The 57,671-nt window shown below is 65.3% G+C and carries 53 protein-coding genes and 3 rRNA genes (2 of these 56 running past the window's edge); 44 read left to right on the forward strand and 12 right to left on the reverse strand.

The window, feature by feature from the left end; all coding sequences use genetic code 11:
- From OG874_RS41820 to OG874_RS41910, 19 genes are all read left to right on the forward strand, one after another.
- A protein-coding gene (locus tag OG874_RS41820; protein WP_330252542.1) for a glycosyltransferase family 4 protein crosses the window boundary here: on the forward strand, positions 1-341 show its 3' portion. The gene continues 802 nt to the left of window position 1, outside the view; only the last 341 of its 1,143 coding nucleotides appear in the window; the start codon falls outside the window, past its left edge; the stop codon is at positions 339-341.
- Positions 342-366: 25 nt separating this feature from the next.
- Positions 367-816, forward strand: a complete 450-nt coding sequence (locus OG874_RS41825; protein WP_330252543.1) for a hypothetical protein — start codon at positions 367-369, stop codon at positions 814-816.
- A 250-nt stretch (positions 817-1,066) separates the two neighbouring features.
- Complete coding sequence (gene atpB, locus OG874_RS41830; protein ID WP_330252544.1) at positions 1,067-1,915, forward strand: F0F1 ATP synthase subunit A; 849 nt, start codon at positions 1,067-1,069, stop codon at positions 1,913-1,915.
- Between the two features lie 72 nt (positions 1,916-1,987).
- A complete protein-coding gene (locus OG874_RS41835) occupies positions 1,988-2,233 on the forward strand; it encodes an ATP synthase F0 subunit C (RefSeq protein WP_330252545.1) in 246 nt (81 codons plus the stop codon).
- Positions 2,234-2,240: 7 nt separating this feature from the next.
- Positions 2,241-2,801 carry a F0F1 ATP synthase subunit B gene (locus OG874_RS41840; RefSeq protein WP_330257642.1) on the forward strand — a complete coding sequence of 187 codons (561 nt, stop codon included), beginning with the start codon at positions 2,241-2,243 and terminating at the stop codon, positions 2,799-2,801.
- Positions 2,802-2,820: 19 nt separating this feature from the next.
- Positions 2,821-3,630: a F0F1 ATP synthase subunit delta gene (locus OG874_RS41845; RefSeq protein ID WP_330252546.1), complete on the forward strand. Its 810-nt coding sequence runs from the start codon at positions 2,821-2,823 to the stop codon at positions 3,628-3,630.
- 49 nt (positions 3,631-3,679) lie between these two features.
- Positions 3,680-5,317, forward strand: a complete 1,638-nt coding sequence (gene atpA, locus OG874_RS41850; protein WP_330252547.1) for a F0F1 ATP synthase subunit alpha — start codon at positions 3,680-3,682, stop codon at positions 5,315-5,317.
- Between the two features lie 55 nt (positions 5,318-5,372).
- Positions 5,373-6,344 carry a F0F1 ATP synthase subunit gamma gene (locus tag OG874_RS41855; RefSeq protein WP_330252548.1) on the forward strand — a complete coding sequence of 324 codons (972 nt, stop codon included), beginning with the start codon at positions 5,373-5,375 and terminating at the stop codon, positions 6,342-6,344.
- Between the two features lie 17 nt (positions 6,345-6,361).
- Entirely contained in the window at positions 6,362-7,804 is a 1,443-nt protein-coding gene (gene atpD / locus OG874_RS41860) for a F0F1 ATP synthase subunit beta (protein WP_330252549.1), read from the forward strand.
- A gap of 6 nt (positions 7,805-7,810) precedes the next feature.
- Complete coding sequence (locus OG874_RS41865; RefSeq protein ID WP_330252550.1) at positions 7,811-8,188, forward strand: F0F1 ATP synthase subunit epsilon; 378 nt, start codon at positions 7,811-7,813, stop codon at positions 8,186-8,188.
- Between the two features lie 192 nt (positions 8,189-8,380).
- Complete coding sequence (locus tag OG874_RS41870; protein ID WP_330252551.1) at positions 8,381-8,803, forward strand: DUF2550 domain-containing protein; 423 nt, start codon at positions 8,381-8,383, stop codon at positions 8,801-8,803.
- A gap of 9 nt (positions 8,804-8,812) precedes the next feature.
- Positions 8,813-9,406 carry a cob(I)yrinic acid a,c-diamide adenosyltransferase gene (locus tag OG874_RS41875; RefSeq protein ID WP_330252552.1) on the forward strand — a complete coding sequence of 198 codons (594 nt, stop codon included), beginning with the start codon at positions 8,813-8,815 and terminating at the stop codon, positions 9,404-9,406.
- Between the two features lie 258 nt (positions 9,407-9,664).
- Positions 9,665-10,924, forward strand: coding sequence for a UDP-N-acetylglucosamine 1-carboxyvinyltransferase (gene murA / locus OG874_RS41880; RefSeq protein ID WP_330252553.1), 1,260 nt, complete (start codon positions 9,665-9,667; stop codon positions 10,922-10,924).
- 504 nt (positions 10,925-11,428) lie between these two features.
- Positions 11,429-12,947: ribosomal RNA gene (locus OG874_RS41885) — 16S ribosomal RNA — on the forward strand.
- A gap of 341 nt (positions 12,948-13,288) precedes the next feature.
- A 23S ribosomal RNA gene (locus OG874_RS41890) occupies positions 13,289-16,420 on the forward strand.
- 138 nt (positions 16,421-16,558) lie between these two features.
- A 5S ribosomal RNA gene (gene rrf / locus OG874_RS41895) occupies positions 16,559-16,675 on the forward strand.
- The 16S, 23S and 5S rRNA genes sit together here, the layout of an rRNA operon.
- Before the next feature lie 157 nt (positions 16,676-16,832).
- Positions 16,833-17,564, forward strand: a complete 732-nt coding sequence (locus tag OG874_RS41900; protein WP_330252554.1) for a rhomboid-like protein — start codon at positions 16,833-16,835, stop codon at positions 17,562-17,564.
- A 58-nt stretch (positions 17,565-17,622) separates the two neighbouring features.
- Positions 17,623-18,309 (forward strand): endonuclease NucS, encoded by a 687-nt coding sequence (nucS, locus tag OG874_RS41905; RefSeq protein ID WP_330252555.1) that lies wholly within the window; start codon positions 17,623-17,625, stop codon positions 18,307-18,309.
- A gap of 144 nt (positions 18,310-18,453) precedes the next feature.
- Positions 18,454-18,762, forward strand: coding sequence for an ATP/GTP-binding protein (locus OG874_RS41910; RefSeq protein WP_330252556.1), 309 nt, complete (start codon positions 18,454-18,456; stop codon positions 18,760-18,762).
- A gap of 174 nt (positions 18,763-18,936) precedes the next feature.
- On the opposite strand, the gene OG874_RS41915 is transcribed toward OG874_RS41910, so the two are convergent.
- Both OG874_RS41915 and mce read right to left on the reverse strand, forming a co-directional pair.
- On the reverse strand, positions 18,937-19,941 hold the full coding sequence (locus OG874_RS41915) for a hypothetical protein (protein WP_330252557.1): 1,005 nt from the start codon (positions 19,939-19,941) through the stop codon (positions 18,937-18,939).
- An 86-nt stretch (positions 19,942-20,027) separates the two neighbouring features.
- Positions 20,028-20,489, reverse strand: a complete 462-nt coding sequence (gene mce, locus OG874_RS41920; protein WP_330257643.1) for a methylmalonyl-CoA epimerase — start codon at positions 20,487-20,489, stop codon at positions 20,028-20,030.
- A gap of 206 nt (positions 20,490-20,695) precedes the next feature.
- On the opposite strand from mce, the gene OG874_RS41925 reads away from it, so the two are divergent.
- The 3 genes from OG874_RS41925 (at position 20,696) to OG874_RS41935 (ending at position 23,250) form a co-directional block, all read left to right on the forward strand.
- Positions 20,696-21,874 (forward strand): acetyl-CoA C-acetyltransferase, encoded by a 1,179-nt coding sequence (locus OG874_RS41925; RefSeq protein ID WP_330252558.1) that lies wholly within the window; start codon positions 20,696-20,698, stop codon positions 21,872-21,874.
- An 88-nt stretch (positions 21,875-21,962) separates the two neighbouring features.
- A complete protein-coding gene (locus OG874_RS41930; protein WP_330252559.1) occupies positions 21,963-22,340 on the forward strand; it encodes a DUF3817 domain-containing protein in 378 nt (125 codons plus the stop codon).
- A gap of 61 nt (positions 22,341-22,401) precedes the next feature.
- The gene (locus tag OG874_RS41935) at positions 22,402-23,250 is read left to right on the forward strand and encodes a tetratricopeptide repeat protein (protein ID WP_330257644.1); all 849 of its coding nucleotides are present in this window, start codon (positions 22,402-22,404) and stop codon (positions 23,248-23,250) included.
- A 48-nt stretch (positions 23,251-23,298) separates the two neighbouring features.
- On the opposite strand, the gene glgB is transcribed toward OG874_RS41935, so the two are convergent.
- From glgB to OG874_RS41950, 3 genes are read right to left on the reverse strand one after another with little or no spacing between them, the layout of a single operon-like run.
- The gene (glgB, locus tag OG874_RS41940; protein ID WP_330252560.1) at positions 23,299-25,455 is read right to left on the reverse strand and encodes a 1,4-alpha-glucan branching protein GlgB; all 2,157 of its coding nucleotides are present in this window, start codon (positions 25,453-25,455) and stop codon (positions 23,299-23,301) included.
- Positions 25,452-27,455: an alpha-1,4-glucan--maltose-1-phosphate maltosyltransferase gene (locus OG874_RS41945; RefSeq protein ID WP_330252561.1), complete on the reverse strand. Its 2,004-nt coding sequence runs from the start codon at positions 27,453-27,455 to the stop codon at positions 25,452-25,454. Before OG874_RS41945 ends, glgB begins: the two co-directional genes overlap by 4 nt.
- Before the next feature lie 39 nt (positions 27,456-27,494).
- Positions 27,495-28,136, reverse strand: a complete 642-nt coding sequence (locus tag OG874_RS41950; RefSeq protein ID WP_330252562.1) for a LysE family translocator — start codon at positions 28,134-28,136, stop codon at positions 27,495-27,497.
- Positions 28,137-28,354: 218 nt separating this feature from the next.
- On the opposite strand from OG874_RS41950, the gene glgP reads away from it, so the two are divergent.
- The 3 genes from glgP to OG874_RS41965 all read left to right on the forward strand — a co-directional run bounded on the left by glgP (position 28,355) and on the right by OG874_RS41965 (position 33,238).
- Positions 28,355-30,925 (forward strand): alpha-glucan family phosphorylase, encoded by a 2,571-nt coding sequence (glgP, locus tag OG874_RS41955; RefSeq protein ID WP_330252563.1) that lies wholly within the window; start codon positions 28,355-28,357, stop codon positions 30,923-30,925.
- A gap of 293 nt (positions 30,926-31,218) precedes the next feature.
- Entirely contained in the window at positions 31,219-32,580 is a 1,362-nt protein-coding gene (locus OG874_RS41960; RefSeq protein ID WP_330252564.1) for an NCS2 family permease, read from the forward strand.
- 112 nt (positions 32,581-32,692) lie between these two features.
- Positions 32,693-33,238, forward strand: a complete 546-nt coding sequence (locus OG874_RS41965; RefSeq protein WP_330252565.1) for a DoxX family protein — start codon at positions 32,693-32,695, stop codon at positions 33,236-33,238.
- Positions 33,239-33,935: 697 nt separating this feature from the next.
- Here the strand turns inward: OG874_RS41965 and OG874_RS41970 are convergent.
- From OG874_RS41970 to OG874_RS41980, 3 genes are all read right to left on the reverse strand, one after another.
- Positions 33,936-35,981, reverse strand: coding sequence for an ATP-dependent DNA helicase (locus tag OG874_RS41970; protein WP_330252566.1), 2,046 nt, complete (start codon positions 35,979-35,981; stop codon positions 33,936-33,938).
- Between the two features lie 108 nt (positions 35,982-36,089).
- On the reverse strand, positions 36,090-36,656 hold the full coding sequence (locus OG874_RS41975; protein WP_330252567.1) for a nicotinamidase: 567 nt from the start codon (positions 36,654-36,656) through the stop codon (positions 36,090-36,092).
- 83 nt (positions 36,657-36,739) lie between these two features.
- A complete protein-coding gene (locus OG874_RS41980) occupies positions 36,740-37,993 on the reverse strand; it encodes a nicotinate phosphoribosyltransferase (protein WP_442943478.1) in 1,254 nt (417 codons plus the stop codon).
- 234 nt (positions 37,994-38,227) lie between these two features.
- Between OG874_RS41980 and clpS the strand changes: the two genes are divergently transcribed.
- The 11 genes from clpS to OG874_RS42035 all read left to right on the forward strand — a co-directional run bounded on the left by clpS (position 38,228) and on the right by OG874_RS42035 (position 46,060).
- Positions 38,228-38,548 (forward strand): ATP-dependent Clp protease adapter ClpS, encoded by a 321-nt coding sequence (gene clpS, locus OG874_RS41985; RefSeq protein WP_330252568.1) that lies wholly within the window; start codon positions 38,228-38,230, stop codon positions 38,546-38,548.
- A gap of 23 nt (positions 38,549-38,571) precedes the next feature.
- Positions 38,572-39,141, forward strand: coding sequence for an oxidative stress transcriptional regulator AosR (gene aosR, locus OG874_RS41990; protein WP_330252569.1), 570 nt, complete (start codon positions 38,572-38,574; stop codon positions 39,139-39,141).
- A gap of 183 nt (positions 39,142-39,324) precedes the next feature.
- Entirely contained in the window at positions 39,325-40,383 is a 1,059-nt protein-coding gene (locus tag OG874_RS41995; RefSeq protein WP_330252570.1) for a P1 family peptidase, read from the forward strand.
- 325 nt (positions 40,384-40,708) lie between these two features.
- Entirely contained in the window at positions 40,709-41,131 is a 423-nt protein-coding gene (locus tag OG874_RS42000; protein WP_330257646.1) for a M67 family metallopeptidase, read from the forward strand.
- Positions 41,132-41,164: 33 nt separating this feature from the next.
- The gene (locus OG874_RS42005) at positions 41,165-41,437 is read left to right on the forward strand and encodes a MoaD/ThiS family protein (RefSeq protein ID WP_330252571.1); all 273 of its coding nucleotides are present in this window, start codon (positions 41,165-41,167) and stop codon (positions 41,435-41,437) included.
- 8 nt (positions 41,438-41,445) lie between these two features.
- The gene (locus tag OG874_RS42010; protein WP_330252572.1) at positions 41,446-42,408 is read left to right on the forward strand and encodes a PLP-dependent cysteine synthase family protein; all 963 of its coding nucleotides are present in this window, start codon (positions 41,446-41,448) and stop codon (positions 42,406-42,408) included.
- A gap of 112 nt (positions 42,409-42,520) precedes the next feature.
- Complete coding sequence (locus tag OG874_RS42015) at positions 42,521-43,252, forward strand: rhomboid family intramembrane serine protease (RefSeq protein WP_330252573.1); 732 nt, start codon at positions 42,521-42,523, stop codon at positions 43,250-43,252.
- A 78-nt stretch (positions 43,253-43,330) separates the two neighbouring features.
- Positions 43,331-44,095 carry a cyclic nucleotide-degrading phosphodiesterase gene (locus tag OG874_RS42020; protein ID WP_330252574.1) on the forward strand — a complete coding sequence of 255 codons (765 nt, stop codon included), beginning with the start codon at positions 43,331-43,333 and terminating at the stop codon, positions 44,093-44,095.
- Positions 44,096-44,137: 42 nt separating this feature from the next.
- A complete protein-coding gene (rph, locus tag OG874_RS42025) occupies positions 44,138-44,908 on the forward strand; it encodes a ribonuclease PH (protein ID WP_330252575.1) in 771 nt (256 codons plus the stop codon).
- Positions 44,908-45,519, forward strand: a complete 612-nt coding sequence (rdgB, locus tag OG874_RS42030; protein ID WP_330252576.1) for an RdgB/HAM1 family non-canonical purine NTP pyrophosphatase — start codon at positions 44,908-44,910, stop codon at positions 45,517-45,519. The genes rph and rdgB overlap by 1 nt, the downstream gene beginning before the upstream one ends.
- 235 nt (positions 45,520-45,754) lie before the next feature.
- Positions 45,755-46,060, forward strand: a complete 306-nt coding sequence (locus OG874_RS42035; RefSeq protein WP_330252577.1) for a hypothetical protein — start codon at positions 45,755-45,757, stop codon at positions 46,058-46,060.
- Positions 46,061-46,063: 3 nt separating this feature from the next.
- Here OG874_RS42035 and OG874_RS42040 read toward each other — a convergent pair whose 3' ends face one another.
- From OG874_RS42040 to OG874_RS42050, 3 genes are all read right to left on the reverse strand, one after another.
- On the reverse strand, positions 46,064-46,444 hold the full coding sequence (locus OG874_RS42040; RefSeq protein WP_442943221.1) for a DUF3817 domain-containing protein: 381 nt from the start codon (positions 46,442-46,444) through the stop codon (positions 46,064-46,066).
- Positions 46,441-46,908: a transcriptional regulator gene (locus tag OG874_RS42045; RefSeq protein WP_330252578.1), complete on the reverse strand. Its 468-nt coding sequence runs from the start codon at positions 46,906-46,908 to the stop codon at positions 46,441-46,443. Before OG874_RS42045 ends, OG874_RS42040 begins: the two co-directional genes overlap by 4 nt.
- Before the next feature lie 95 nt (positions 46,909-47,003).
- Entirely contained in the window at positions 47,004-47,879 is an 876-nt protein-coding gene (locus OG874_RS42050) for an oxidoreductase (protein WP_330252579.1), read from the reverse strand.
- Positions 47,880-48,054: 175 nt separating this feature from the next.
- Between OG874_RS42050 and OG874_RS42055 the strand changes: the two genes are divergently transcribed.
- The 6 genes from OG874_RS42055 (at position 48,055) to OG874_RS42080 (ending at position 55,945) form a co-directional block, all read left to right on the forward strand.
- Complete coding sequence (locus OG874_RS42055) at positions 48,055-50,088, forward strand: MDR family MFS transporter (RefSeq protein ID WP_330252580.1); 2,034 nt, start codon at positions 48,055-48,057, stop codon at positions 50,086-50,088.
- Positions 50,089-50,142: 54 nt separating this feature from the next.
- Complete coding sequence (locus tag OG874_RS42060) at positions 50,143-50,790, forward strand: PadR family transcriptional regulator (RefSeq protein ID WP_330252581.1); 648 nt, start codon at positions 50,143-50,145, stop codon at positions 50,788-50,790.
- 216 nt (positions 50,791-51,006) lie between these two features.
- Entirely contained in the window at positions 51,007-52,218 is a 1,212-nt protein-coding gene (locus tag OG874_RS42065) for an FAD-dependent monooxygenase (protein ID WP_330252582.1), read from the forward strand.
- A gap of 105 nt (positions 52,219-52,323) precedes the next feature.
- The gene (locus OG874_RS42070) at positions 52,324-53,082 is read left to right on the forward strand and encodes an ABC transporter ATP-binding protein (RefSeq protein ID WP_330257648.1); all 759 of its coding nucleotides are present in this window, start codon (positions 52,324-52,326) and stop codon (positions 53,080-53,082) included.
- Positions 53,067-54,635 (forward strand): hypothetical protein, encoded by a 1,569-nt coding sequence (locus OG874_RS42075; protein WP_330252583.1) that lies wholly within the window; start codon positions 53,067-53,069, stop codon positions 54,633-54,635. The genes OG874_RS42070 and OG874_RS42075 overlap by 16 nt, the downstream gene beginning before the upstream one ends.
- Before the next feature lie 386 nt (positions 54,636-55,021).
- Positions 55,022-55,945, forward strand: coding sequence for a LysR family transcriptional regulator (locus tag OG874_RS42080; protein WP_330252584.1), 924 nt, complete (start codon positions 55,022-55,024; stop codon positions 55,943-55,945).
- A gap of 218 nt (positions 55,946-56,163) precedes the next feature.
- Here OG874_RS42080 and OG874_RS42085 read toward each other — a convergent pair whose 3' ends face one another.
- On the reverse strand, positions 56,164-56,970 hold the full coding sequence (locus tag OG874_RS42085; protein ID WP_330252585.1) for a helix-turn-helix domain-containing protein: 807 nt from the start codon (positions 56,968-56,970) through the stop codon (positions 56,164-56,166).
- A 133-nt stretch (positions 56,971-57,103) separates the two neighbouring features.
- Here OG874_RS42085 and OG874_RS42090 point away from each other — a divergent pair, with 133 nt between their 5' ends.
- Positions 57,104-57,535 (forward strand): hypothetical protein, encoded by a 432-nt coding sequence (locus tag OG874_RS42090; protein WP_330252586.1) that lies wholly within the window; start codon positions 57,104-57,106, stop codon positions 57,533-57,535.
- Positions 57,532-57,671, forward strand: the 5' portion of a protein-coding gene (locus OG874_RS42095; RefSeq protein WP_330252587.1) for a cupin domain-containing protein. The gene runs 259 nt beyond the window's last position; 140 of the gene's 399 nt are visible here — the first part of the coding sequence; it begins with the start codon at positions 57,532-57,534; the stop codon falls past the right edge of the window. Before OG874_RS42090 ends, OG874_RS42095 begins: the two co-directional genes overlap by 4 nt.

The following is a 57,671-nucleotide window of genomic DNA, read 5'->3' on the forward strand; positions in this document are numbered from 1 at the left end:
TCGTCGGTCTGCTTTCGCCGCTGCTGCTGGTCGGTGCGGTGATGTTCATTCCGGTGCTTGATCTGCTGTTGGCGATCGTGCGCCGGGTGCGCGCCGGGGTGAGTTTCTCCACACCGGACAAAATGCACTTGCATCACCGGTTGTTGCAGATCGGACATTCGCACCGCCGCGTGGTGCTGGTGATCTATTTATGGGTCGGCGTGCTCGCCTTCGGCGCGGTCGGTACCTCGCTGATCCACGATCGGCGGATCGTCGTGCTGATGATGGCGGGCGGACTGGTTTTCGCCCTGGTGGTGACCGCGATACCGGGCCTGCGCCGCAAGGAGCCCGCGGATCCGTAAACCACGCCCAGGTAAAGTTCCGGTCGTGAGTCTCACTAACCCGGTCCCTGGTCCCGATGCCCCGCTGAAGGCGGCGCTGCGCTACGGCGTGATCGGGTTGGCCGTGCTGGTGGTGCTGTCGGTGGCCATCGCCACCGCGGTGGCCGGCCTGCCCGGGCTCTGGGGCGCGCTGCTCGGCGCGGCCATCGGCGGCGGCTTCATCCTCACCACCGCGGCGGTCGTGCTGTTCGGCGCGAAGCTGCCACCGAGCACCGCTGGCCTGGTCATGTTGGTGAGTTGGGTGGGCAAGCTGCTGGTCGCGATGATCGTGATCGCGGTGCTGCAGAACTTCGAGTTCTACGACCGGATGGCGTTGTTCCTGACCGTGGTCGGGTCCCTGCTCATCGTGCTCGGGGCGGAAACGTATGGCGTTCTGCGGCAGAAGGTTCCGTACGTAACCGTACCGACCGACAGGTCCGATTCGGCTTCTGATTAGGAATAATCCCACCCACCTACACGCTGTCGTAGATAACTTGGTAAAGTGTTGGTAAGCAAGCGACCAAGACAGGGGGGATCACCTGGATCCCAACCAACTGCCGCTATGCTTACTGCCGTGCCGGGCTCCGAGGGGTTCCGGTTCTGCATGTCGACGAACGTCGCCGACACTACGACAGACGCCCATGCGGGTTGCCGCACAGCTGCTGACGAATTTCGAGCCGACCTCAGTCGACCCAAATTGATCGTCAATGTCCGATCGAACCGCGGGAATGACCGTACCCGCGGCCCGAACACGGGAGAGAACGCTGAGCGTCACCACTTTGGCGGGCGAGTTCCACGCGCCATCGCTGTCCGACTTCTTCCCTCCAGCAGTGCTGTTCGAGGGTACGCCGTTCGAACTCGACCGTTTGATGTTGATCCGGCTGCTGATGACCGCCGTGCTGGTGCTCGTCATGGTGCTGGCATTGCGCAATCCTCGCATCGTCCCGAGTCGCCTGCAGAACATCGCCGAAACCGGTTTGGTGTTCGTCAAGGATCAGATTTGCGATGAGGTGCTCGGTAAGGAATCCGGTCGCAAGTACTTCCCGTTGATCGCGACGATCTTCTTCGCGGTTCTCTTTCTCAACTTCTCCGGCATCATTCCGGGGCTGAACATCTCGTCGAACGCCCGAATCGGCATGCCGCTGGTGCTGGCCCTGATCGCGTACCTCACGTTCAACTACGTGGGTATCAAGAAGTACGGGTTCGTCACCTACATGCGCAGCAGCATCGTCGTTCCGAATGTTCCGCCCGCGTTGCACGTGTTGCTGATTCCGATCGAGTTCGTCTCGACATTCATCCTGCGCCCGTTCACGCTGACCGTCCGACTCATGGCCAACATGCTGGCCGGTCACATCATGCTGGTGCTGTTCTTCAGCGCCACCTGGTTCTTCCTGTTCGACGCCGCGGCCTGGATGAAGGTTTTCTCGCCGTTCTCGCTGCTCGCCGGACTCGGGTTCACGCTGTTCGAACTGCTGGTCATCTTCCTGCAGGCCTACGTTTTCGCCCTGCTGACCGCCGTTTACATCGGACTCGCGCAGCACGCTGATTCGCACTGACCGAACAACTACCGGATATCTGCTACACCACGCCGACCGGCGGGTGAGCAACAGAAAGGGAATGGAAGACTCATGAGCCTCGCGTACCTGGCCCAGGAAGCCGCTACCCCCGAAAAGTTCAAGGGCTTCGGCGCCATCGGCTACGGCCTCGCCGCCATCGGCCCCGGCATCGGCGTCGGCATCGTGGTCGGTAAGGCCATCGAAGGCATCGCTCGCCAGCCCGAGCTGCAGGGCACCATCCGCACCAACATGTTCCTCGGTATCGCGTTCACCGAGGCCCTGGCGCTGATCGGCCTCGTGGCCGGCTTCATCTTCTGAGTTTGTGATGAACACGCTTTCTTTGCTCGCCGCGGGGACCGGGGAGGACATCAATCCCCTTATCCCCGAGACCTACGACATCGTTTGGTCGGTGGTCTGCATTGCGATCATCGGCGTCGTTTTCTACAAGTACGTCGTCCCGCGCCTCATGAAGGTGTTGGATGAACGTGCGGACAAGATCGAGGGTGGTATCCAGCGGGCCGAGGCCGCACAGGAAGAAGCCCAGCTGACGCTGCAGCAGTACCAGCAGCAGTTGGCCGACGCCCGGCTCGAGGCCGCGCGCATCCGTGAGGACGCACGCACCCAGGGCCAGCAGATCCTCGCGCAGATGCGCGCGGAAGCCCAGGCCGAAAGCGACCGAATCGTCGCCGCCGGTCACCACCAGCTGGAAGCTCAGCGCCAGCAGATCCTGACCGAGCTGCGCGCCGAAGTCGGCAAGACTGCCGTCGATTTGGCCGAAAAGATTATCGGACAGTCGGTTTCGGACGAAGCTAAGCAGGCGGCATCGATCGACCGGTTCCTCGCCGAACTGGATCAGTCGGATGCCGGCATCGGGGTCGGAAGGTAGCGACGCGAAAGTGAGAAGCATGTACGCAGCGAGCCGCGAGGCAAGCTCCCGGGCACGGGAGGCGCTTCGGGCCGCTCTGACCGGAAGCGACAGTGTTGCGGCCACGACGGGGTCGGAACTGTTCGCCGTTGTCGCCGTGCTGGATGACCAGCGTTCGCTGCGTGTTGCGCTCGCGGACGTGTCGGTGGCCGGCTCGGTGCGCGCCGAACTCAGTGAGCGGGTCTTCAGCGGCAAGGTCAGCCCCGCCACCCTGGCGGTGCTGACCACCGCGGTGGCCCAGAACTGGTCGCGCACCGCCGATTTGGTCGACACCCTGGTGTTGCTCGGCCAGGAGGCGCTGCTGGAGTCGGCGGCCGACAGCGGACGACTCGGGGCGGTCGAGGACGAATTGTTCCGGCTCGCCCGGATCGTCGGTGACAATCCCGATCTGGAGCAGGCGCTTTCGGATCGCGCGAAGCCCGCCGTGGCCAAGCGCGAGTTGATCCAGCGGCTGCTCGCGGGCAAGTCCGAGGCCATCACCCAGACCCTGGCGGACCAGGTGGTCACTCGGTCCAAGACGAGCATCGGCGACGCGTTCGACGAGTTGTCCGATCTCGCCGCCGCCCGGCGCGACCAGATCGTCGCGCATGTGCGCGCCGCGGTCGCGCTGACCGACCAGCAGCGGGACCATCTCGCGGCGTCGTTGCAGCGCATCTATGGCAAGCCGGTCACGGTGCACGTGCAGGTTGATTCGACTCTGTTGACCGGCGTCGTTGTAACAGTCGGCGACGACCTGATCGACGGCAGCGCCACCGGCCGACTGGAACGGCTGCGTCGGGCTCTGGCCTGACAACCCAACCACCCCGACATTCAGACCAGACAGCGAGAGCAGGAAAACTATGGCGGAGCTGACGATCTCCACCGATGAGATCCGTAGCGCGATCGAGAGCTACACCCAGAGCTACACCCCGGAAACCTCCATCGAAGAAGTCGGTGTTGTCACCGACTGCAGTGACGGCATCGCGCACGTCAGTGGCCTGCCCTCGGCGATGGCCAATGAATTGCTCGAATTCCCGGGTGGTGTGCTCGGCGTCGCGCTGAACCTCGAGGACCGCGCGATCGGTGCGGTCATCCTCGGCGAGTTCGCGGAAATCGAAGAGGGCCAGCAGGTTCGCCGCACCGGTGACGTGCTCTCGGTCCCCGTCGGTGACAAGTTCCTCGGCCGCGTGGTCAACCCGCTCGGCCAGCCGATCGACGGCCTCGGTGAGATCGAAGCCGAAGAGCAGCGCGTGCTCGAGCTGCAGGCCGCGTCCGTGCTGCAGCGTCAGCCGGTCGAGGAGCCGCTGGCCACCGGCATCACCGCCATCGACGCCCTGACCGCCATCGGTCGTGGTCAGCGTCAGCTGATCATCGGCGACCGCAAGACCGGCAAGACCGCGGTCACCATCGACGCCATCCTGGCGCAGAAGGCCAACTGGGACTCGGGCGACCCGAAGAAGCAGGTGCGCTGCATCTACGTCGCCATCGGCCAGAAGGGTTCGACCATCGCGGGTGTCAAGACCGCGCTGGAGGCGCACGGCGCGATGGAGTACACCACCATCGTCGCGGCCCCCGCGTCGGACTCCGCCGGCTTCAAATGGCTTGCGCCCTACACCGGTTCGGCCATCGGCCAGCACTGGATGTACCAGGGCAAGCACGTCCTGATCGTGTTCGACGACCTGACCAAGCAGGCCGAGGCCTACCGCGCCATCTCGCTGCTGCTGCGTCGCCCGCCGGGCCGCGAGGCGTACCCGGGTGACGTCTTCTACCTGCACTCGCGTCTGCTGGAGCGTTGCGCGAAGCTGTCCGACGAGATGGGCGCCGGCTCGATGACCGGTCTGCCGATCATCGAGACCAAGGCCAACGACATCTCGGCGTTCATCCCGACCAACGTCATCTCCATCACCGACGGTCAGGTCTTCCTCGAGTCCGACCTGTTCAACAAGGGTGTCCGCCCGGCGATCAACGTCGGTACCTCGGTCTCCCGTGTCGGTGGCGCCGCCCAGACCAAGGGCATGAAGAAGGTCGCCGGTTCGCTGCGTCTGGAAATGGCGCAGTACCGCGAACTGGAGGCGTTCTCCGCCTTCGCCTCCGACCTCGACGCGGCCTCGCTCGCTCAGCTCGAGCGCGGTGCCCGCTGGGTCGAGCTGCTCAAGCAGGACCAGTACTCGCCGATTGCGGTCGAGGACCAGATCATCTCGATCTTCCTGGTCGACGCCGGTTACTTCGACTCGGTTCCGGTCGGCGACATCCGTCGCTTCAACGTGGAGCTGCTCGAAGACCTGCACCGCAGCGCGGCCGATGCCTTCAAGTCGATCGAGGGCGGCAAGGTCCTCGACGCCGAGAACGGCGACGCCATCAAGGCGGCGACCGACAAGTTCAAGCAGGGCTTCCTCGCTTCCGACGGCTCGCGCGTCGTGAACGAGGCCGCCGCCGGTGAACTCGACCACGAAGAGGTCGAATCGCTGTCGGTGACCCGCAAGCACGTCGAGAAGTAATCGGGTCTGCCATGCGCTATTCGATTCTGGCGAATGAGGGGAGTGTGAACCGCTGATGGCAAGTTTGCGTGAATTGCGCTCCCGCATTCGTGGTGTGAGTTCGATCAAGAAGATCACCAAGGCCCAGGAGCTGATCGCGACCTCGCGAATCTCCAAGGCCCAGGCCCGGGTTGCGGCCGCCAAGCCTTACGCCGAGGAGATCACCAAGGTCCTCAGCGAACTGGCGAGTGCGTCGACGAGTCTGGCGCACCCGCTGCTGACCGAGCGGGACAATGCGCGGCGTGCGGCGGTCCTGGTGATCACCAGTGACAGCGGTATGTGCGGTGGCTACAACTCCAACGTGCTCAGGCGCGCCGAGGAGCTCATGGTCACCCTGCGTGGCGAGGGCAAGGAACCGGTGCTGTACGTGATGGGCAACAAGGGCCTCACGTACTACAGCTTCCGGAGTCGGCCGGTGATCAACGCGTGGACCGGGTTCTCCCAGCAGCCGAAGTACAACGATGCCTCGGCCGCGTGCCATCACCTCGTGGACGCCTTCATGGCGGGCTCCGAGGGCGAGGTGCCCGCCCCGAACGGGACCGGCGATATCGAGGGCGTCGACGAGTTGCACATCGTGTACACCCGTTTCGTTTCGATGCTGACCCAGACCCCGGAGGTGCGCCGCTTGGCGCCGATCCAGGTCAGCTTCGTCGACGAAGACTTCGACATGGGTGAGGACAGCTTCTCCGACTCGCCGACCGCGGAACTCACCGCGCAGTACGAGTTCGAGCCCGATGCCGATGTGCTGCTGGCGGCGCTGCTGCCCAAGTACATCAACACGCGTATCTACTCATCGTTGCTCGAGGCAGCGGCATCCGAGTCCGCGGCTCGGCGCACCGCAATGAAGGCAGCCACCGACAACGCCAACGAACTGGCCAATGTGCTTACTCGGCAGGCGAATTCGGTGCGGCAGGCCCAGATCACGCAGGAAATCAGCGAAATCGTCGGCGGCGTGAACGCGCTGGCTTCGAGCTCGGACCGCGACTAAAGCGCAGGAAGAGAAAAATGACCGCAGCAGTCACCCAAGAAAGCCGGACCGGCGCGAAAACAGGCCGTGTCGTCCGCGTCATCGGCCCCGTCGTGGACGTCGAGTTCCCGCGGGGTTCCATCCCCGAGCTGTTCAACGCTCTGCACGCCGAGATCACGCTGGCCTCGGTGGCCAAGACCCTGACCCTCGAGGTCGCCCAGCACCTCGGTGACAACATCGTGCGCACCATCTCGATGCAGCCCACCGACGGTCTGGTGCGTGGCGCCACCGTCACCGACACCGGCAAGCCGATCTCGGTGCCGGTCGGCGACATCACCAAGGGCCACGTGTTCAACGCCCTCGGCGACTGCCTGGACACCCCGGGCCTGGGCCGCGACGGCGAGCAGTGGGGCATCCACCGCAAGCCCCCGTCATTCGACCAGCTCGAGGGTAAGACCGAGATCCTGGAGACGGGCATCAAGGTCATCGACCTGCTGACCCCGTACGTGAAGGGCGGCAAGATCGGTCTGTTCGGTGGTGCCGGTGTCGGCAAGACCGTGCTCATCCAGGAGATGATCACCCGTATCGCGCGTGAGTTCTCCGGCACGTCGGTGTTCGCGGGCGTCGGTGAGCGCACCCGTGAGGGCACCGACCTGCACCTGGAAATGGCAGAGATGGGCGTCCTCCAGGACACCGCGCTGGTCTTCGGCCAGATGGACGAGCCGCCGGGCACCCGTATGCGCGTCGCCCTCTCGGCCCTGACCATGGCCGAGTACTTCCGCGACGTGCAGCACCAGGACGTGCTGCTGTTCATCGACAACATCTTCCGGTTCACCCAGGCCGGTTCCGAGGTGTCGACCCTGCTCGGCCGCATGCCCTCGGCCGTCGGCTACCAGCCGACGCTGGCCGACGAGATGGGTGAGCTGCAGGAGCGCATCACCTCGACCCGTGGTCGGTCCATCACCTCGCTGCAGGCCATCTACGTTCCTGCCGATGACTACACCGACCCGGCCCCGGCGACCACCTTCGCCCACCTCGACGCGACGACCGAGCTCTCCCGCCCGATCTCGCAGAAGGGCATCTACCCGGCCGTCGACCCGCTGACCTCGACCTCCCGCATCCTGGAGGCCTCGATCGTCGGTGCGGAGCACTTCCGGGTCGCCAACGAGGTGAAGCGGATCCTGCAGAAGTACAAGGAACTGCAGGACATCATCGCCATCCTCGGCATGGACGAGCTCTCCGAAGAGGACAAGGTCCTCGTCGGTCGCGCCCGTCGCCTGGAGAAGTTCCTCGGCCAGAACTTCATCGTGGCCGAGAAGTTCACCGGCCAGCCGGGTTCGGTGGTGCCGCTGACCGACACCATCGAGGCGTTCGACCGCGTCTGCAAGGGCGAGTTCGACCACTTCCCGGAGCAGGCGTTCAACAGCTGCGGTGGTCTCGACGATGTCGAGGCGGCCGCGAAGAAGATCGCCGGAAAGTAGTCACCCATGGCGGAGATGTCAGTTGATCTCGTCGCTGTCGAGCGTTTGCTCTGGTCCGGCCAGGCAACGTTCGTCAGCGCGCAGACCACCGAGGGCCAGATCGGCATCATGTCGGGTCATGAGCCGTTGCTCGGCCAGTTGGTCGAGGGCGGCATCGTGAGCATCGTGCCCACCGAGGGTGAGCGGATCACCGCGGCGGTGCACGGTGGGTTCTTCTCGGTGACCGCGACCTCGGTCCGGGTGCTCGCCGAGTCCGCGGAGTTCGCCGATGAGATCGACATCGAGGTGGCCCGTCGGGTGCTGGCCGATGCCGACGCCACCGACGAACAGAAGGCGGCGGCCGAGGGCCAGGTGCGCGCGGTCGAGGCGAACGCGAACGCGTAAGCACCACTTCGAGATTGCGTACGGCGCTGTCGGCGGCGAGGGTTTCCCTTCGCCGCCGACAGTGGTATTTCGGGTCGGATCTCACCGGAGACATGGCCCCGCCATTTGTAAACTCGAGTCCGTGGTTGAATGACCGCGAGGTGTCGTCGAAACGGCGGCGGAGCGAAGGGACGAACGGCATTGCAGACCGGGATGGTTCTCCTGATCATTCTGGTGCTCACGCTCGTTCTTCTGGCATTGGCCTCCACTTACCGGCTGATCATGTTGCGCCGCGGTGGGACCGCCGCGATCCTGCGGGTGCTGCCCGCGCGCGGCGGTCAGGGTTGGCGGCACGGCCTGATTCGCTATGACGAGGATCGCCTCGTCTTCTACAAACTCTCCAGCCTCAAGCTGGGCCCCGATTCCAGCATTCGACGCCGGGGCATCGAGATCGGTGATCGGCGCGGCCCGCGTGGTGACGAATACGACATCATGACCGACGAGATCGCCGTGACCGCGGTTTCCGATAATGACGGCAACTATGAACTCGCCCTGGACCGCGGTTCACTGGCCGCCTTCCTCTCCTGGGTCGAATCCCGGCCATCGGACCGCACCAGGCGCCTGCCCGGCCTCTAGGGTGTAGTCGTGAGTGTGCATTTGACGCGGATCTACACGCGTACCGGGGACGACGGAACCACCGGGCTCAGCGATTTCTCGCGGGTGGCCAAGACCGATCCCCGATTGGTCGCTTACGCCGACTGTGACGAGACGAACGCCGCCATCGGCGTGGCCGTCGCGCTCGGGGATCCCGCACCGGAGTTGCTGACGGTGCTGCGTCAGGTGCAGAACGACTTGTTCGACGCCGGCGCGGATCTGTCTACCCCGGTTGTCGAGGAGCCGAAATATCCGCCGCTGCGGATCAGCCAGGCCTACATCGACCGCCTCGAAGGCTGGTGCGATGAGTTCAATGCCGAACTGCCGGCACTGAATTCGTTCATCCTGCCCGGCGGCACGCCATTGGCCGCCCTGCTGCACACCGCTCGCACGGTGGCGCGGCGCGCCGAGCGTTCCGCATGGGCCGCCGTCGAGGCCCATCCGGACGACACGAATATCCTTCCGGCGAAATACTTGAACCGCCTGTCCGATCTGCTCTTCATCCTCAGTCGTGTCGCCAACCCGGGCGGAGACGTGTTGTGGAAGCCGGGCGGCGACCACAACACTCAGAACCTGGACAACTGATTTCGTGCGAACATGGGTAACGACTGATTTCGTGTGAACATGGGTAACTCGTGAGGGATGCCCAGACATAACCTCTACTCGACCGACGGCCCACGACGCTGCTGATGGTCAGGTTCGCCGCACGACGCGACACGCGAAAGTTGCTGGACACCCGGAAACACCCGTCAGCTACCTGGATATAACCCGGCACCGCTACCAGCGGCCCGCAACGCAACTATCCTTTGCACCAACAGTGCGCCGAATACGCGGAGAGGCGGCATGGAACGGTTTTTGGTTACTGGCGGGAATCGACTCGTCGGTGAGGTCGCGGTTGGGGGTGCGAAGAACAGCGTCCTCAAGTTGATGGCGGCTGCCTTGCTGGCCGAGGGCACGACCACCATTACGAACTGCCCGGACATCCTCGATGTGCCGTTGATGGGTGATGTGCTGCGCGGCCTCGGCTGCGACGTCACGATCGACGGATCGGTCGTCACCATCGATACGCCGGCCGAGCCCAAGTACCACGCGGACTTCCCCGCGGTGACGCAGTTCCGCGCGTCGGTCTGTGTGCTCGGTCCGCTGATGGCGCGGTGCAAGCGGGCGGTCGTCGCACTGCCCGGCGGTGACGCGATCGGTTCGCGCCCGTTGGATATGCATCAGGCCGGCCTGCGCCTGCTCGGCGCGACCAGCGAAATCGAGCACGGTTGTGTGGTCGCCCGCGCGGATGAACTACAGGGTGCGCGGATCCGGCTGGACTTTCCTTCGGTGGGCGCGACCGAGAACATCCTCATGGCGGCCGTGCTGGCCGAGGGGGAGACGGTGATCGATAACGCCGCCCGCGAACCCGACATCGTCGATCTCTGCAACATGCTCGTCCGGATGGGTGCGCGGATCAGTGGTGCGGGCACCTCGGTACTCACCATCCAGGGTGTCGAGCGCCTCGAGCCAACGACGCACCAGGTGATCGGTGACCGGATCGTGGCGGCCACCTGGGGGATCGCCGCGGTGATGACGATGGGCGATATCCGGGTCACCGGGGTGAATCCCAAGCATCTGTCCCTCGTGCTGGACAAGCTGCGTTCGGCCGGTGCGCGTATTTCATTCGAACCGGATGGCTTCCGGGTGATCCAGGCCGACCGGCCGCGCGCGGTCAATTTCTCGACCCTGCCGTTCCCCGGTTTCCCGACCGACCTGCAGCCGATGGCCATCGGTCTCGCGGCGATTGCCGACGGCACCTCGATGATCACCGAGAACATCTTCGAGGCGCGGTTCCGTTTCGTAGAGGAGATGATCCGGCTCGGCGCCGACGCACGCACCGATGGGCACCACGCGGTGGTGCGCGGAATTCCGCGGTTGTCGAGTGCACCGGTGTGGTCGTCGGATATTCGGGCGGGCGCCGGTTTGGTACTCGCCGGTCTGGTTGCCGATGGCACCACCGAAGTGCACGACGTCTTCCACATCGACCGTGGCTATCCGAATTTCGTCGAGCAGCTGCAGGCGTTGGGTGGTCAGGTGGAGCGAGTCGGCGTCGCGGATTGATCATGTGAACAGCAGGCGACGATCTCGTTTCGTTGAAAACCATTCCTGACCAGGCGATTTGACATCGTGCACGCCGACACGTAACTTTATTCGAGTCAGAGCGACACGGACACCGACCCGGGGCCCGCAGTGCTGAGCGGAAACGCTGAGTGAGGGACCAGGGAAACGAGGTAGGACGTCGAGCGCCTGGCGATCACACTAGCTCGAACGAGACCCCGATTTTGGATTGGGTTCACGGCTGAGCTAAGCTAGATAAGTTGCCTCACCGATCAACCGGGGTCAAACCCGCGAGATGGTGTGTGCGTGTGTTCTTTGAGAACTCAATAGTGTGTCGATGAATGTCAGTGCCAAATGTTTTATTTGGTTCCGGCTCCTTAAACCCCCGTTTGGGTGGGTCGGACATTTTTGTCAGCAAATATTTTTTGCTGGCGTTTTGTTTTGCCAAGGTTTTCGGACTCTGGTTAATTCTTCTGATTCGCCCTTTTGGGGTTGTTTCAAGAGTCTTCAACGGAGAGTTTGATCCTGGCTCAGGACGAACGCTGGCGGCGTGCTTAACACATGCAAGTCGAGCGGTAAGGCCCTTCGGGGTACACGAGCGGCGAACGGGTGAGTAACACGTGGGTGATCTGCCTCGTACTTCGGGATAAGCCTGGGAAACTGGGTCTAATACCGGATATGACCATGGGATGCATGTCTTGTGGTGGAAAGATTTATCGGTGCGAGATGGGCCCGCGGCCTATCAGCTTGTTGGTGGGGTAATGGCCTACCAAGGCGACGACGGGTAGCCGACCTGAGAGGGTGACCGGCCACACTGGGACTGAGACACGGCCCAGACTCCTACGGGAGGCAGCAGTGGGGAATATTGCACAATGGGCGGAAGCCTGATGCAGCGACGCCGCGTGAGGGATGACGGCCTTCGGGTTGTAAACCTCTTTCGACAGGGACGAAGCGTGAGTGACGGTACCTGTAGAAGAAGCACCGGCCAACTACGTGCCAGCAGCCGCGGTAATACGTAGGGTGCGAGCGTTGTCCGGAATTACTGGGCGTAAAGAGCTTGTAGGCGGTCTGTCGCGTCTTCTGTGAAAACTCACAGCTCAACTGTGAGCTTGCAGGGGATACGGGCAGACTAGAGTACTTCAGGGGAGACTGGAATTCCTGGTGTAGCGGTGAAATGCGCAGATATCAGGAGGAACACCGGTGGCGAAGGCGGGTCTCTGGGAAGTAACTGACGCTGAGAAGCGAAAGCGTGGGTAGCGAACAGGATTAGATACCCTGGTAGTCCACGCCGTAAACGGTGGGTACTAGGTGTGGGTTTCCTTCCACGGGATCCGTGCCGTAGCTAACGCATTAAGTACCCCGCCTGGGGAGTACGGCCGCAAGGCTAAAACTCAAAGGAATTGACGGGGGCCCGCACAAGCGGCGGAGCATGTGGATTAATTCGATGCAACGCGAAGAACCTTACCTGGGTTTGACATACACCGGAAACCTGCAGAGATGTAGGCCCCCTTGTGGTCGGTGTACAGGTGGTGCATGGCTGTCGTCAGCTCGTGTCGTGAGATGTTGGGTTAAGTCCCGCAACGAGCGCAACCCTTATCTTATGTTGCCAGCGCGTAATGGCGGGGACTCGTGAGAGACTGCCGGGGTCAACTCGGAGGAAGGTGGGGACGACGTCAAGTCATCATGCCCCTTATGTCCAGGGCTTCACACATGCTACAATGGCCGGTACAGAGGGCTGCGATACCGTGAGGTGGAGCGAATCCCTTAAAGCCGGTCTCAGTTCGGATCGGGGTCTGCAACTCGACCCCGTGAAGTTGGAGTCGCTAGTAATCGCAGATCAGCAACGCTGCGGTGAATACGTTCCCGGGCCTTGTACACACCGCCCGTCACGTCATGAAAGTCGGTAACACCCGAAGCCGGTGGCCTAACCCCTTGTGGGAGGGAGCCGTCGAAGGTGGGATTGGCGATTGGGACGAAGTCGTAACAAGGTAGCCGTACCGGAAGGTGCGGCTGGATCACCTCCTTTCTAAGGAGCACTTCTGCATCGCACCCCGAAGAGTCGGGGATGGTAAACGTTGATGCCAGAGACCGTTTAGTCCTCGTTTGTGGGGCTGCGGACGCTCATGGGTGGAACACTGACTAGTTTCTCCGCGTATCGGTCCGTCACATGATGGGTTGGCGGGTGAATATATCGGCACACTGTTGGGTCCTGAGAGAACACGCGAGTGTTTCCTCTTAGGCAAGATAACGACGAGACCGGGTGGTTACGCAGACCGCGCTGCTGGAGACAGTGGTGGGCATGGTGGTGATCGAAGCTCGGTTTTGTGTGTTGTTTGAGAACTGCACAGTGGACGCGAGCATCTTTGTTAGTAAGTGTTTAAGAGCGTACGGTGGATGCCTTGGCACCAGGAGCCGATGAAGGACGTAGGAGGCTGCGATAAGCCTCGGGGAGCTGTCAACCGAGCTGAGATCCGAGGATTTCCGAATGGGGAAACCCAGCACGAGTGATGTCGTGTTACCCGCATCTGAATATATAGGGTGTGTGGAGGGAACGTGGGGAAGTGAAACATCTCAGTACCCACAGGAAGAGAAAACAATAGTGATTCCGTGAGTAGTGGCGAGCGAAAGCGGATGAGGCTAAACCAGGGGCATGTGATACCCGGCAGGGGTTGTGTTCTTGGGGTTGTGGGGTCATTCTTCTCAGATCTGCCGGTCTGGGCGACAGTCAGAAACCGTTGTGTTAGTTGAAGTGGTCTGGAACGGCCTGCCATAGACGGTGATAGTCCGGTAAGCGAAAACTCAACGGCTGTTGTGGATGATGCCCGAGTAGCAGCGGGCCCGTGAAATCTGCTGTGAATCTGCCGGGACCACCCGGTAAGCCTGAATACTCCCTGGTGACCGATAGCGGACTAGTACCGTGAGGGAAAGGTGAAAAGTACCCCGGGAGGGGAGTGAAATAGTACCTGAAACCGTGCGCTTACAATCCGTCAGGGCCTGCGAGTAGTTTACTACTGTGGGTGATGGCGTGCCTTTTGAAGAATGAGCCTGCGAGTTAGTGGCATGTGGCGAGGTTAACCCGTGTGGGGTAGCCGTAGCGAAAGCGAGTCCGAATAGGGCGTTTTGAGTCGCGTGTTCTAGACCCGAAGCGGAGTGATCTACCCATGGCCAGGGTGAAGCGACGGTAAGACGTCGTGGAGGCCCGAACCCACTTAGGTTGAAAACTGAGGGGATGAGTTGTGGGTAGGGGTGAAAGGCCAATCAAACTCCGTGATAGCTGGTTCTCCCCGAAATGCATTTAGGTGCAGCGTCGCGTGTTTCACACCGGAGGTAGAGCTACTGGATGGTCTAGGGGGCCTACAAGCTTACCGAAATCAGCCAAACTCCGAATGCCGGTGTGTGAGAGCGCGGCAGTGAGACTGCGGGGGATAAGCTTCGTAGTCGAGAGGGAAACAGCCCAGATCGCCGGCTAAGGCCCCTAAGCGTGTACTAAGTGGAAAAGGATGTGGAGTCGCGAAGACAACCAGGAGGTTGGCTTAGAAGCAGCCACCCTTGAAAGAGTGCGTAATAGCTCACTGGTCAAGTGATTCTGCGCCGACAATGTAGCGGGGCTCAAGTACACCGCCGAAGCCGCGGCACTCCAACAATACATCCGCCATTCCTTACGGGGGGTGGTGCAGTGGTTGGGGTGGGTAGGGGAGCGTCCTATAGCCATGGAAGCAGCAGCGTGAGCTAGTTGTGGAGGCTATGGGAGTGAGAATGCAGGCATGAGTAGCGAAAGACGAGTGAGAAACTCGTCCGCCGAATGACCAAGGGTTCCTGGGCCAGGTTAATCCGCCCAGGGTGAGTCGGGACCTAAGGCGAGGCCGACAGGCGTAGTCGATGGACAACGGGTTGATATTCCCGTACCCGTGTATCCGCGCCCAATGGCGAATCAGTGGTGCTAAGTATCCAAAAGCGGACCTATCACCTTCGGGTGAAGAGATGTGGCTGCATACGACCCTTGCTGTAGTAGTCAAGCGATGGGGTGACGCAGGAAGGTAGCTGGGCCAGTCAGTGGTTGTACTGGTGTAAGCCTGTAGGGCGTTGTGTAGGTAAATCCGCACAGCATGTGCCTGAGAGGTGATGCGTAGCCGATTGAGGTGAATTCAGTGATCCTATGCTGCCGAGAAAAGCCTCTAGTGAGTTGGTACACGGCCCGTACCCCAAACCGACACAGGTGGTCAGGTAGAGAATACTGAGGCGATCGAGAGAACTGTGGTTAAGGAACTCGGCAAAATACCTCCGTAACTTCGGGAGAAGGAGGGCCTTGTCTGGTGAACACCCTTGCGGTGGGAGCTGGGTGGGGTCGCAGAGACCAGTGAGAAGCGACTGTTTACTAAAAACACAGGTCCGTGCGAAGTCGTAAGACGATGTATACGGACTGACGCCTGCCCGGTGCCGGAAGGTTAAGAGGACCGGTTAGCCAGTAATGGCGAAGCTGAGAATTTAAGCCCCGGTAAACGGCGGTGGTAACTATAACCATCCTAAGGTAGCGAAATTCCTTGTCGGGTAAGTTCCGACCTGCACGAATGGCGTAACGACTTCTCAGCTGTCTCAACCACAGACTCGGCGAAATTGCATTACGAGTAAAGATGCTCGTTACGCGCGGCAGGACGAAAAGACCCCGGGACCTTCACTATAGCTTGGTATTGGTGTTCGGTACGGTTTGTGTAGGATAGGTGGGAGACTGTGAAGCATGCACGCTAGTGTGTGTGGAGTCGTCGTTGAAATACCACTCTGATCGTATTGGACTTCTAACCTCGGACCATGATCTGGTTCAGGGACAGTGCCTGGTGGGTAGTTTAACTGGGGCGGTTGCCTCCTAAAATGTAACGGAGGCGCCCAAAGGTTCCCTCAGCCTGGTTGGCAATCAGGTGTCGAGTGCAAGTGCACAAGGGAGCTTGACTGTGAGAGTGACAGCTCGAGCAGGGACGAAAGTCGGGACTAGTGATCCGGCACCGGCAAGTGGAAGCGGTGTCGCTCAACGGATAAAAGGTACCCCGGGGATAACAGGCTGATCTTCCCCAAGAGTCCATATCGACGGGATGGTTTGGCACCTCGATGTCGGCTCGTCGCATCCTGGGGCTGGAGTAGGTCCCAAGGGTTGGGCTGTTCGCCCATTAAAGCGGCACGCGAGCTGGGTTTAGAACGTCGTGAGACAGTTCGGTCTCTATCCGCCGCGCGCGTCAGAAACTTGAGGAAGGCTGTCCCTAGTACGAGAGGACCGGGACGGACGAACCTCTGGTGTGCCAGTTGTCCTGCCAAGGGCACTGCTGGTTAGCTACGTTCGGAAGGGATAACCGCTGAAAGCATCTAAGCGGGAAGCCTGTTCCAAGATGAGGTTTCTCACCACCTTCGAGTGGTTAAGGCCCCCCACAGACCATGGGGTTGATAGGCCAGAACTGGAAGCCCGGTAACGGGTGTAGGTGACTGGTACTAATCGGCCGAGGACTTACCAACAAAGAAGCTACGCGTCCACTGTGCGGTATCTGAAACAACACACAGACACTGCGGCAGACACAAGGTCTGCAACCCCTTTTTTCTTTTGGGGTTGTCGGGTTTTGTGTCAGCGCTGTTGTGTGGATAGTTTCATAGAGTTACGGCGGCTATAGCGGTGGGGAAACGCCCGGTCCCATTCCGAACCCGGAAGCTAAGGCCACCTGCGCCGATGGTACTGCACTCGACAGGGTGTGGGAGAGTAGGACACCGCCGGAACATCCTTGCGAAAGGCCCCCAACTATGTTGGGGGCCTTTTTGCGTTTCGTAGCAATCTCACAGGGAACAACTAGGATGGATCGTGTTCGAACTGTGATGATGGAAGAAGACAGCAGAACGTCGTCGGCGCGCAGGAGCCGACACAACGGAGGTGTTGATGGTCGCAGCGACGACAACCGCAGACCGCGCGCCGGTCGATCCCCTCAGTCCGCTCCGCCCACGCTGGCTGCGGCCGAGGTTACCGGCAACGTTCGGGTATCTCGCGGCTCTCGTCGCTGTCACCGCGGTCTTCTCGGCCCTCAGTGATTCCGCGCAGACGAGGATGGTGCTGCATGCCAGCACGAACCTGCACAATCTACTGAGCGGCCGTATCGGCACCGTGTTCTCCAGTGCACTGGTGATCGGTGACGCCAGCGCCGCGTGGGTGATCATCCCGCTGCTCGGTTGCCTGCTGGCGCTCGCCGAGCTGCGCTTCGGTGCTGTGCACATGGTGCACGTCTTCATGGCCGGTCATATCGGAGCCACGCTCCTGGTCGCGGGCGGACTCTGGATTGCCATCGAGGCCGACTGGCTGCCCGCTAGTATCCGCTGGACTCAGGACGTCGGCGTCAGCTACGGCGCCATGGCCTTGATCGGCGCGATCGTCGTCGCCATTCCGCATCGGTGGCGAATCGCCTGGGCCACCGCGTGGTTCATCGTCGCCGCCGAGGGCGTCCTGATCGAGCAGACCTTCACCAACGTCGGCCACCTGCTCGCCTTCTGTATCGGAACGGCCGTCGGCTTCGGCATGCTCCACACCAAGGCCGCGTCCACCCGCAGGCTCACCCGAGTCGAATCCGCCCTGCTCGCCGTGAGCGCGTTCCTGGCGGCAATCCTCCTCATGGGCTGACGGCAGCTGCGACAGGGCTGACGCCAGGCGGGACCTGGCACTCGCCTACAGTGCTTGGGTGCGCCTAGTGATTGCTCGCTGTCAGGTCGACTACGTGGGGCGACTCACCGCCCATCTTGCGATGGCCCGCCGATTGCTGCTGATCAAAGCGGATGGTTCGGTCCTCGTGCATTCCGACGGTGGCTCGTATAAGCCGTTGAACTGGATGAGCCCGCCGTGCTGGTTGGATGAGCGCGACGTCGACGCGGTGCCCGAGGGGGCGAAGGCCTTCTGGGTGGTCACCAACAAGGCGGGTGAGGAGCTGCGCATCACCATCGAGGACATCGAGCACGACTCCGCACATGAGCTGGGTGTGGACCCCGGTCTGGTGAAAGACGGTGTGGAAGCCCACCTTCAGGAACTCCTGGCCGAGCACGTGCAGACCCTCGGCCCCGGCTATACGCTGATCCGCCGCGAGTACATGACCGCCATCGGCCCCGTCGACCTGCTCTGCCGCGACGCAGACGGCTCCACCGTGGCCGTCGAGATCAAGCGCCGCGGCGAGATCGACGGCGTCGAACAGCTCACCCGCTACCTCGAACTCCTGAACCGCGACCCCCTCATCGCCCCGGTAGCCGGCGTCTTCGCCGCCCAGCAGATCAAGCCCCAGGCCCGCACTCTCGCCGAGGACCGCGGCATTCGCTGCCTGACCCTCGATTACGACGCCCTACGTGGCACAGAGAGCAACGAATTCCGCCTCTTCTAGCTTCGCGGCCCGCGGTTTGGTTCCGTGCACCGATTCGCCTCTCATGCACCTTTCCCTTGATTTAGTGCGCGGCATGCCAGGAGGTGCGCAGGATGCTCGCGGGGGGACCGAAGCTGAGACGAGCCACGTTTTACGCTTGGTGGCATGCCCCGACGGAAGCCGCGCACAGAACGCCAGGTGGATCGCTCGCAAGCGGGTGGCTCGCCGATCGGTGATGTGTTCGGTCGGCGGGAGGCCGGGCCGGATAGCGACGAGATGTATGTCGTGCGGACCATTCCGGGGAGTCGGGCGGTCAAGACCTACCGTTGCCCGGGGTGTGATCACGAAATCCCGCCTGGCGTAGCGCATATCGTCGCGTGGGCGGTCGATGGTGGTGAGGACGACCGCAGGCACTGGCATCGGGGTTGCTGGAATAGCCGTCGGACACGGCGGATTACGCGCCGCTGGTCCTGAATGTAAGCTATGATTGTGTCCTGATCGTTACGAATGTCGTTGTGGCGGTGCATGTCCCGCGCATCGGGAAGGTCCGGGTACTGCGCGCATTAGGAAGGCCGCCCCGCATCCGGGACGGCCTTCGGTGTGAATTCGGTTGGGTTGTTGCGTTTGTCGCCGCTCAGCCCGCCGTTGTCAGTTGGTGATTTCGGCGTTCTCGCGCTCGTCGGCGTCGATATCGTCTTCCTCGGTCGCGACCTCGGGGATCGCCTTGGTGCGCGAACCGCTGGTCACCGACTTGGTGCCGCCGCCGATCGACTTGCGCTGATCCGGAACCCCGTCCAGCAGTTCGCTTTCCCGGTTGACCGCGGCGAGCATCGCGGGCACCGAGTCGAGCTGGCCGCGGATACCGAGCAGCTGGGCGAGCACCCGGCCGCGCAGCACGCGCATCTCCTCGGCGAGTTCCTTCGCGTGCGCGATCTTGCGCTCGGAGGTCTGGGTGGCGGAGGTGATGAGGCGGTTGGACTCGTCGGTCGCGTCCTTGATCCGCTGAGCGGCCTCGGCGCGGCTGGTGGCCTCGAGCTCCTCCATAGCACGGGTGAGCTTGGTACGACGCTCCGCCATGGTGGCCTCGAAGTCCTGCTGGGTCGCCTTGCGCTTGGCATCGGCTTCCTTGCCGAGGCGGTTGGCCTCGGCCTGAGCGGCCTCGATGATCTTGGCGGACTCGGTACGCGCATTCGCCAGGGTCTGCTCGAATTCGATCTCGAGCGCCTCGCGCTTCTCCTTGGTTTCGGCGAGCAGCGATTCGTACTTACCACGCATTTCGGTGGCCTGCTGCTCGGCGATCGACACCATTTCCGCCGCCTCGGCCTGCGCCAGAGCGCGCACCTCCGAGGCCTCGTCGGAGGCCAGCCGCAGCATCCGAGAGATGCGATCGGACATGCCTTCGGCAGTAGTTGGCGGAACCGAAAGGCGATCGACTTCCTTACGGAGCTCGTCGATCTCGTCCCGCGCGTCCTCCAGCTGGCTGGCGAGGTTACGGGCTTGCGCCGCAGCGGCATCCCGATCTGTGGCGGTGACTCTTAACTCGGCATCGAAACGGTCGAAGTAGTTGCGTACCTCGTCTTGCGCATAACCCTTGCGCACAACGGTGAAGGGCAGTGCCACGAAGCGATTGCGATCGGACTCGGGTGACGACATGGCACACAAACTACAGCCTACTTGCACCTCATGGTGACTCGACCGCGAATGTGATTCCGACGAGTTTTTCGGGCCCGATCTTGATACTAGTGCGTAACATTCGCGTTCGGCTCGACCAACTCGATCAGCACACCGCCAGCATCCTTGGGGTGGATGAAATTGATGCGGGAATCGGCGGTTCCGTGCCGAGGTGCGTCGTACAGCAAACGCAGACCTTGATCACGAAGATACGTGGAGACGGCGTCGATATCGGTGACCCGATAGGCGAGTTGCTGCAGTCCCGGCCCGCTGCGGTCGATGAACTTGGCGATCGTCGAGTCCGCGTTCAGGGGTGCCAGCAACTGCAGAGCAGTCGCGCCGTCGGGTGCGCCGGGCAACGAGAGCATCGCCTCGTGCACGCCTTGGGCCTCATTGACCTCCCGATGGGTCTCGATCATGCCGAGATTCTCGGCGTACCAGGCGATTGCGGTATCCAGGTCAGGCACCGCGATGCCGACGTGGTCGACGGCGACGACGTAGTCGCCGGGGATGAAGTTCGACGAGTCCATAACGTTGCTCACCACTCGAAGGTAGCGCCTGATCGGACACAGTCGGCCGGAAGGCCGTCGGCCGGGCCTCGGCGCGGGCACCGCGCACCTGGTAAAGGTCGGTCGAGCGGGGCAAGCTACCGTTGAGTACAAAGGTTGACGCCGCGCATGCTTCATCCAGCAGGTGGTGCGCGGCGCTGTTCCGATCAATGAATGCGAGGCTCGTCGTGACCACAACCGTGATCGTCTCCGGTGCGCGTACCCCGGTCGGTCGGCTGCTCGGGGGGCTGAAGGACTTCACCGGTTCGGACCTGGGCGGTTTCGCCATCAAGGCGGCATTGGAAAAGGGCGGCGTCGCACCGGAGCAGGTCGACTACGTGATCATGGGCCAGGTGCTCACCGCAGGCGCGGGGCAGATCCCGGCCCGGCAGGCCGCGGTCGCGGCGGGTATCCCGATGGATGTGCCCGCGTTGACGCTGAACAAGGTGTGCCTGTCGGGCATCAACGCGATCGCGCTGGCCGATCAGCTGATCCGTGCCGGCGAGTACGAGATCGTGGTCGCCGGTGGCCAGGAATCGATGAGCCAGGCTCCGCATCTGCTCGAAAAGTCCAGGGAGGGCTTCAAATACGGTGATGTGACGATGCGCGACAGCATGGCCTACGACGGCCTGCACGACATCTTCACCGACCAGCCGATGGGCGCGCTCACCGAACAGCGCAACGACGCCGAGCCGGTCAGCCGCGAAGACCAGGACGCGTTCGCGGCGGCTTCGCACCAGCGTGCCGCGGCGGCGTGGAAGAACGGCGTCTTCGACAACGAGGTCGTGCCGGTCGCGGTGCCGCAGCGCAAGGGCGACCCGATCCTGGTGAGTGCCGACGAGGGCATCCGGGCGGACACCACCGCCGAATCGCTGGCCAAGCTGCGTCCGGCATTCCGCAAGGACGGCACCATCACCGCGGGTACCGCCTCGCAGATCTCCGATGGCGCGGCCGCGGTGGTCGTGATGAGCAAGGCCAAGGCCCAGGAGTTGGGGCTGAGCTGGATCGCCGAGATCGGCAAGGCCGGTGTGGTCGCCGGACCGGATTCCACGCTGCAGGATCAGCCTGCCAACGCGATCGCGAAGGCATGTGCGCGCGAAGGCATTTTGCCCGCCGAACTGGATCTGGTCGAGATCAACGAGGCATTCGCGGCGGTCGGTATCGCCTCCACCCGCAAGCTGGGCATCGATCCGGAGAAGGTGAACGTCAACGGCGGTGCGATCGCCATCGGACACCCGCTCGGCATGTCGGGCGCACGCATCCTGTTGCACCTGGCGCTGGAACTGAAGCGCCGCGGCGGCGGTATCGGCGCGGCCGCCCTGTGTGGCGGCGGCGGTCAGGGTGACGCCCTCATCATCAAGGTGTAACTGACGTCCCGGCATATACCGGGACTTCGGGGTCCATGGGCCGAGGTGTGACCAGTTCAACTACGACCCGTCGTAGGAGTCCGGCACAATGGTGGCCATGGGCAATTTCTTCGACTTGAGCACCGTGGCCAAGCGCTTCCGCTTCATCGCCGTGCTGGAGGCGATCTCCTGGGTTTTCCTGATCGTCGGCATGGTGTTCAAGCGCCTCCCCGAACCGGTCACCTGGCCGGTCAAGGTGTTCGGGATGACGCACGGCATCATCTTCATCCTGTTCGTGATCATCGCGATCCTCGCGGCGCGCGAACTGGCCTGGAACGCCAAGACCACGGTGCTCGCGCTGCTGTCGAGCATTCCGCCGTTCTGCACCGTGCTCTTCGAGCTGTGGGCGGTGCGCGCGGGCCGGCTCGGTGAGCTGAGCGACACCACTTCCGTCGACTCCGGCGCTCCGGCCTCGGTCACGCCGTGACAAACTGGAAGCCGTGACTCGTCCCGCTGCACGCCGTCCTTCGCCAGCTGCCGCCGCCGCTATGTCCGGCGCGGTCGATCTGTCCAGCCTGAAGCAGCCCCCGGCCGGTGCGCCGGGCGGGGGAGGCGGCGATTACGCCGTCTCCGAGGCGGATTTCGAAGCGAAGGTGCTGCGCCGATCGACCCAGGTACCGGTGGTCGTGGTGCTGTATTCGCAGCGCAGCCCGGGCAGTGTCGAGTTGGTTCGGACGTTCGAGCGGCTGCTCGAAGAGGACGCGGGCGTTTGGGACCTGGCGACGGTCGAGGCCGAGGCCAATATGCGGATCGCGCAGGCCTTCGGCGTGAAGGGCATTCCGACGGTGATCGCGGTGGCCGGTGGTCGCCCGCTCGCGGACTTCGAGGGCGCGCAGCCCGAGCCGCAGGTCCGGCAGTGGCTGAGCGCGGTCATCGAAGCGGTCGGCGGTCAGCTCGAGGGCAGCGAGCCCGAGCCGCAGCCCGTCGAGGACCCGCGTTTCACGGCCGCGGAGTCCGCGCTGGAGCGCGGTGACATGGCCGGGGCCGAGGCGGCCTACGAGGCCATCATCGCCGCGGAGCCGGGCAATGAGGAGGCCAAGAGCGCGCTGCGGCAGTTGCGCTTCCTGTCCCGGGCCCAAGCGGTCCCGGACTCCGCGATCGCCACCGCGGACGCCGATCCGGCCAACGTCGACGCGGCACTGGACGCCGCCGATGTGGAAATGCTGAACCAGCAGCCGGACGCCTCGTTCGACCGGTTGATCGCCGTGATCAAGAAGACCGCGGGCGACGACCGCACGAAGGTTCGCACGCGGCTGCTCGAACTCTTCGAATTGTTCGACCCCGCAGAGCCTTTCGTGGTCGCGGCGCGTCGGAAGCTGGCTGCCGCGCTGTACTGACCCGCCGACCACGCAGGACTGGCCGGACGCTGCTGACTCGCAGGGGCGCTAGTGTTCGGGCGTCAGCCAGACGGCGCTGTTGGGTGCCAAGGCGACGGTGGCCGAGGCAGGGCGGCCGTGCCATGGTTCGTCGGTCGCCTTGACGCCGCCCAGATTCCCGATGCCGGAGCCGCCGTAGGCGACGGCGTCGGTGTTGAGGATTTCGCGCCAGGTGCCGGTCGATGGCAGGCCGACGCGGTACTCGCCGTGCACGGAGCCGGCGAAGTTGAAGACGCAGGCGATGACCGAACCGTCGGAGCCATAGCGCAGGAAGGCGAGGACACTGTGCTCGCGGTCGTCGGCCTCGATCCAGGAGTAGCCGCCCGGGGCGGTGTCCTGGCTCCAGAGCGCGGGATGGGCGCGGTAGACCGCGTTCAAATCCCGGATGGCGGTGGTAATGCCTTGGTGCAGGGGGTTTTCCAGTTCGTGCCAGTCCAGGCCGCGATCGTGCGACCACTCCCGGAACTGCCCGAAATCCTGGCCCATGAACAGCAATTGCTTACCGGGATGCGCCCACATATAGGCCAGCAGGGCGCGTACGCCCGCCGCCTTGGCGAAGTCGTCGCCGGGCATTCTGGTCCAGAGCGTGCCCTTGCCGTGCACAACCTCGTCGTGACTGATCGGCAGCACGAAGTTCTCGCTCCAGGCGTACATCAGCGAGAAGGTCATCTCGTTGTGGTGCCATGAGCGGTGGATCGGGTCCCGGCCCAGGTAACCGAGGGTGTCGTGCATCCAGCCCATATTCCACTTCATGGTGAAGCCGAGACCGCCGACATCGGTGCCGCGCGTGACGCCGGGCCAGCTGGTGGACTCCTCCGCGATGGTGACGACGCCGGGATGGTATCGGTGCACGGTCTCGTTGAGGTCCTGCAGGAAGTCGACGGCCTCCAGGTTCTCCCGGCCGCCGTGCACGTTGGGCTCCCAATCGCCCTCGGCGCGTGAGTAATCCAGGTACAGCATGGATGCGACGGCATCGACGCGCAGGCCGTCGATATGGAACTCCTCGATCCAGTAGCGCGCGTTGGCGACCAGGAAGTTGCGCACCTCGTTGCGGCCGAAGTCGAAAATGTAGGTGCCCCAGTCGAGTTGCTCACCGCGGCGCGGATCGGCGTGCTCGTAGAGCGGGGTGCCGTCGAAGCGCGCCAGGGCCCATTCGTCGCGCGGGAAGTGGGCAGGCACCCAGTCCAGCAGCACACCGATACCCGCGGCGTGCATGCGATCGACGAAGACGCGGAAGTCGTCGGGGGCGCCGAAGCGCGCGGTCGGGGCGTAGTAGGAGGTGACCTGGTATCCCCAGGAGCCGCCGAACGGGTGCTCGGCGATCGGCAGCAGTTCGATATGGGTGAATCCGGCCGCGCGCACGTAATCGGCGAGTTGGTCGGCCAATTCGCGGTAGCCGAGCCCGGGCCGCCAAGAGCCGAGGTGGACCTCGTAGACGCTCATCGGGGCACGCGTGGGATCGGTGCGTTCACGGGCCGCGATCCAATCGCCGTCGGACCACCCGTAGTTGCTCTCGGTGACCACCGATGCCGTGGCCGGTGGCAGCTCCGTCGCGAAGGCGAGCGGATCCGCGTGATCCACCGTGCGTCCGTCCGCGCCGTGCACACGGAACTTGTACTTGGTGCCGACGCCGACCCCCGGCACGAACACCTCCCACACCCCGGAGGACCCGAGCGCACGCATCGGCGCGGTGTGCCCGCTCCAGCCGTCGAAATCCCCGATTACGGTGACGCCCCTGGCATTCGGCGCCCACACGGCGAACGACGTACCGTCCACCTCGCCGTCGAGGGTGGTGTAGTGGCGTGGGTGCGCGCCGAGCACATCCCAGAGGTGTTCGTGACGGCCTTCGCCGATGAGGTGCAGGTCCAGCTCGCCGACACTGGGCAGAAAACGATAGCCGTCCGCGCTGATGATCGTCTGCCCGCCTCGGTAATTGGTGACGATCCGATAGTCCATCAGGTCGGGATGCGGTACGACGCCGGCGAAAACGCCGTGCCCCAACGATTTCAGCGGATGGTCTACGCCGCCGATACGGGCGCAGACCGTATCGGCATGCGGGCGCAGCACTCGGATGACCGTGCCGTCCGGATGCGGGTGCGCGCCGAGCACGGTGTGTGGGTCGGCGTGCGTGCCCGCCGCGAGCAACATCAGATCGCGGCGTTTCATCGAAACGTCCTCCGGTAGGCCAGTTCCGCGCGGGCCTGCTGCGGTACCGCGGGCAGGGTGATGATGTGGGCGACCGCGTGCGCCGGATCCAGTCGCACGTAATTCGTCTGCGCCCAGTGGTATTCCTCGCCACTGACCTCGTCGAACACCAGCGGATGGTCATGCCATTCGCGCCCGATCGCGGGCAGGTCCAGGGAGATGAAACCGTGTTCGGCGCCATAGGGATTCAGGTTCACCACAACGAGTACCGCATCGCCGCTGACCGGATCGATCTTCGAATAGGCGAGCAGCGCGTCGTTGTCGACGTGATGGAAGTGGATGCAGCGCAGTTGCTGCAGCGCGGGGTGCGCGCGGCGGATCTCGTTGAGCCGAGTGATCCAGGGCTCCAACGATTCTCCGCGCGACAACGCCTCGGCGAACGGCCGCGGCCGCAGCTCGTACTTCTCCGAATCCAGGTACTCCTCGCTGCCCGGCCGCACCGCCTGGTGCTCGAACAGCTCGAATCCGGAGTAGACGCCCCACGCCGGGGCCATGGTTGCGGCCAGCACCGCGCGGATGGCGAACATGCCGGGTCCGCCGTGCTGCAGGCTTTCGTGCAGGATGTCGGGGGTGTTGACGAACAGGTTCGGTCTGGCCTCATCGGCCTTGGCGGCCAGTTCGTTGCCGAATTCGGTCAGCTCCCATTTGGCGACGCGCCAGGTGAAATACGTGTAGGACTGGCTGAATCCGCGGCGGGCCAGACCGTAGAGCCGGGCGGGTCGCGTGAAGGCCTCGGACAGGAAGATCACATCGGGATCGGTGCGCCGCACGGTCGCGATCAGCCATTCCCAGAAGTCGGCTGGCTTGGTGTGCGGGTTGTCGACGCGGAAGATCTTGACGCCCGCGCTGATCCAGTGCCGCACGACGCGCAGGACCTCCGCGTACAGTCCGTCCGGATCGTTGTCGAAGTTGACCGGGTAGATGTCCTGGTACTTCTTGGGCGGGTTTTCGGCGTAGGCGATGGTGCCGTCCGGGAGTGTGGTGAACCACTCCGGGTGGGCGGCGACCCACGGATGGTCCGGTGCGCACTGCAGTGCCAGGTCGAGCGCCACCTCGAGACCGAGTTCGGTTGCGGTGGCAACGAATTCGGCGAAGTCGGACTCGGTGCCGAGTTCGCGATGGATCGCGTCGTGCCCGCCGTCGTTGGAGCCGATCGCCCACGGGGAGCCGACGTCATCCGGTTCGGCGGCGAGTGCGTTGTTGCGGCCTTTGCGGTTGATCTCGCCGATCGGGTGGATGGGCGGCAGGTAGATCACGTCGAAGCCCATGCCGGCGATGCGCGGCAATTCCTTTGCGGCGGTAACGAAATTGCCGTGGATCGGGTTGCCCTCGGCATCGCGACCGCCCGTCGAGCGTGGGAAGAACTCGTACCACGAGCCGTACAGTGCGCGTTGACGTTCCACCTGCACGGTGTGCTGCGGGCCGCGAGTGACCATGTCGCGCAATGGCGTAGCGCGCACGATCTCGGCGACCTCGGTGCCGAACGCGGGCGCGACGCGCGCGGGCAACTGCTCATCGCTGCGCAGCGCCGCCACGGCCGCGCGCAACCGCTCGAACTGCTTCTTGGGTACGGCCTGCGCGGCCCGTTCGAGCAGCCGGGCGCCGAGTTCGAGATCATTGTCCAGATCGGCGGCGCTCTGCCCGACGGCCAGTTTCGCCTCCACCGCCGCCCGCCAGGTGGCGATCGGATCGCTCCAGCCCTCGATGCGGTAGGTCCAGGCACCGGGCAGATTCGGGACGAACGTGGCATTGAACACGTCGGGTTCGTAATCCGGCGTCATCCGGATCCGGGTGATCCGGGACGAGCCGGGCCCGCGCACCGCCAGCGTCGCGGCGACCGCGTCATGGCCCTCGCGCCAGACCACGGTGCGCACCGGGAAAACCTCGCCGACGACGGCCTTGGCCGGTCGGCTGCCCGCGATGGACGGGGCAGTGTCATCGATAGCGATGCGGCCGGTCACGTCGACCAACCTACCGGCAACCGACCTCGGACCACGCACTCAGCGTGCGTCGGCCGCGAGGCCGAGACCGAGCGCGACGAGGATCGCGCCGAGCGCCCGTTCCATCCGCTGCCGGACGCCGGTCCGGCGCAGCCAGGATCCGGCCCGATCGGCGGCCAGCACCACCCCGACGCACCAGGCCGTGTCGATGACCAGCTGAATGGCCGCGAGGATGAATACGGTCGGCAGCACTGGGCCGCTGGATGGCAGGAACTGCGGCAGGATCGTCAAGCCGAACACTGCCGCCTTCGGATTCGCGGCGATCGAGATCAGCGAGGCGCGGAAGGCCGCGGTGGGGGTGCGGCCGGTCGGCAGCATCTTGGTCATGGTGCTGCCGAATTCGTCGTCGCCGTGCGCCCCGCGCCAGGCCTGCACGCCGAGCCAGATCAACACCAGTGCCCCGATGACGTGCACCGCGGTGTTCATGAATCGGTTCGCGACCAGCAGCACCGACAACCCCGCGCCACCGGCGAGCGTCCACCCGAACACACCTATCTCGTTCCCGACCACCGCGGCCAGACCTGCCGCGCGACCGTCACGCACCGAGCGCTGGAGGAACAGCGCGGTCGCGGGTCCGGGGAGAGCGGCCAGAATAAGGCAGGCGACAAGGAACTGTGGGAGCACATCGATCCAGTGCGGCATCAGCTGATGCTGTCATCTGCGCAGGGTTGCCGCGACCGGATATTCCGGTCTGTGAGCGGCGGCGTAGCGGTGGCTGCTCATGTGTTGCACCGGTTCCGAGAGGCTTGGCAGGAGTAGGCCCGTCGTCAGGTCCGCACGCGGATCCGCCGGTACGCGTAGACGCGTGACCTGGGTCGCTGAGGCGACCTGGGCACGCGGCATTCGGTAGGGTTCCGCACGTGAAGGCACTCCGTCGTTTCACCGTCCGTGCCCATCTGCCCGAGCGTTTGGCGGCCCTGGGCGAACTGTCCACGAATCTGCGCTGGTCGTGGCATTGGCCGACGCAGGATCTATTTGCCGAGCTCGATCCGGAGTTGTGGCGCGAGGTGGGCCGCGATCCGGTGCGGATGCTGGGGGAGGTGCCCGCGGCGCGGCTGGACGAGTTCGCCGCCGACGCGAACTATGTCGGCCGGGTGGACGCCGTGGCCGCGGATCTGCGTGACTATCTGACCCGGCCGGGCTGGTTCCAGCGACAGACCGACGAGCCGGTGCGCGGTATCGCCTACTTCTCGATGGAGTTCGGCGTCACCGAAGTACTTCCGAACTATTCGGGGGGGCTCGGGATTCTTGCCGGTGACCATCTGAAGGCCGCCTCCGATCTGGGGTTGCCGTTGATCGGCGTCGGCTTGCTGTACCGCTCCGGCTATTTCCGGCAGTCGCTGACCGCGGACGGATGGCAGACCGAGCACTATCCGGCGCTCGACCCGCAGGGGCTGCCGCTGCGGTTGCTGACCACCGATGGCTCGCCGGTGCTGATCCATGTGGCGATGCCCGACCAGCGGGTGCTGCGGGCGCGGGTGTGGATCGCGCAGGTCGGGCGGGTGCCGCTGCTGCTACTGGATTCCGATATCGCCGAGAACGATCCGGAGTTGCGCGCGGTCACCGACCGGCTCTACGGCGGTGATCAGGACCATCGGATCAAGCAGGAGATCCTGGCCGGTATCGGTGGTGTGCGGGCGGTGCGCGCGTACACACGTGCCGCCGGACTGCCGGATCCCGACGTGTTCCATATGAACGAGGGCCACGCCGGATTCCTCGGAGTCGAGCGGGTCCGTGAATTCGTATCGACCGGACTCGATTTCGATACGGCGCTGGCCGCGGTGCGGGCGGCGACGGTGTTCACCACGCATACGCCGGTGCCCGCGGGCATCGATCGGTTCCCGATGCCGTTGGTGCGCAGGTACTTCGGCGGCGGCCACGGCGAATCCGAATCCGCCATGCTGCCCGGGCTTTCCATCGATCGGATCGTGGCGCTCGGTCGCGAGGCCGACCCGTCGGTGTTCAATATGGCGCATATGGGTCTGCGACTCGCCCAGCGCGCCAACGGTGTTTCCAAACTCCACGGCGAGGTCAGCCGCGCCATGTTCGCGCCGCTGTGGCCGGGGTTCGACGCGTCCGAGGTGCCGATCGGTTCGGTCACCAACGGTGTGCACGCCCCGACCTGGGCAGCGCGCGAATGGTTCGACAAGGCACGCGAATACATCGGTGCCGAGTTGGTCGAGGAGGCGCGTGGCTGGGAGAAGCTGCGCGATGTCGACCTGGGTGAGCTGTGGTCGACCCGGAATACGTTGCGCGCCACCCTCGTTGCCGAGGTGCGCCGGCGGGTCCGGGCGTCCTGGCTGCAGCGGGGTGCCGCATCGGCCGAATTGGGTTGGGTCGATACCGTTTTCGATCCGAATGTGCTGACCGTCGGATTCGCCCGCCGGGTGCCGACCTACAAGCGGCTGACCCTGATGCTGCGCGATCCGCAGCGATTGCGTGCGCTGCTGTTGGATCCCGAGCATCCGGTGCAGCTGGTCGTCGCGGGTAAGAGCCACCCGGCAGACGACGGCGGCAAGGCGCTGATTCAGCAGGTCGTTCGCTTCGCCGACGATCCGGAGGTGCGCCACCGCATCGTCTTCCTGCCCGACTACGACATATCCATGGCCCGCTACCTGTACTGGGGTTGCGATGTCTGGCTGAACAATCCGCTGCGCCCGCTCGAGGCATGCGGCACCTCCGGGATGAAGTCGGCGCTCAACGGCGGCCTCAACCTCTCCATCCGCGACGGCTGGTGGGATGAGATGTACGACGGCGAAAACGGGTGGGCCATCCCGACCGCCGACGGCGTCTCCGACGAACACCGCCGCGACGATCTGGAGGCCGGCGCCCTCTACGACCTCTTCGAACGCACCGTGGCACCGCGCTTCTACGACCGCGATCTCTCCGATATGCCGGTGCGCTGGGTCGAGATGGTGCGCCACACCCTGCAAACCCTCGGACCGAAGGTGCTGGCCTCCCGCATGGTCCACGACTACTCCGTGGAGTACTACGCGCCCGCCGCGGCCGCCGGGCAACGCGCGAGCGCCGACGAATTCGCCGGCGCCCGAGCGATTTCGGAGTACCGCCGCCGCGTCGAGGCCGCCTGGCCCTCGGTAAAGGTGATCCAGGTCGACAGCGCAGGTCTGCCGGACACCCCGATCATCGGCGCGCAGCTCTCCCTCGCCGCCCGCATCGACCTCGGCGGCCTCACGCCCGCCGATGTCACGGTGCAGGCGGTACTCGGCCGCGTCTCGCCGACCGACGACCTCACCGAGACCACCGCATTCCCGATGGCGCACACCGGATCCGACTCCGGCGTGGACCATTTCACCGTCGAAACCCCGGTCCCGCTGTCGGGTGCCGTTGGCTACACGGTGCGGGTGCTGCCCCACAACGAGTTGCTCGCCAGCGACGCAGAACTGGGCCTGGTCATCGCACCGAGCGCCTGACGCACGGTGCTGCCCGGGTAGGTGCTCGCCGCCGCGGGGAGACTGCTTTCGAGTTGGACCGAACCCTCGGGGTCCCAGGGGCCGGTGTCGAAGTTGCCTTCTTCCGGCTGATGAGGGTGTCGCCGAGCCTTGCTCTCCGCGACGTAGCCCGGGTCGTCGGTGTCTGTCCGAGATGGCCATCGTGACGCTGATCATGACAATCGCGGCTGCTGCATATGCCGAGTTCTCTGGTTCAGTGAATTGTCGGCTACCGTGCCCTGGCACCCCCGTACCCATTTTCGACTGGAGAGCTCATGGTCACCGACGTGCTGACGCGAACCCGAGGACGCCTCGACGCGTACTTCGGCATCAGTTCGAACGGTTCGACCATCAAGCGCGAACTGATGGCCGGGACGATCACGTTCCTCGCCATGTCCTACGTGCTCGCGGTGAACCCGTCGGTACTCGGTGACGGCGGCGCGCTCGGCGCCAAGGGCATCCCCATGCAGGCGGTCTTCACCGCGACGGCCGTCGCCGCGGTGTTCGGCACGGTGGTCATGGGTGTGTGGGCCAGGTATCCGATCGCGCTCGCGCCGGGCATGGGCCTCAACGCCTTCTTCGCCTATTCGGTGGTGCTCGGGATGGGGATTCCGTGGCAGGTGGCGCTCTCGGGAACCTTCCTCTCCGGAGTGATCTTCTTCGTGCTCGCGATCACCAAGGTGCGCGAGCGAATCCTCAATGCCATCCCGTTGCAGATGAAGTTGGCCGTCGGCGCGGGCATCGGCATGTTCGTGGCATTCCTGGGGCTGAAGAACGCGGGCATCGTGGTCAACAGTGACGCCACCCTCGTCACGCTCGGCGATTTCACCAAGGGCACCACGCTGCTCGCGCTGTTCGGCCTGGTGGTGACCATCGTTTTCCTGGTCATCGGCTGGCACGGCGCGGTGCTGTACGGCATCGTGCTGACGGCGCTCGTTGGCGTCATCAGCGGTCTGGTCGATCTGCCCAAGGGCGTCGTCGCGATGCCGAAGGGCCTCGAGCACACCTTCGGTCAGGCGATCATCCATCTGCCGGACGCGTTCACGGGGCAGATGGCCGTCGTCGTGCTCACCATGCTGTTCGTCGACTTCTTCGACTGCTCCGGCACCCTGATCGGCGTGGCCAACCAGGCCGGGCTGCTCGACAAGGACGGCAAGCTACCGCGCGCGGCCAGCGCACTGGCCGCCGACTCGGTGGGCACCATGGCGGGCGCGGTCATCGGCACCTCCACCACCACCGCCTATGTCGAATCGACCGCGGGCGTCTCGGCGGGCGGGCGAACCGGCATGACCGCCGTGACCACCGCGGGCTGGTTCCTGATCGCCATGTTCTGCTACCCGATCTTCGCTGTCGTCGCGGGCTCGGCGGCCATCACCGCGCCCGCGCTGATCGTTGTCGGGGTGCTCATGTCCCGCGCGCTCGGCGAGATCGACTGGAACCGGCTGGAGTACGCGATTCCGGCCTTCATCACCGTCATCATGATGCCGCTGACCTACTCGATCGCGAACGGGCTGGCGTTGGGGATGCTGTTTTATCCGATCGTCATGGCCGCGAAGGGGCGCGTCAAAGAGGTGCATCCGGCGATGTGGGCGCTGATGGTGATGTTCCTCGGATATTTCTTCTTCCTGGCGCAATAGCGTCGCTGATCGCGCGGTTGGCCTGCACTGTGCGATAATCGGACCACAGTCCGCTTCATTGCCGAGGCTAAACAGTCACTGTTCACGACCGACTGCAGGGATGAGGACCAGCATGACCACCCACAGCGCATTAGAACGCACCACCAACCCGAGCGCCACGACGCTCGACGACTCCGCCACCGATATCGGCCTGCTGCTGCTGCGCGTCGTCTTCGGCGGCCTGCTCGCCGCGCACGGCAGCCAGAAACTGTTCGGCTGGTTCAGCGGCATGGGCTGGAGCGGCAATGCCGCCAGCTTCGACGCCATGGGCTACAACCCGGGCAAACTGTTCGGCACGCTCGCCGGACTCAGCGAATTCACCGGCGGCATCCTGCTGGTGCTCGGTCTGCTGACGCCGCTGGCCTCGGCCATCGTGCTCGGCACCATGATCAACGCGATCAACGCCACTTGGAGCGGCGGCCTGCTGACCGGCAAGGGCTATGAAATGCCGCTGCTGTTCGCCGCCGTCGGCGCGGTCGTCGCCTTCACCGGCCCCGGCCGGTTCTCCCTCGACGCCGGCCGCCCGTGGCAGCGTCAGGGTGTCGTGTGGGGTGTGGCCGCGATCGTGCTCGCCGTGGTCGCCGCGGTTCTCACGCTGATCCTCAAGTGGGTGCTCTGATCTCGCCGCACAACTGAAACCTGGGCGCGCGGCGCGGTGACCAAGGGGGTCGCCGCGCCGTTGTCATATCTGGTCCGTGCCGCCCGGGTGGGAGTGCAAAACGAGGACAGTCGTTGCGCCGTGGTGGAATTCGTATCCGGTTTCCCGGAGTGTGGAGCGGATTCCCTTGTCGTGCAGCTCCGTTCGCAGGTGGGCGACCAGATCGTCTTGGCGGGCGCCGATGTGGTCGACGAGTGGGTAGAGGCGGGTTTCGCCGGCGGGTACTCGGGAGAGTTCGAGCAGGGCGGCGAGATGGAAATCGGGTCCGCCGCAATGACCGCGGCACCGAGTTCACTTGCCTCCGTGGTGAAACTTGCTGCGCCGCCTGGACAGTCGAGGATGCGTCCGTCGAGGTCGGCTTCGGTGAGTGCGAAGATCGCGCGATACTCGGCCAAAGATCTTGCGCTGATCAAGAATTCGCCGAGGGTGTCGATTTCTGGCTGGTGCGTCATTGTGAAACGGTCTCATGTGCGGACCGGACGCGGCAGGGGTTTGTGGTGTCCCCGCGCCGCGTGCAGGGCTTGGCGCGGGGATCGCCGATACATCCGGTGTGGGAATTGGGATCCCACCGAAGTATCAGATCTCAATTTACTTCTGTCTGGAAATAATGGCGCGTTTTGTGAGTGGTGTCACAGTATGACCAGGTCCGACGGGGTGTTCAGGCATTCGCGGCGGTCAGCCGCCGCAGTGCCTTCGTCACCACTTCCGGGTCGGCGGTCTCCCAGTACGGCGGCAGTGTGGCCCGCAGATAGCCGCCATAGCGCGCGGTCGCCAAGCGGGAATCGAGAATCGCGACGACACCGCGGTCATCGACGCTGCGCAACAGCCTGCCGGTGCCCTGGGCCAGCAGTAATGCGGCGTGGTTCGCCGCGACGGTCATGAAGCCGTTGCCGCCGCGCGACTCCACGGCCCGTTGCCGCGCGGTCAGCAGCGGATCGTCGGGACGCGGGAACGGGATCCGATCCAGGATCACCAGACTCAGCGACGGGCCCGGCACATCGACGCCCTGCCACAGCGAGAGCGTGCCGAACAGCGAGGTTTCCGGGTCGTCAGCGAACTTGCGGACCAGTGCGCCGGTTGCGTCGTCCCCTTGACACAAAACCGGCGTGTTCAGCCGCTCGCGCAGTGCCTCGGTGGCTGCCTTCGCGGCGCGCATCGAGGAGAACAGACCGAGCGTGCGGCCGCCCGCGGCGGTGATCAGCCGCTCGATCTCATCGAGATAGGCGGGCGCCAACCCGTCGCGGCCGGGTGCGGGCAGATGTTTGGCGACATACAGAATGCCGGACTTGGCATGGTCGAACGGCGAGCCGACATCGAGCGAACTCCAGCGCACGGTCTCCACGTCCGAGGGCGCCTGGGCGCCGTTGGCGGTGGCCGTATCGCTGCGGCTCGCCGTTTGCGCGGGCAGGCCCCAGGTGATCGCGAGTCCGTCGAAGGAACCGCCGATCTGCAGGGTCGCCGAGGTCAGCACGACGGTGGCGGTGCCGAAGAGTCTGCTGCGCAGTAGTCCACCCACCGAAAGCGGTGCCATCCGCAGGGTGCGCCGGGTGACGCCGCGGATCTCGTCGGCGGCGAGCCAGATGACATCGTGACGTTTGGCCGGATCGGGTTCGTCGAAGGCGGTCAGCGCGCGCACCGCGCTGTCGTGCACCTCATCGATGGCGGCCAGCGCCTGGGTGCGGGCGGCGGCGCTCTCCGGATCGCCCTGCGCGGTGGTGCCGCCCTGCGGTGCGAGTGCGGTGCGTGCGTTCCACGCGGCGTCGCGGACCAGCGCGAGTATCGGCGCGATGCCGTCGGGCAGCGCGTCCCAGCGGGCGGCGGGCAGTTCGTCCAGCACGGTGTCCCAGGCCTCGGCGGCCTCCTCGAGCCGGTCCACCTCCTGCTGGTCGATGAGTTTGGCGCAGCGCCGAGCGGCGGCGCTGACCGCCGAGGGCGCCAGTTCGGCGGTGGCCACGCCGGTGACCCGGTCGACCAGCTCGTGCGCCTCATCGATGACGACCACATCGTGTTCGGGCAGCACCTGGATGCCGCTGATCGCGTCGATGGCGAGCAGGGCGTGATTGGTCACCACCACATCGGCCTGTGCCGATTCCGCCCTGGCGCGCTCGGCGAAACAATCCTGGCCGAAGGGACAGCGCGACTTGCCCAGGCATTCTCGCGACGACACGCTGACCTGCCGCCACGCCCGGTCGGTGACGCCGGGGACGATCTCGTCCCGGTCGCCGGTCTCGGTATCGGAGGCCCACTCGTTGAGCCGCTGCACCTCCCGGCCCAGCCGCGAGATCGCGAACGCGTCGAAGAGCTCGGCCTCCTGCGGCTCGTCCGGAATCACGCTATTGATCTTGTTCAGGCACAGATAGTTGTTGCGCCCCTTGAGGATCGCGAACTTCGCCGCGCGCCCGAGCGGCTTGCTCAGCGCCTCGGCCAGCCGCGGCAGATCCCGATCGACGAGCTGGCGCTGCAGCGCGATCGTCGCGGTCGACACCACCACCGTGCGCCCGGTCCGCACCGCGTGGCGCAGGCTCGGCACCAGATACGCCAGCGACTTCCCGGTCCCGGTGCCCGCCTGTACGGCGAGGTGCTCCTTGGTGTCGATCGCGTGGTCCACCGCCGCCGCCATCGTCACCTGCCCGACACGCTCCTTCCCGCCGAGCGCATGCACAGCGGTGGACAAAAGCTCGGGTACGGGAGGCAGTTCGGGCACGCGACGAGCCTACTGGTTCGGACCGACAGAGATCGCCGCCCTTTCCGGTCATTGTGGGGCCGTCGCATACCGCGTGGACACGACCTCGGCGTGTCGTGCGGCAGGTCGCTACTTGGCGACCGAACCCTCGAGGTCGACGCCCGCCATGCGCATGCGGTCGAGCGCGGCGATGGTGGTGCCGGCGTCGACTCCGGCGGTGAAGTCCAGCAGGACCCGGGTGTCGAAGCCTTCGATGCGGGCATCCAGCGCGGTCGCGCGCACACAGTGATCGGTCGCTATCCCGACGATGTCGAGTTCATCGACGCCGTGCTCGCGCAGCCAGTCCGCGAGGCCCGTGCCATCCTCGGTCGCGCCTTCGAAACCCGAATAGGCGGCGGAGTATTGACCCTTGGAGAAGATCTCTCGGATCGGCGCGGTATCCAGGTTCGGGTGGAAGTCCGCGCCCGACGTGCCGACCCGGCAGTGCGGCGGCCACGTGTCCACGTAATCGGGGTTTTCGGAGAAATGGCCGCCCGGATCGATGTGGTAGTCGCGGGTGGCCACGACCACGCTGTAGTGCGCGGAGTTCAGGTATGCACTGATCCGGCGGGCGACCCTGGCCCCACCACTGACGGCGAGTGATCCGCCCTCGCAGAAATCGTTCTGCACGTCGACGATGATCAACGCCCGGTTCATGTCGACCTCACCTTCCAAGATGTGAGCGCCGAGATGTAAACGTTCGGGCTCCTGTCTGTGGATTACATTGTGCCGCCTGATCGTCAACTCAGAAATGTTGTCGGAATCGCGGGCTCCCCATCCGACAGTTTCAGGCCCTCCCACGGCAGGCTGACCAACCCGCGCGAGACCAATTTCCGGCTGTCCGCGAGCGTGGCCACGCCATCGACCGGCTCGCCGCCGCGCACCAGCGGCACCAACAGCTCGCGCGCCTCGAATCCGTTGGCGGCGGGCGGAGTCCCGAGGGCCGGGTAAACGATCTCCTCGACCACGGTGCCGGTTCGGCGCGCCAACCGAACCGCCTTCTTGGTGCCCCCGCGCGACTCCTTGTGACTGCTGCGCTTGGCGACCGGCAGCCCGTCCACTTCGACCAGCTTGTAGACCATGCCCGCGGTTGGCGCACCGGATCCGGTGACCAGCGAGGTGCCGACGCCATAGGCATCGACGGGTTCGGCGCGCAGTGCGGCGATCGAGTACTCGTCGAGATCGCCGGAGACCACGATGCGGGTGTTGGTCGCGCCGAGTCGGTCGAGTTGGTCGCGCACCTGCCTGGCCAGCACGCCGAGATCACCGGAATCGATACGCACACCGCCCAATTCGGGCCCGGCGACCTCGATGGCGGTGGCCACGCCCTGGGTGATGTCGAAGGTGTCGACCAACAGCGTGGTGCCGATGCCGAGCGCCTCGATCTGACTGCGGAACGCGGCCGCCTCGTGCGCGCCGTCGGCGGCACTGTGCAGCAGGGTGAACGCGTGCGCGCTGGTACCCGCGCCCGGCACGCCGAAGCGGCGCACCGCCTCCAGATTCGAGGTCGCGTCGAAGCCGGCCAGATATGCGGCGCGCGAACTGGCCGGCGCGGCGAGTTCGTGGGTGCGGCGCGAGCCCATCTCGATCATGCGGCGGCCCGCGGCCGCGCTCACCATGCGGGCCGCGGCCGAGGCGATCGCGCTGTCGTGATTGAGAACCGATAGGGCCAGAGTCTCCAGCAGGACGCATTCGGCGAAGCTGCCCCGGACCGAAAGGATCGGGGAGCCCGGGAAATACAGCTCGCCCTCGGCATAGCCGTCGATATCGCCGGTGAAGCGGTAGTCGCGCAGCCATTCGACGGTCTTCGCGTCCAGGAAGCCCGCCGCGATCGCCAGCTCCGGTTCCTCGAAACGGAACTGCGTCAGCGCCTCGAGTAGTCGGCCGGTGCCCGCGACCACGCCGTAGCGGCGACCGTGGGGCAAGCGTCGGGCAAACACCTCGAAGGTGCACCGACGGTGCGCCGAGCCGTCGCCGAGCGCGGCGGCGAGCATGGTCAGTTCGTACTGATCGGTCAGCAGAGCTGTGTTGTTTCCAGCGACCTGCGAGCAGTCGCCAGCGGTGTTGTTTCCAGCGGCCTGCAAGCCGTCGCCAACGGTGTTGCGCACGTCCACGCAAGCCACTGTAGACAGCGGTCGCGCGCATGATAGGCCGCCGCACTCGGGATGTCCCCGAAACATGGTTGGACGGGTGTTGTGTATCCGGAGTCGAGTCGTACCCTGAGTGTTATGGGCTTGTGCAAAGCGAACGCGACACTGTCGGCGGCACAGGCGACTCCGGAGGCGGTGGAGTACACCGAGATCCTGGAGGCCGAGGACCGTCCATGGGTCACGGTGGTGTGGGACGATCCGGTCAACCTCATGCACTACGTCGCGTACATCTTCCAGAAGCTGTTCGGCTACAGCAAAGCGAAGGCGACCGAATTGATGCTCAAGGTGCACAACGAGGGCAAGGCGGTGGTGTCGTCGGGTTCGCGGGACAAAATGGAACAGGACGTGCGTCGGCTGCACGCCGCGGGACTCTGGGCGACCATGCAGCGAGACGACTGACCGGTACGACTACCCTGACGTCAGTGCGTAAGTGGAGCCGGAAGAACTCGCTGAGCGGCCTCAAACTGCGATCCGAGATGGATGCGCGTGAGGCGAGTGTGCTGCGGTCGCTGGTCGGCGCGGTCTCCGGGCTGCTGACCGACCGGGCCCAATCCGCACCGGACGACGAGCTCGCCGAGCTCACCGGGCTGCGGAGCGGCAACACCGACCCGCCCGACGATCCCCGGCTGCACCGGCTGCTGCCGGACTTCCATCGCAGCGAACCCGGATCCCCCGACGCCGACCGCGCCGACCTCAACAGCGCGCTGCGCGGTCTGCACGAGCCGGAGATCATCGACGCCAAGCTGGCCGCGGGGTCAGTGGTGCTGAATACGGTGCCCACCGACGGTGGGAAGATCGTGCTGACCCCCGAACAAGCCGACGCCTGGTTGACCGCGCTCACCGATGTGCGGTTGGCGCTGGGCACGGTGCTCGAGATCGACGCGGAGACACCTGATCAGCTCGAACCCGATGACCCGCGCGGGCCGCATCTGGATGTCTACCACTGGCTTACGTGGATGCAGGATTCGTTGCTGCAAGCCCTGGCGCCCTGACGGCCGTCGTCCCCGCGAAAGCCGGATGACGCAGCAAGGATCGGCGGCGCGCAGTACCGGGCCGAAACAGGTTGGGGCGCAAGGAGCTGCGCAGACCGGACTGAACACTTCTTTTGTGGAGACCGGATCGAAGCCGAGCCGGAGGTCGGTGCGATTCGTGACGAGTAGTCAGGAGCTGCAGCGGTGAATACACAAGCGGGACAGCGGAATTCGCTCACCGATGTCGCTGGGCTGTTGGTCGGGCATCATCACGTGCTCGATCCGGACGCCACGCTGGGTTCCGGCCCGGCGACCGGCTGCACGGTGGTGCGCGTGCCGGGCGGCGCCATCGCCGCCGTCGATGTGCGCGGGGGCGGGCCGGGGACCAGGGAAACCGATCTGCTCGATCCGGGTAACACTGTGCGCCAGGTGAATTCGATCCTGCTCACCGGCGGCAGCGCGTATGGACTCGCGGCCGCCGATGGCGTGATGCGCTGGCTGGAGGAACATCGCGAGGGTATCCCGATGGATCCGACCGACCCGAGTCGCGTGGTGCCGATCGTCCCCGCCGCGGTGATCTTCGATCTTCCGGTGGGAGAGTGGCGGATTCGGCCCACCGCCGACTTCGGATTCCTGGCGGCCGAGGCGGCGGCGGTCGAGTTCGAGCGCGGTTCCGTCGGCGCTGGGGTCGGCGCGCGCGCCGGTTCGATCAAGGGCGGTGTCGGCACCGCGAGTGTGGTGCTCGGCGAGGGTCCCGCCGCGGGCGTCACCGTATCGGCGCTGATCGTCGCCAATCCCGTCGGTTCGGTCTTCGACCCGCGCACCGGCCTGCCCTGGGGTAGCGGCACCGACGGTCCCGGCCATTTCGGCTTACATCCGGCAACCCTCGATCAGTTGGCCGTTGCCAACGCCCTTCCGGTCAAGGGCACAGTTCTCAACACGACCATCGGTGTGGTCGCCACCGATGCGCCCTTGGACCCCATGGGCTGCAAACGCATGGCCACCACCGCCCACGACGGCCTCGCCCGCGCGATTCGCCCCGCCCACTCACCCCTCGACGGCGACACCCTTTTCGCCCTCGCCACCGGCACCGCACAGATCCCGGACTTCCCGATGCCGCCCGCCTTCCCCGCGGACCTGCTCCTCCTGGACGCCGTCTGCACCGCCGCCGCCGTCTGCGTCGAGCGCGCCATTGTCGACGCCATTCTCTCGGCGCAATCCGTCGCTGGCATCCCCGCCTACTCCGACCTCTTCCCCCGCTGACGGCGCGCTGGTCTGGCGAATCGGGTCTCCGCACATTTTCGCGAGTTGGCGCACACCTTCGTGGGTCCGCGCACATCGACTCACCGCGCGACACGCCGAGCTGAAAACGCGAAAGTCTGCGCGAGCCTGGTGAACAGCGCTGGTACGGGCGCGGATGGCGGTAACTCCCGGTCGCCGGCACCCGATCGCCCGTCGTTGCAGCACCGGGATTGCAGCCGCGGAAAGGGTACCGCCCGACAGGGCGCTGGGAATAGCCGAATATTCTGGGTCGTTGTCGGGTGCGATAGATCGGCAGCAGCGTGCCGAATTGCGGAAGGGTTTACTCGTGCTGGTGATCAGGGCCGATCTGGTGGAGGCGATGGTGGCGCATGCGCGCGCCGACCACCCGGACGAGGCCTGCGGCGTCATCGCCGGGCCCGAGGGTTCCGATCGCCCGGAGCGGTTCATCGCCATGGTCAATGCCGAGCGCTCGCCCACCTTCTACCGGTTCGATTCCGGTGAACAGCTGAAGGTGTGGCGGGGGATGGACGACGCCGACGAGACCCCCGTCGTGATCTACCACTCGCACACCGCCACCGAGGCCTATCCGAGCCGCACCGATGTCTCCTACGCGTCCGAGCCGTTCGCGCATTACGTGTTGATCTCCACCCGCGATCCCGAGCAGCACGAGCTGCGCAGCTACCGGATCGTCGACGGCCAGGTCACCGAGGAGCCGGTCGAGATCGTCGATGCGTACGAGACAGACTGAAACCACCATGTTCGTCGAATTCGAGGAGTCCCCATGCCGGTAACCGTGTCCATCCCGACCATCATGCGTGGCCTCACCGGGGGCGAGAAGCGCGTCGACGCCCAGGGCTCGCCCCTGTCCGCGCTGATCGCAAACCTGGACGCCAACCACCCGGGCCTGGCGGAGCGGCTGCTCAAGGACGGCAAGCTGAACCGCTACGTCAATATCTACGTCGACGACGAGGATGTGCGCTTCGCGGGCGGCCTCGAGGCCGAGGTGCCGGAGGGCGCGAGCGTCACCATCCTGCCCGCCGTGGCCGGAGGCTGATCGACCCCGTGGCGCGCTACGAATCGCTGATCGCGACGCTCGGCAACACCCCGCTGGTGGGGCTGCGCAACCTGTCCCCGCAGTGGGACGGGGAGCAGCCGGTGCGGCTGTGGGCCAAGCTCGAGGACCGCAACCCGACCGGTTCCATCAAGGACCGTCCTGCGCTGCGGATGATCGAACAGGCCGAGGCCGACGGCCTGCTCACGCCCGGTTGCACGATTCTGGAGCCGACCAGCGGCAATACCGGCATCTCGCTGGCCATGGCCGCCAAACTCAAGGGCTACCGGCTGGTCTGCGTGATGCCGGAGAACACCTCGGTCGAGCGCCGCCAGCTGCTGACCATGTTCGGCGCGCAGATCATCGATTCCCCGGCCGCCGGCGGTTCGAATCAGGCGGTCGCGCTGGCCAAGCAGATTGCCGCGGAGAATCCGGACTGGGTGATGCTGTACCAGTACGGCAACCCGGCCAATGCCTTGGCACACTACGAGACCACCGGCCCGGAAATCCTCGCCGACCTGCCCGAGATCACCCATTTCGTCGCGGGCCTCGGCACTACCGGCACGCTGATGGGAACCGGGCGCTTCTTGCGCGAGAAGGTGCCCGCCATCGAGATCGTCGCCGCCGAGCCGCGCTACGGCGAGCTGGTGTACGGACTGCGCAATATCGATGAGGGCTTCATTCCCGAGCTCTACGACGAGTCGGTGTTGACCACCCGTTTTTCGGTGGGGCCGTTCGACGCGGTGAAGCGCACCCGTGAGCTGGTCTTGGAAGAAGGCATATTCGCGGGCATCTCGTCCGGCGCGATTCTGCACGCGGCGCTGGGTGTCGCGGGCAAATGCGTGCGGGCGGGCAAGCGCGCGGATATCGCGTTCGTGGTCGCCGACGGTGGGTGGAAATACCTCTCGACCGGTGCGTACGACGGGACTCTCGAAGAAGCGGAAGAGCGCCTCGACGGCCAACTCTGGGCCTGAGCCCGGCCGGTTTCGTCGGCCGCTCGGTCGTTGTATCCCGGTACTCTCGAAAGAGCGGGCTCGTGGTCGAGTGCAGCTGTCGACGGCGTGACCGCTCGACGAGGAGGTTGCGATGACCGGTGGTTCGGGAATCGGTTCGTCGTTCGATCCGGAGCGGATCGCCGCACTGCGGGCCCAGTTGGGGCAGCCGGTCGGTTCGACGCCCGGCGTGCCGCCCCCCGGCACGCCGACCAAGCCGAACAACTTCGCCCCCGTCAAACAGCTCTGGCTGCGCGCGGGCATCACCATCACCGCATTCGTCGCCCTGCTCTACGGCATCGAGGGCGTCGATGAGCTCGACGACAACAAACTCGACTACTCCGGCATCGAGCCACGCGAGGCGGACGGTCTGTGGGGCATCCTCTGGGCCCCGGTCTTGCACCACGGTTGGGACCATCTGTTCGCCAATACGCTCCCGGTGCTGGTCCTGGGTTTCATCACGCTGCTGGCGGGCATCGGGCGCGGGTTGGCGGCGACCGCGATCATCTGGATCGTGGCCGGCGTGGGCGTCTGGCTCACCGGCGCCACCGGATCGGTGCATCTCGGCGCGTCCTCGCTGATCTTCGGCTGGTTGACCTTCCTGATCTCGCGCGGCTGGTTCGCCCGCAATATCGTGCAGATCGGCATCGGCCTGGTTGTACTGGCGATTTACGGCTCCGTGCTGTGGGGTGTGCTACCCGGACAGCCCGGAATCTCTTGGCAGGGACATCTTTTCGGGGCGGTGGGTGGAGTGCTTGCCGGTTGGGTACTCTCCGGAGATGAACGTCGACACCGTCGCGGGGAACGAGCCGGAGTCAATGCGTAGTCGCGGTATTCGTGCGACTGGCAGCCGAATGTGGGGGATCGGTTCTTGACTGAGAAATCGTCGTGGCAGCATGGGGGAATGCGCCTTACCGTCCTCGGGTGCTCGGGCAGCGTGTCCGGCCCGGACTCCCCTGCGTCGGGCTACCTGCTGAGCGGGCCGGATATGTCGCCGGTGGTCATCGATTTCGGGCCCGGTGTGCTCGGCGCGCTGCAGCGCTACGCCGATCCCGGTGAGATCGATATCTTCCTCACGCATCTGCACGCCGACCACTGCCTGGATCTGCCCGGGCTGCTGGTCTGGCGGCGCTACCATCCGACACCACCGGTGGGGCAGGCGATCGTGCGCGGTCCGTCCGACAGCCCACAGCGCATCGGCAATGCCTCCGCCGAGATCGGTGGTGAATGCGACGACTGGTCCGACGTCATCGATCACCAGCCGTGGGTCGACGGCGCGGCGGTCGAATTCGGTCCGGGCCATACGGTGCTCGCGCGCCGGATGTATCACCCGCCGGAGTCCTACGGCCTGCGCATCGGCACGGCGGCCGGCCGGACCTTCGTCTACACCGGCGACACCGCGATGTGTGATGCGGTGGTCGAACTCGCGCAGGGCGCCGACCTTTTGATGTCGGAGGCGTCCTGGACACACGACCCGGCGAATCGGCCGCCCGGTATCCATCTCTCGGGCACCGAGGCGGGCATTGTCGCGGCGCGCGCGGGCGTGAAAGAGTTGCTGCTCACCCACATTCCGCCGTGGACCTCCCGCGAGGATGTGATCGCCGAGGCGAAGGCGCAGTTCTCCGGCCCGGTGCACGCCGTCACCCCTGGCGAGACCTTCGACATCTGACCGGTTGTCCCGCGCGGTATGCCATGTGACTAGGCTGACCGCGTGTCGAGACGAGCCGATGGCAGGGCGGACGATGAGCTCCGCGAGGTACGGATCACCCGTGGATTCACCACGCATCCAGCCGGTTCGGTGCTGGTGGAGTTCGGGCAGACCCGCGTGATGTGCACCGCGAGCGTCACCGAGGGCGTGCCCCCGTGGCGTCGCGATTCCGGACTCGGCTGGCTGACCGCCGAATACGCGATGCTGCCCGCGGCCACGCATACCCGCAGTGGTCGGGAATCGGTGAAGGGCAAGGTCGGCGGGCGCACCCAGGAGATCAGCCGGTTGGTCGGCCGGTCGCTGCGCGCGTGCATCGATCTGGCGGCTATCGGCGAGAACACCATCGCCATCGACTGCGATGTGCTGCAGGCCGACGGTGGCACCAGGACCGCCGCCATCACCGGCGCGTATGTCGCGCTCTCGGATGCGGTCACCTACCTGGGCGCGGCGGGCGGACTGGCCGACCCGCAGCCGATCTCGTGTGCGATCGCCGCGGTGAGCGTCGGCGTGGTCGACGGCCGGGTGCGGCTGGACCTGCCCTACGAAGAGGATTCGCGCGCCGAGGTGGATATGAACGTGGTCGCCACCGATACCGGCACACTCGTCGAGATCCAGGGCACCGGTGAGGGCGCGACCTTCCCGCGCTCCACGCTGGACAAGATGCTCGACTCCGCGCTCGCGGGTTGTGAGCAGCTGTTCGTGGTGCAGAAAGAAGCGCTGGCGCTGCCGTATCCCGGTGTGCTGCCGCAGCCTTCTGAGTCGAAGAAGAAGTAATGTCGCGCCGCGTTCTGGTTGCCAGCCGCAATGCCAAGAAGCTGAACGAACTGCGTCGGATTCTCGCCGACGCGGGTATCGCGGGCATCGATATCGTCGGGCTGGACGATGTGCCCGCCTACGACGAGGCGCCCGAGACCGGCGCGACGTTCGAGGAGAACGCGCTGGCAAAGGCCCGCGACGGTGCGGCCGCCACCGGATTGCCCTGTGTCGCAGATGATTCCGGCATCGCGGTGGACGCGCTGAACGGCATGCCCGGGGTGTTGTCCGCGCGCTGGTCCGGGGGACACGGCGATGACGCGGCCAACAACGTACTGCTGCTCGCCCAACTCGGCGACGTGCCGGACGAGCGGCGCGGGGCGCGGTTCGTGTCCACCTGTGCGCTGGTGGTTCCCGGCGGGGAAGAGATCGTGGTGCGTGGCGAATGGCCCGGCGCGATCGGTCGCAAACCGGTGGGCGACAGTGGGTTCGGCTACGACCCGCTGTTCATTCCGGCTGGCGGCAATACCACTGCGGCCCAGCTGACCCCGGCCGAAAAAGACGCCGTCTCGCACCGCGGCCGTGCCCTCACCCAACTCCTCCCCGCACTCGCCGCACTCGCCGAACACTGATCCGCTGGCCGGGAACTTGCCCGTTTGCCGACGGCGGCCCGCCGCTTGCCGGGCGTTGACTTGCTTGCCGGGCGTTGACTTGCTTGCCGGGCGTTGACCTGCTTGCCGGGCGTTGACCTGCTTGCCCGGCGTTGACCTGCTCGCTAGGCGTTGACCTGCTCGCCGAGAATCGGCTCGCGCAACAAGCCGGTGCGCATTACCGCAGGTGGGGGCCTCGCGCGCTTAGGGTGATGCCATGCGCTACGCCGTCTACCTGGATACGGTGCCATCGGCCGACACACCGCCGCTGGACGAATTGCAGATGATCGGGGTGACGACGGTGCTTACCGAGCAGTTCGGTGAGATGGACCCGGTCACCATCGATCAGTACTGGCTCGGGGCTCATCCCGAGGGGGTGATCGTCAAGATCTGGGTCGATGTCGATACCCCGCAGCTGGCCGAGGCGGTCGCCATGGAAGCAATGGAGCGGGTACTGGGCGCGGCCGAACCCATGCCCAATTGGCTGGTGACCGGGGTCACCTCCGAAATGGCCGACGACTAGCGATCAGATGTCGAAGTCCTGCTTCACCTTGTTCGCGTTGACATGTTCGACGAAGAAGGACAGCAGTGGAATCGTGCCCGCGATCAGCGTGCCGACCGTGCGCATGATCGGCCAGCGCACCTTGACCGCCAGATCGGCGGTGACCAGCAGGTAGACGAAGTAGACCCAGCCGTGCACGACCGCGATCCAACTCGGGGTGTGCACGTCGAAGCCGTATTTGGCGATCATCTCGCCGGTGAGCAGCAGCAGCCACAGACCGGTCACCCAGGCGAGGACGCGATAGCGCAGCAGCGCGGGCTTGATCTTCGCGATATTCCCGGTCGAGCCGGTTGGCTCCCGCGTCAGCGCCGGAGTGGATTCGGTCGAGTTCTCGCTGGTGGTCAACCGGCACTCCTCTGGGTGTCGCGGGTGTCGAGGCCCGCCTGGTGGACTTGTTCGTCGATATCTTTGGCGTGCAGTTCGGCCAGGTACCTGTTGTACTCGGCGAGCACCGGGTCTTCGTCCCGGACGGCCTTGGGACGTTCCGGCAGGATGCCCGCCGGAATCTCGCGCGGCGCAACAGGTTTCGTGGCTTTGCGCGGCTTCGGGCGCACCGCGGCAGGCTTGTCGGCATCCTGTTCGTCCGCGGACTCGGTCTCGAGCCGCACGAAGCGGAAGTACGCGAAGACCGCGAATCCCGCGAACAGCGGCCACTGCAACGCGTAGCCGAGATTCTGGCCGGTGCCGCTGGCGGATTCGAACCGCTCCCATTGCCACCACCCCAACGCCAAGCAGGCGAGGGCGGCCACGATCACCAGCACAATGAGGGCCGGGCGATTGTGTGCCGAGCGGCGAGGTGGAGCGGACACGGTTACCACGGTACCCGTCTACTACACGGTACGTAGGACCAGGTCGGCCCGGCAGGCCCGTCGAGCTCGACGAGCCTGCGCGAAGGCGGCGGGCCTCAGAACTTGTAGGTGATTCCGGTCATTCGCTCGGATTCTTCCCACAGGCGGCGCAGCAGTTCGGGGTTGTTCGACAGCTTGCTCGATGGTGACGGCTCCACCGGGCCCTGGCTCTGGAACCAGCGGTTCGGGCCCCAGTAGGTGGTGGGGTCGGCGTCGGGCATGGTCGCGGCGAACAGAGTCGAGTGCGCGGCCTTGGCCGGGGGATGACCGACGATCCGGATGAACGGCTTGCTGATGTGGTCCAGTGGGGTCTCGGTCTTGGCGAACAGGTCGGTCGCCGAGACGCCGGGGTGCACCGCGTAGGAGCGCTTATCGGATCCGGCCTCGGTCAGCCGCTGCTGCAGTTCGCGGGCGAACATCAGGTTGGCGAGCTTGGACTGGGCGTAGGAGAGGTTGCGCTGGTAGCGACGGTTCTCGTAGTTCAGATCGTCGATCCAGAGCTTCGGCGTCTGCTTGTGCGCGATGCTGGCCAGGCTCACCACCCGGTCGCGGATGCGATCCAGCAGCAGTCCGGTCAACGCGAAGTGTCCGAGATGGTTGACCCCGAACTGGGTTTCGAAGCCGTCCTTGGTGCGCGAGAACGGAATATTCATCAGACCGGCGTTATTGATCAGCACATCGAATTCGCCGGTCTTGTCGGCGAATTCGCGCACCGAGGCCAGATCCGCCAGATCCAGTTGCTCGACGCGGATATCGCCGTCGATCCGGTCGGCGATCGGCCGCGCCTTCTCGATGTTGCGACAGGCCATGATCACCGTGCCGCCCTTGCTCGCCAGCACCGTGGTGGTTTCGACACCGAGGCCGCCATTTGCTCCGGTGACGATGAAGGTGCGCCCGCTCTGGTCGGGTATATCTTTCGGGTTCCACGCCATAAGCCGACCTTACTCTGGAGTAAGTTTCCGGGGAAGAGCGACACGAGTTTCGAATCCAGTTGGCCGGCGTGCGGACTGTGCCGTGCGCGTCGGCCGACCTCACCGCCGCTCGATCCATGATTCGCTGCCGTGTCGCTGAACGACCCGAATGGCGACAACCGACCATACTGGGCCAATGACCGGTGCAGTTGCTGTCGCCGAAAAACCCGCTGAACCGTTGAGCAAGGCCAAGACCAATATTGTATTCGCCACGATTGTGCTGGGTATGCTGCTGGCGGCACTGGATCAGACGATCGTGTCCACCGCGCTGCCGACGATCGTCGCCGATCTCGGCGAGGCCGGACATATGGCGTGGGTGGTCACCGCGTATCTGCTCGCGGAGGCGGTCGCCACCGCGCTGGCGGGCAAGCTCGGCGACCTCTTCGGCCGCAAACTGATCTTCCAGCTCAGCGCGCTGATCTTCATCATCGGCTCGATGATCGCGGGTCTGGCCAACGGGATGATGCTGCTGATCATCGCCCGTGGCATCCAGGGTTTCGGCGCAGGCGGCCTGATGGTCACCGCGATGGCGCTGATCGCCGACACCATTCCGCTGCGGCAGCGCGGTAAGTATCAGGGCGCGCTCGGTGCCGTCTTCGGCGTCACCACGGTGATCGGTCCGACGCTGGGCGGACTGTTCACCGACCACGCGAGCTGGCGCTGGTGCTTCTACGTCAACGTGCCCGTCGCGGTGATCATGATCGCGATGGCCGCGCGCACCATCCCGCGGGTGCGCACCGTCGTCAAGCCGATCATCGATTACGCGGGCATCGGGCTGGTCGCGGCTGGCGTCTCCTGCCTGATCCTCGGGCTGGAGTGGGGCGGACAGCAGTACGCGTGGGGCTCCGCGACGATCCTCGGGCTGTTCGCGGCGGCGGTGCTGCTGTTGGCCGCGTTCGTCGCGGTCGAGCTGCGGGCACAGGAACCGATGCTGCCGATGGGCTTGTTCCGCAGCCGGGTCTTCACGGTGTGCTCGATCCTCAGCTTCATCGTCGGCTTCGCGATGCTCGGCTCGATGACCTATCTGCCCGCGTATCTGCAATACGTGAACGGGGTTTCGGCGACCGCATCCGGGATCCGCACGTTGCCGCTGGTGGTCGGGCTGTTCATCACCTCGATCCTGTCCGGGCAGGTGGTCGGCAAGACCGGTCGCTACCGGTACTTCCCGATCGCAGGCACGCTGGTGATGGCAGTCGGGCTGTACCTGATGTCCACCATGGGCCGCAACACCGGTATCTGGCTGGAATCGCTGTACATGCTCGTGCTCGGTCTCGGCATCGGACTGACCATGCAGGTGCTGACCATCGTCGTGCAGAACACCGTGCCCTACGCCCAGCTCGGCACCGCGACTTCGGGTGTCACCTTCTTCCGCACGCTCGGAAGTACCTTCGGCACGGCCATTTTCGGCACGCTGTACACCAACCAGATCGGTCCCAATCTGACCGATGCGCTCACCCAGGTCCGGGTTGTATCGCCGGAGGTCGCGGCGAATCCGCAGTCGCTGCGCGCGCTGCCGCCGGAGGTGTCGGCACCGATCATCGATGCCTACGCCGAATCCATCGATCACGTCTTCCTGTGGGTGGTGCCGGTCGCGCTGGCCGGTTTCGTGATCGCCTGGTTCCTGAAGGAGGTGCCGTTGCGTGATAGTGCCCGCGCGGGTGCGACGGATGTGGGCGAGGGCTTTTCGATGCCGGAGTCCCCGGACCGGGTGGTGCTCTTGGAGCGTGCCGTCTCCGACACTGTGCGCAAGGCGCACGCCGAGGGGCCGATCGGCCCGCGCATTCTCGCGGACTCGGGTAGTGCGCTGAGTCGCGGCGAAGCCTGGGCGTTGGGGCAGGTGTACCTGCACACGCGAATCAGAGGCGTGGCAACCCTGGACGCGATCGCACAGCTGCACAAGGTGCCGGACGAGGTCATCGAGCCGATCTACGACCGGGTGATCGGGTGCGGCTACCTCACCGAAGATGACGGCGGACTGCGGCTCACCGGTGCCGGACAGGCCGAGGTCGACCAGATCCAGGCGTCGTGGCAGCGCTGGCTCGATACCAGGCTCGACGACTGGGACTGCGCCGATCCAACCGACCGAGCGTTGCTCGACCAGGCCCTGGCGAACATCGCCGCCAAGCTCCTGGACGAAGAAACCAGGGAAACGGAATCCGTGCGCGCCTGATACTTGTGCCCGAATACTCGTAGACGTATATTCGTATACGAGTAAGGAGGTGCCATGGCCGCGAAGCGCAAGGTGAACAATCTGCTGGCGCTGGCGGTGCTCGCGACCGTCATCGAACGGCCGATGCATCGCTACGAAATCGCGTCGAAGATGCGCGAGCGCGGCAAGGACCGCGATATGGACGTCAAGTGGGGTTCGCTGTATACCGTCGTGCAGAACTTGGCGAAGGCGGGCTTCCTCGAAGTTGTCGGCAACGAGCGCGACGGTGCTCGGCCCGAACGCACGATCTATGCGATCACCGATGCCGGTCGCGCCGAAATGGTCGATTGGACAAGGGAATTGATCGCCCAACCAGAACCGGAGCACTATCGGTTCACGGCCGGACTCTCCGTGGTGGCGGCCTTGCCGCCGGATGAAGTCGTCGAGTTACTCGGCCAGCGCATCGAGGCGCTGAGTCGCATCATCGAGGCTGCGCGCCGAGAACTCGACGAGATCGCGGCGACCAATCTGCCGCGGCTGTTCCTCGTCGAAGGCGAATACGGCCTGGCGATGTTGGAGGCCGAGGCGGTGTGGGCGCGCTCGCTGCGTGCGGAGATCGCCGAGGGCACGTTCCCCGGTGTCGATCTCTGGCGGCATATGCACACGGTGGGCATGGAGCCCGCCGAAGTCGCGGAGCTGATCGAAAGGGGGATGACGGAATAGCTTCCGCACCCGGTGCGCCGGGTGCGATTGATCAGTTGAGACCAGGCCCGGCGGGGTGCGGCAACACCGCCGCCGAGCCCGATGTAACCGTCTCGAACCGCGTCCGCATGCGCGCACCCGGCTACAAGGCTGGCAACCACAGGATAACTGGGTGAGCGATGCGGCGGTCGGTTCGGGCTTCGAATGAACCCGTAACGCACAAATTGGAGTACACCCATGTCGACAACCGAAACCGCCATCGTCATCGGCGGTGGCATCGCCGGACCGGTCACCGCCACCGCACTGCGGAAGGCCGGCATCGCGGCTCGCGTCTACGAGGCCTATCCCGGCCCGACCTACGGCATCGGCAGCGGACTCGCGCTCGCGCCGAATGGCGTTGCCGCCCTTGATATCGTCGGCGCGGGCGACCTGATTCGCGAGATCGCAAGTCCGGTATCGCATATGGAGATGTCCGTCGGCGGCAAGACCCTGCACATGCCCGAGTTGGTCGACGTGCCGTCGTTGAAGTTGGTCGACCGCAACGACTTGCATCGGACGCTGCACGATCACGCGGTGGCCGCGGGCGTTCCCTTCGAGTACAACAAGCGCCTCGTCCGGGTGGACGAGGACATCGATGGCATCACCGCGCATTTCGCCGATGGCAGCACGGCCACCGCCGATGTGCTGATCGGCGCCGATGGCATCCGGTCCACCGTTCGCGGACTCATCGATCCGAACAACCCGGGACCCGAGTACACCGGCATGATCGGTTTCGGTGCGATGATCGAAAACGATGATCTCGGACTCCCGCCGGAGACAATGGTTTTCGCGTTCGGGAAGAAGGCGTACTACCTCTACGGGACGGTCGAGGGCAACAAGATCATGTGGGGCGCCAACCTGCCGCACAAGGAATATCTGTCGTTGACCGAGGCGCGGGCGATTCCGGCCGAGCATTGGGTGCAGATCCTGCGGGAGACCTACGCCGAGGACACCCCCGGCGGCGAATTCGCCCGTCGGACGACCGCCGAGAACCTGGAAACAACTGGGGCACTGCATATTATGCCGCCAGTGCCACACTGGTACCGGGGTCGCATGGTGCTGGTCGGCGATTCGGTGCACGCGCCGTCGAACAGTTCGGGCCAGGGCGCCTCGCTCGCCATCGAGAGCGCGGTGCAGCTGGCGCGCTGCCTGCGGGATCTGCCCGATCACACCGCGGCCTTCGCCGCCTATGAGGGGCTGCGGCGGCCGCGGGTGGAGAGTGTCGCGGCGCGGGCGCGCAAGATCAACCACAGCAAGACGCCGGGGCCGGTGGCGCGCAAGATGATGTCATTGCTCATGCCGCTGCTGATCAAGGGCATGAACCCGGAGAAGACCATGGGCGCCGAGCAGCGGTATCGGATCGAGTGGGATGCGCCGGTGCAGCAGGAGTTGGCCGCTTCGACGGCGTAATCGAGTGCTGCCTGTCCCGGAATCGGGGCAGGCAGCGCTTTCGAACCGGACGGCCTCGTGTTCCGTACCGTAGGAGATGGGAACAGAAATCGAGGGGGGACCGTGTTGACTGATGCCGCGCTGCAATTGACCGGGCTGTACAAACGGTTCGGCGGCCCGTGGGTGGTCGACAATGTCGGCCTCACCGTGCCGCCGGGCTCGTTCTTCGGGCTGGTCGGCCCGAACGGTGCGGGCAAGACGACCACCTTGTCGATGGCCTGCGGGTTGCTCCGGCCCGACGCCGGACAGGCGCATATTTTCGGCGCCGATGTGTGGGCAGATCCGATTGCCGCGAAGACATTGGCGGGGGTGCTGCCGGATGGACTGGCACTGCCGGAACGTCTGACAGGACGAGAACTGTTGACCTATACCGGTTTACTGCGCGGCCTGCCCGCGAAGACGGTGGCCGAACGGGCCGAGGAATTGCTCGGCGTCTTCGAATTGACCGGCGCCGAACGCACGCTCGTCGTCGACTACTCGGCGGGTATGCGCAAGAAGATCGGGTTGGCCACGGCATTGCTGCACGCGCCGAAGCTGCTCGTGCTGGACGAACCGTTCGAGGCCGTGGATCCGGTGTCGGCCGGCACGATTCGCACCATCCTGCAGCGGTTCGTCGCGGCGGGCGGCGCGGTGGTGCTGTCGAGTCATGTGATGGCGCTGGTGGAGAACCTGTGCGATCGCGTCGCGGTGATCACCGCCGGACGGGTGGTCGCGGCGGGCACCCTCGATGAGGTGCGCGGGGAGAGCACCCTGGAGGCGGCCTTCGTCCATCTGGTCGGTGGCCGGGTCGGCGGGGAGGACGGGCTGTCATGGTTGGCGTCCTGATCCGGATGCGGTTGCTGCTCACCAAGCGAGCGCTGGGCAACGGTTGGCAAGGTGTCTCGTTCATCAGCGGCATGATTGTCGGCGTCGTATTCGCGCTGATCACGGCGAGTCTTATCGGATTCGCGGTCCGCGACGGCGACGTGCGTGGTGGGATCACCGTTGCCGCGGCCTGGTACGGGATCTGGACCCTCGGCTGGCTGTGCGGGCCGGTACTGATGGGCAGTAGCGATGAGACCGTGCAGCCCGAACAGTTGCGGTTGCTGCCGCTGAGTCATCGGCAGTTGGCCACCGGGCTCTTGGCCGCGGCGTTCGTCGGCCCCGCGCCGGTGATCAATCTGCTGGCGTTCAGCGGGCTGATTGTGCTTGCGGTGCAACTGAGTTGGGCGGCGGCCGCAGTGGCAGTGGTCGGTGTGGTGCTGCAGTTGATCTTCGTGGTGGTGCTGTCACGGGTGGTGCTGGCCTGGATCGGCGCGGCGATGCGCTCGCGGCGCGGGCGCGATCTCGGGGTGCTGCTCGCCGGTCTCGCGGGGCTGGCCTATTACCCGATGAGTTATTTGCTGAATCATGTTGATGTGGTGCGCGATTCGGCACCATGGCTGGCGGATGTGCTGCGTGCCCTGCCTTCCGGTTGGGCGCCCACCGCAGTGGGTGCGGCGGCGCGTGGCGAGTGGTTGTCGGCGTTGCTCGGGTTGGGTGGGCTGCTCGTGTTGACGGCGGTGTTGTGGCAGGCCTGGTCGGTGCTGCTGCGACGGCGGTTGACCGCGCCGATGGGTGCGATATCCGGTGCTGCCGGGCGCGGACTGCTGTTGAATCGGGTGCGGCCGTCGGGGCCGGTCGGTGCGGTGGTGGTCAAGGAGTTGCGTACCTGGTCGCGGGATAGTCGACGGCGTGCGGCGCTGCTGCCGGTGCTGCTGGTCGGCGCGCTGCTTCCGGTGTTTCCTGCGGTACAGGGCGATAGTTCCCGAGGCGTGGTGTTCGCGGGGGTGAGTGCCGCGTGGTTCGCGGGTCTGGCGGCCAACAATCTCTATGGCTATGACGGCACGGCGCTGTGGCAGACGTTGGTGACGCCGGATGCGGTGCGCGCCGATGTGCGTGGGCGGCTGCTGGCCGTATTACTGGTGATCGGCCTGCCGACGCTCTTGCTCGCTTTGGTGCTGCCGGGTGCGCTCGGTCGCTGGGCGATGTATCCGTGGACGCTATCGCTGCTGTGCACCGTGCTCGGCGTGGGCGCGGGTGCGGCCGTATACCTGTCCGTCACCGCGCCCTACCCACTACCGCCACGGACCGGAAATCCCTTCGCCTCCTCCGGAAACCCGGGCTGCGCAAAGGCTTTGGTGCAAGTCGTGACCAGCTTGGGGCAACTGGTCGCGGTGATCCCGGTGCTGATCGTGCTGATCGTCGGACGGGTTCTCGACCTGACCGCGGTGCTGTGGCTGGCGCTTCCGCTCGGGATTGCGATCGGCGTCGCTGGTGCTGTCGTAGGTGCGCGGCTCGCCGAGCAGCGGTTGTCCCAGCGCGGTCCGGAAGTCCTCGCGGCGGTTCAGCCGCGTTGATGTCGTGATCGGTTGGTGGGGTTGGGGGTGTGGCGTGGTTCGGTCGTGTTGGTGTCGGCTGTGATTGGTTGGTGGGGTTGGGGGGTGGCGTGGTTCGGTCGTGTTGGTGTCGGCTGTGATTGGTTGGTGGGGTTGGGGGGTGGCGTGGTTCGGTCGTGTTGGTGTCGGTCGTGATTGGTTGGTGGGGTTGGGGGGTGGCGTGGTTCGGTCGTGTTGGTGTCGGCCGTGATCGGTCGGTGCGGCCCGGAGGTGTTGCGCGGTCCAGTTGGTGTCGAGTCTCGACCGGCCAGATGTGGTCGCGCACGACTGATACAACGGCGGCATTGCTCGGATCGGGTCGGCCGCGATCGGCTTTTTGATCATCGGGAGAGAAATACACTGGGTGGGTGGGCGATAGGAATTCCGATGGCAGTCTGGATCTGAATCAACTGCGGACGTTCCTGGCGGTGCATCGGGCGGGGTCGGTGACGGCCGGTGCTCGGTTGGTCGGGTTGTCGCAGCCGACGGTGACCACACAGTTGCAGGCGTTGGAGAAGCGGCTGGGATATCGGTTGTTCGAGCGGTTGCCGCGCGGCGTGGTTTCGACCGCGGCGGCGGTGGAATTGGCGGCCCGGGTGTCGGGGCCGTTGGACGCACTCGACGGGGTCGCGGGTCGTACCGTGCCCGACGAACCGGAGCCGCAGCCGCCGGTGCGCTTGGCCGGACCCGCCGAAATGCTTGCGGTGCAGGCACTTCCGGCGCTCGCACCGTTGATCGCGCGCGGGGTGCGGCTGATGGTCACCGCTGGGCTGTCCGAGGAACTGCTGGCTGGGCTCCGCGCCGGACACTACGACCTCATCGTGTCCACCGTGCGTCCCCGTGGCCGGGCACTGGTCGCCGAACCCCTCGTCGACGAGGAGTTCGTGCTGGTCGCCGCACCCGAAATGGCCGACCGCATCGACACGACGCGGCTCCGCACCGACGGACCCGCGGCCCTGACCGGCCTTCCGCTGGTCAGCTACGCCGCAGACCTCCCCATCCTGCGCCGCTATTGGCGACACGTATTCGGCGTCCGCCTCTCCGCCGAAGCCGCAGTCGTCGTCGCCGACCTGCGCGCCGGCGCCGCGGCCGTCGTCGCCGGCGCCGGCATCAGCGTCCTCCCGCGCTACCTCTGCGCCACCGAACTGTCCTCGGGCGCACTGATCCCACTACTCGACCCCGCCGACCCACCCATCAACACCGGCTTCCTGGTCCGCCGCCCCGGCCCCGCCTCCCACTCCCACATCGACCTGGTCCACGACCAACTACGAGCCGCCGGCCGCACCTGGTGAACCTATATCTGACATGTAGGCGGCCGGCCCCAGCACCGCACACATATCCGTGTGCGACCAACTGCGAACGGAGGGCGGCACTCATCGGTGAGGACGCACGGCCGCGGACCGGTGCTCCCGAAACAGCCGCTGCCCTTTCGGGCTGCACGCTCTTTGTCCACCCGGGGTGCGAAGCCTCCGATGATGCTGCTGATCGGCGGGGATGGCTGGTCGTGCCCTCAATCGGCGGGGGTCTGGCGTTGGTCGGCGCGGCGGCGGAGGATCTCGGCGGTTTGTTCGTCGGCGGGGAGGAAGGCCTCGAGGTGGAGTTCGGAGAGGGTGATGTCGACGGCGGTGGCGAAGCTGGTGATCGTGGTGATCAGGCGGAGGTCGCCGTCTGGGCTGCTCAGGCGTAAGGGGACGGCGAAGCCGAGGTGGTCGGGGCCCGGATTCGCCTCGGGGAGATAGCCCTCGAGTTCGGCGATGAACTCGTCGAGCTGGGTGTCGGGGCTGCGCAGGGCCTTGCCACGCAGGCTTTCGGTTACGTGGCGCCCCCATTCGGGCAGATTCCGCACGCGTGGAGCCAGCCCATCGGGGTGCAGGGCCAAGCGGAGCACATTGATCGGCGGGGTGATCAGCTCCGCCGCGGCCCCGTCGGTGAGGATGTCGAGGGCGGCGTTCGCGGCGACGAGTCGGCCGTGCGGGCGGGTGACGACCGCGGGGTAGGGCAGGTGCCCGTCGAGGATGCGCTCCAGCGCGGCGCGCACCGGACCCAATTCCGGTGTGTCCAAGTCGGATTCGGGGAAGATTGGTGCGTATCCGGCGGCGAGCAGCAATGCGTTGCGCTCGCGCAGCGACAGCTCGAGCGATTCGGCCAGCCGCACCACCATGGTGCGACCCGGGCGCGAGCGCCCCTGCTCCAGGAAGCTCAGATAGCGCTGGCTGGTGTCGGCGCGAATGGCCAGGTCGAGTTGGCTCACGTGCCGCTGCGTTCGCCAGTGCCGTAGCTGCTGGGCGAACGGGCTCGGCTCCACCACCGTCGTCATGACTCAAGTGATATCCGACGCTGAGGGTCCGCGCCATTCCCGAGAGGGAATCACCAGACCACCTCCGGGCGTCATCGGCGTCATTCCCTGCGGGGAATCGCGCCGCGACGCCGCGCTCGCAAAACTCAGTGCCATGAGCAACAACGACCTGACCCACTTCGCGCAGCGCTACATGGCCCAGTGGAACGAGTCCGACGCGGAACTGCGCCGCAAGCTGATCCACGAGATCTGGGCCCCCACCGGCGCGCAAACCCTGGTCGATCCCCCGGTGGAGATCCGGGAGTCGGCCGAACAACTGAACTTCGCCGTACCCGCCCTGGAGGTGCGCGGCCACGACGCGATGGAGGCACGGGTGACCCGCGCCTACGAGATGTTCGTAGCGTCCGGCGAATACCTCTTCGAGGTAGGAGCGGCCACCCGCCTACCCGCGGGTCTGATCGGCCTCCCATGGTCGATGGTCGCCCGCGCCGACGGTTCCGTCGCAGGCGGCGGCTACGAGGTGATCGGCCTCGCCCCCGACGGCCGCATCACCTCCGACCACCAGTTCATCGAGGGCGTGCGATGAGCACGGAGGAGCTCGCGACGACGTTGCGATACAGCCGGATCGTGCGCACCGCTGACGGCGGCTCCCGATTCGTCGACGCGGAACTCGACTTGGCCGATCGCACCCTCGCCGCGGGCGTTCCCGCGATGGCCATCGC

Source organism: Nocardia sp. NBC_00565, assembly GCF_036345915.1.
In the GTDB taxonomy this organism is placed as follows: Bacteria; Actinomycetota; Actinomycetes; order Mycobacteriales; family Mycobacteriaceae; genus Nocardia.

Excerpts from the sequence above, each read along its gene's own strand:
- atpB (WP_330252544.1), top strand. The coding sequence starts at position 1,067 with ATGTCCGATCGAACCGCGGGAATGACCGTACCCGCGGCCCGAACACGG.
- OG874_RS41835 (WP_330252545.1), top strand. The coding sequence starts at position 1,988 with ATGAGCCTCGCGTACCTGGCCCAGGAAGCCGCTACCCCCGAAAAGTTC.
- OG874_RS41840 (WP_330257642.1), top strand. The coding sequence starts at position 2,241 with ATGAACACGCTTTCTTTGCTCGCCGCGGGGACCGGGGAGGACATCAAT.
- OG874_RS41845 (WP_330252546.1), top strand. The coding sequence starts at position 2,821 with ATGTACGCAGCGAGCCGCGAGGCAAGCTCCCGGGCACGGGAGGCGCTT.
- atpA (WP_330252547.1), top strand. The coding sequence starts at position 3,680 with ATGGCGGAGCTGACGATCTCCACCGATGAGATCCGTAGCGCGATCGAG.
- OG874_RS41855 (WP_330252548.1), top strand. The coding sequence starts at position 5,373 with ATGGCAAGTTTGCGTGAATTGCGCTCCCGCATTCGTGGTGTGAGTTCG.
- atpD (WP_330252549.1), top strand. The coding sequence starts at position 6,362 with ATGACCGCAGCAGTCACCCAAGAAAGCCGGACCGGCGCGAAAACAGGC.
- OG874_RS41865 (WP_330252550.1), top strand. The coding sequence starts at position 7,811 with ATGGCGGAGATGTCAGTTGATCTCGTCGCTGTCGAGCGTTTGCTCTGG.
- OG874_RS41870 (WP_330252551.1), top strand. The coding sequence starts at position 8,381 with ATGGTTCTCCTGATCATTCTGGTGCTCACGCTCGTTCTTCTGGCATTG.
- murA (WP_330252553.1), top strand. The coding sequence starts at position 9,665 with ATGGAACGGTTTTTGGTTACTGGCGGGAATCGACTCGTCGGTGAGGTC.
- OG874_RS41900 (WP_330252554.1), top strand. The coding sequence starts at position 16,833 with ATGGTCGCAGCGACGACAACCGCAGACCGCGCGCCGGTCGATCCCCTC.
- OG874_RS41910 (WP_330252556.1), top strand. The coding sequence starts at position 18,454 with ATGCCCCGACGGAAGCCGCGCACAGAACGCCAGGTGGATCGCTCGCAA.
- OG874_RS41915 (WP_330252557.1), bottom strand. The coding sequence starts at position 19,941 with ATGTCGTCACCCGAGTCCGATCGCAATCGCTTCGTGGCACTGCCCTTC.
- mce (WP_330257643.1), bottom strand. The coding sequence starts at position 20,489 with ATGGACTCGTCGAACTTCATCCCCGGCGACTACGTCGTCGCCGTCGAC.
- OG874_RS41930 (WP_330252559.1), top strand. The coding sequence starts at position 21,963 with ATGGTGGCCATGGGCAATTTCTTCGACTTGAGCACCGTGGCCAAGCGC.
- OG874_RS41935 (WP_330257644.1), top strand. The coding sequence starts at position 22,402 with ATGTCCGGCGCGGTCGATCTGTCCAGCCTGAAGCAGCCCCCGGCCGGT.
- glgB (WP_330252560.1), bottom strand. The coding sequence starts at position 25,455 with ATGAAACGCCGCGATCTGATGTTGCTCGCGGCGGGCACGCACGCCGAC.
- OG874_RS41950 (WP_330252562.1), bottom strand. The coding sequence starts at position 28,136 with ATGCCGCACTGGATCGATGTGCTCCCACAGTTCCTTGTCGCCTGCCTT.
- OG874_RS41960 (WP_330252564.1), top strand. The coding sequence starts at position 31,219 with ATGGTCACCGACGTGCTGACGCGAACCCGAGGACGCCTCGACGCGTAC.
- OG874_RS41965 (WP_330252565.1), top strand. The coding sequence starts at position 32,693 with ATGACCACCCACAGCGCATTAGAACGCACCACCAACCCGAGCGCCACG.
- OG874_RS41975 (WP_330252567.1), bottom strand. The coding sequence starts at position 36,656 with ATGAACCGGGCGTTGATCATCGTCGACGTGCAGAACGATTTCTGCGAG.
- OG874_RS41980 (WP_442943478.1), bottom strand. The coding sequence starts at position 37,993 with ATGCTCGCCGCCGCGCTCGGCGACGGCTCGGCGCACCGTCGGTGCACC.
- clpS (WP_330252568.1), top strand. The coding sequence starts at position 38,228 with ATGGGCTTGTGCAAAGCGAACGCGACACTGTCGGCGGCACAGGCGACT.
- OG874_RS42005 (WP_330252571.1), top strand. The coding sequence starts at position 41,165 with ATGCCGGTAACCGTGTCCATCCCGACCATCATGCGTGGCCTCACCGGG.
- OG874_RS42015 (WP_330252573.1), top strand. The coding sequence starts at position 42,521 with ATGACCGGTGGTTCGGGAATCGGTTCGTCGTTCGATCCGGAGCGGATC.
- OG874_RS42020 (WP_330252574.1), top strand. The coding sequence starts at position 43,331 with ATGCGCCTTACCGTCCTCGGGTGCTCGGGCAGCGTGTCCGGCCCGGAC.
- rdgB (WP_330252576.1), top strand. The coding sequence starts at position 44,908 with ATGTCGCGCCGCGTTCTGGTTGCCAGCCGCAATGCCAAGAAGCTGAAC.
- OG874_RS42035 (WP_330252577.1), top strand. The coding sequence starts at position 45,755 with ATGCGCTACGCCGTCTACCTGGATACGGTGCCATCGGCCGACACACCG.
- OG874_RS42050 (WP_330252579.1), bottom strand. The coding sequence starts at position 47,879 with ATGGCGTGGAACCCGAAAGATATACCCGACCAGAGCGGGCGCACCTTC.
- OG874_RS42055 (WP_330252580.1), top strand. The coding sequence starts at position 48,055 with ATGACCGGTGCAGTTGCTGTCGCCGAAAAACCCGCTGAACCGTTGAGC.
- OG874_RS42060 (WP_330252581.1), top strand. The coding sequence starts at position 50,143 with ATGGCCGCGAAGCGCAAGGTGAACAATCTGCTGGCGCTGGCGGTGCTC.
- OG874_RS42065 (WP_330252582.1), top strand. The coding sequence starts at position 51,007 with ATGTCGACAACCGAAACCGCCATCGTCATCGGCGGTGGCATCGCCGGA.
- OG874_RS42075 (WP_330252583.1), top strand. The coding sequence starts at position 53,067 with ATGGTTGGCGTCCTGATCCGGATGCGGTTGCTGCTCACCAAGCGAGCG.
- OG874_RS42085 (WP_330252585.1), bottom strand. The coding sequence starts at position 56,970 with ATGACGACGGTGGTGGAGCCGAGCCCGTTCGCCCAGCAGCTACGGCAC.
- OG874_RS42090 (WP_330252586.1), top strand. The coding sequence starts at position 57,104 with ATGAGCAACAACGACCTGACCCACTTCGCGCAGCGCTACATGGCCCAG.